This window comes from Bdellovibrionales bacterium, assembly GCA_016714165.1.
Taxonomy (GTDB): Bacteria; Bdellovibrionota; Bdellovibrionia; order Bdellovibrionales; family UBA1609; genus JADJVA01.
Genome location: JADJNU010000001.1, coordinates 1,211,102 through 1,268,772 on the forward strand (window position 1 = coordinate 1,211,102; position 57,671 = coordinate 1,268,772).

Below are 57,671 nucleotides of genomic sequence, written 5' to 3' on the forward strand. Positions count from 1 at the left end.
CTTTTGCCACGGGAGAAAAGCCCATGCCATCAAGTCGAGTGTTATCGCCCAAATTAATGAACAATTGGGTCGTTCGAGTTCCAGGGCCCGCTGTTGCAAAAGAAATGGTTCCAACTTTATTGGACTCCTTGACGGGATCGTCTTCGATATTCTTGCTCTTCCATTGCGAAGACAGTTTTGGATCTCCATGAATTCCAAACTGAACAACAAAGCCATCAACCACTCGGAAGAACGCGATGTCTTTGAAAAAACCACTTTGAACCAATTCATAAAGACGATCAACTCCTTTCGGAGACCAAGAGCGGGTGGCCTCAATAGCGATTTTCCCTTTGGTTGTATCCAATACAATCTTGAATTTTTCAGGTGCTTGACTCACTTTTTTTTCCTTTCCAATGACCGTTTTATCCACTTTCGATCCCCCTCCAGCAGGCTTTGCAGTTTCTCCATCTGAAGTGGATTTTTTCTGCGTTTTACCCTTGTTTTCTCCTTCAGCCAAAGCCTTTCCAGCCAAAGACACAGTAAAGAACACCGCTGCGGCAGCAAGCACCGCAATATTTTGTTTTAACATCCGATTCCTCCCGAAAATTTCGTTTAGAAAATACCTGTTGTGCGACACTTCTCTTCACTAACATTGGAGCGCATCGTCATTCAAGGAAGTGTCTCGATTGATAGCGTTGAGTCCCAAACCATGCAAGGCTAGGATAAGAGAGGTTCAACACAGATACAGAAAGCCACATCCATGAAGACGAATGAATCAGATTCCCCCGCAAATCAGAAACGTCCAGGACTCGTCCTCTCCGGAGGAGGAGCGAGGGGAGCCTATCAAGCAGGTGTGATCCGCGCCATTTTCGAGCTCAACAAAGACTTTCGAGTTCCGGACCTCTTTAGGATCATTTCTGGAGTCAGCGCCGGAGCTATTAATGCCGCCTTCATCGCATCTCACGCTCAAGACCTTGAGTCCGCCACCGAAGGACTTTGCCAACTCTGGAGAAACCTCAAACCCGAAGATGTCTTTTCTAATAACATTGGCACAATCGCCGTTAACGCCAGCCGAGTCATCCGCGGCCTGTCGTTTGGAGGTTTGAGCCAAAAACTCAGACCTGACTCGATGGCCCTTCTTGATACAGGTCCCTTGCGGCAGCTGCTCGAATCTGCCATACCCTTTGCTCAAATACAGAAGAATTTGGACAATGGGCACCTGCACGCCGTCTGTCTGTCAGCAACCGATTACTCCTCCTCTCTTGGAATTACTTTTGTTCAAGGCAAAGATGACCTCGCCATGTGGAACCGATCCAGACGCCACAGCGTCCGATCCGAGCTCACACTGGATCACGTTATGGCCTCTAGTTCAATTCCAGTCTTTTTTCCTCCAGTCAAAGTGAATGGACGAGAATACGGAGATGGTTGCTTACGCAACCAGGCCCCTTTAAGCCCGGCCGTTCACCTGGGCGCCAATCGTTTGATTGTGATCGGCATCCGCGCCTCCAGGCGACTCCATTTAGAAAACACGAGCCCCATGCAGGCCACGCTTGGGCGAATCATTGGGGTCATTATCAATTCCATATTTATGGACGCCATCGAATCTGATTTAGAACGTGTCCACATCATTAACCAAGCTTTAGGACAGAATGCCTCCCCAGACGGTCCAATGGGTCTCAGGCCCGTCTACCCTTTCTATCTGCGACCTTCGGAGGACATTGCACAGATTGCGTTTAAGCACAGAGACAGACTCCCCAAGGTTTTTCGTTATCTCATGGGAGGACTGGGATCGGCTGAAGAAACCAGCGACCTTTTGAGCTTTCTCCTTTTTGATCCTCACTATTGCTCGGAACTCGTCGATCTGGGCTACCGTGATACCAAGGCTCGAACGGCCGAGCTCGCTCTGTTTCTCGGAGCTTAATCACTTTTTTGCGCGTAGCCGGAAAGTACATCTCTCAGTATTTTCGCGACTGCCACAACATCTTTTCTGGGCAAAGTCTGATGAATTCCGACAAAAAAAGAACGAGCGCCCATGCTGCTGACATTGGTCAGTCCATCATGCGGCAAGGCCCGGAAAGCAGGGTGATCTGCTATATTGCCACCCATTAAACTTCGAACCTCCACTCCCCTTGATTTAAGAATTCGGGCAACGTCTCGAGCATTCCCCGAATCAAGAGTAATCGGGAATACAAATGGAGATCCACCTATGCCGGGAAGCTCGTACACACGAACCCGAGGGATATCTCTGAGGCTGTTATACAAAATCTCATATCGCCACAGTCTGCTCAGCTCTTGTTTATCAAAACTCTGCAACTGAAAACGGCCAAAGGCCGCGTTGAGTTCGCTCATCTCAAGATTGTAGCCCACTCTCTCATACCAAAAATTGTGATCCATGCCTTCCGGGGCAGTACAAAATTCAGGATCAACATGACATGTACAAGCTCGCCCCCAATGAGCTATGGAATCCGTTAAACGAAAATTTTCTAGATTATTCGATATAACAGCTCCTCCTCCGTATGCACTGAGGTGATGGGGGTGATAAAAGGACCAGGTTGTGAAATCTCCAAATTCATGGGCCTGTCGACCGTCAATGTTCAGGTTCATAGTTTCACAAGCATCCTGAATAATTTTGATGTTATGTTCGATCGCAATTTCGGCGATTCGCTTCATATCTACAGGAAAGCCAAGAAAGTGTGTCACCACCACAACCTTTGTGTCAGCAAGAATGGCTCTTTTAAAGGCCTCGGGATCGATCGTAAATTCGCCAGGCTTAATATCCACAAGGGACACATCAAACCCTGAAACCATCAAAGAAGACAAAGTGGTTGGAAATGAAAAACCTGCAGCAATTGCATGTCCTCCTCCAGTCAATTCCCTAACTGCGGCAGCTGCAACGAGATTTGCTGAGGATCCTGAATTCACGAGAGTCATTTGCGCTACATTGAATCTATCAGCCAGCTCCGACGCAAACAGCTTCAGATTCCTTCTATTCTCTCCCATATTGTCCTTGAGGAACCTCGCAAATCCTCGATGTCCAATCTGCCCCGTCGTAGGGTAGCGGGGCAATTGAGATGATCCCAGATTTCCTGCACAAGAAGAGCGAATCGCTTCTGAGGCATGAGTCCCAGCCGAAATTAAAACGGCCGCAATCATTATAAATTTACAAAAAAAATGCATGTTTTACAGACTCCTAAGGTTTGATCGGGCCTATTCGAAACTGGATTGCTGCAAACTTGACTAAATGCCAAAGCACCCCTATCCAGTCCCTCATGAGAGACTTTCATTTCCGTCCTTTTGCCCGCCACTTCCTTGTTCTATTCTTGTTAATAGCCCTTTCTGATAAGGCATCGGCAGACCAAAAGCAAAAACAAAATAATTGCAGAGATGTCATTCAGGACGCTTCAGGCTCAAGCGAAAATCAGGATCTTGAGTCATGGATGAATTTTGTTTATCGTCACCCTCATGAATTTACGATTCAATACCCACCGCGCAGAGAGTACTTCCAGGAGAATTTTCGAAATAGCGATCATCCCAAAGTTTCCCCTGACAGAGGGGCTCCGTGGCTCCTCTATATTCATGTGCCATTTTGCTTGAGCCGTTGCTTTTTTTGCAATTTCGCTGTTGATGTACGAAATCATCGTTCTCTTTACGAAAATTATGTGGGGGCCGTCCAGAGTGAGCTCAGGAATCTTGAGATTCAGATTGGACCAGATGGCGTCCCCGGAATTGATATTGGGGGAGGAACTCCAACCCGCCTCCCAATCGAATTCCTCGAAAAATTGCTGAATGCGTTGAAACCCTTTCAAGGAGCTTCTCAGCATCCATTTGGGACAAGCATAGAAACCACGCCCTCAATTGCCGGAATGGAACCTGAAAAAATGGCTCTGCTCTCGTCACAAGGCGTTCGTCGCGTCAGCATGGGAATTCAAAGCTTCAACGACAAACACCTGACGGATGTCAATCGACACGCACAGATTGATATGGGAATGCTTGCCGCAAAAAATATTCACGATTTGCCGTTCAAGCGCTTCAATGTTGACCTTATTTTTGGTTTACCAAATCAATCTGAACCTGATTGGGAGGAAGACCTCCAACAAGTTATCAAGTTGAATCCAGATTCAATTACAACCTACGACTGCTTGTACCGTGGGAAAGGGCGAGCATTAACAAAAAAGACGCCCTGTTTGCCATCGCTTGATGACTATGGTCGTCTCTACGATGTTGGATACAATTTTCTCTTAAAACACGGATATTATGCTCCATATGGCTCCGTGAATTTTTCTCGATATCCAGACGAAACGGGAACAAGCGCCTATTTTGAAGGTCGACTTCTGGATGGACTCCCCTATGTTGGCGTTGGCAATTACGCTTCCAGCTGGCTGGGAGACACATGGTATTTCAAGGTTAAGAAGCTTGATCAATACATCGCTTTGGCAAGAGAAAATCAATCCTTGGTTGGCGATGTTTACACTCTGCCCAAAGAGGAATTGTATGCAAAGTACATATTGTTCTCCTTGAACTACGGGATCATTGACGAAAAAAAATTTTATAAACGATTTGGAGTGGAGTTTTCAAAAATTTTTGAGCGGGAACTTGAGTATGCAATTGAAAAGAAATGGCTCGTCAAACAGGCTGGATTTTTATGGACAATTCCATACGGACAGTTCAGGAACATAAACTACGTTCGCAGTCTCTTTTACTCAAGAGAAGCCAAGCACTGGCTCATGCGACTTCATGGCCATGGACCCTGAGTTTACTAACATCTCTAACCGCCAAAAAACCTGATGGATTGAGCGCTGATACATAAGCCGTCATATTACGGCGTTTTTTGTTGCCTTACCAACCTAGAATCCTTATTCGACGTTGAGGTGGCATTTATGAGAAGCACTGGCCCGGCCTAAGTCAGGCCGGCGGGGTTCTATCCAATAACTGAATTGGCTTCCATAATTGCTTCTCATCCCTTGGAAACTTTCAGGCTGTGGAAAAAACGCTGTCGCTCCTAAAGAGTATTGTTAGATTATTCGATAGTCCTTCAAGCCACGAAATGCATTCTGAGGAATGGCTTTGGTTATGACAATGGCGGGCACGGCCAGCAAAATACCTGCCAGCACAAATAGCATCGCTCCTCCCATAATACCCAAAATATCCACCAGTTGACAGTTCAGGAACATTAACTACGTTCGCAGTCTCTTTTACTATCGATGTATCATGTTTCTCAGATATCAAGGTATTTGGGATCCGCACGAGCGCCACAAAAAACTTTCAATTCTGACGAAGACTCTGAGGTTTCGGGCTTGACGGCTAAGAGCGGTCCAATCCACTTTCTTACGGCTGGATCCTTAAACCGAAACAGAACTCCGTCCAGATAGAAATGAAAAAGATGAGTTGTTGCAGCCATTGCCCCAATGACAAAAATAAAGACAGGATTTTTCTGCCCGTTCTCAAAAAACCACCGATAAAAATAGTTACCCATCGGATGTTTTGAGCTAAGCCACATCAAAGTATGCAGCCCGGCCAAAACACATGTGATCCTTCCAATGCCCATGAATCTGCATTTCACCTTCTCATGATCAAAAAAAGTTCGGGTAATAAAATAATATTCTACTCCATGAATCGACATTATAAAAAGTACTGAGAAAAGAGGACTCGTCGAAATAGAAAGAATAAGTAGTCGACACAGATACAGTGGTTTATTACTCAATCCCACTTTAGGAACTAAGAAAATGGCGTTCAACACCAGAAGGCCCGCCAAAACTGGCTTTGCACGAAAAAGAAGATCAAACCAATAGATATTGCCTATCGGAATGACCCCACCAATTGTCACTGAAGCAACCTGTAGACCTATCCAAATCCAGAACAAAGCTCGCTCAATTCGATCTGCCCTCCCCAGACGAATCCATTCCCAGACCGCCAATTTCCCACCTGCTTCGAGCCTGCGATTGTAAAGAAGGGACAATCCCTGAGTTTGTCGACCGACGTGATAACTACCATAAATATTGAGATAATTCATAAGCCTATCGGTCCCTATCTCAGGAATAAATGAATAGTATTTTCCAAACGGAAAATAGAAACACAGAGAGAAGGCCAAAAATCCAAAATAAACCAAGACCAATTTCGCCGGAAAATAAAATCCCGTAGCCCTGCTTTTTTCTCGAACTAAGCTGCGAAAACTTTGCAATTCAATGAAAGCACCTAGCGTGAAAGTCGTATGGACCCAATTAAGAAAAATAGCTCCAGAAAGAAAAAATCCAAACATTCTTTTGGCATTTGATGATTCAAATTCAGCTGAGGTTACAAAATAAAGCAAGGGACCTATAAAAAGCAATGGAAGAAGCAGATTCAGACTCTCATAAGGATGAGCAAATATAGAAATTCGCTTCCTGACTAAAGGCAATCCAAACAGATCAGCGGCTCTTGACACCGAAGATTTCACAAATTCCTTTCAAAAAATTGCGCGAAGGGCCTCAGTCCAAAAAAGAGGACCTTACGTAAGCAACAGCATATTTGACTACCTTTCTATTCCATTGAATAGCCAAATTTTATTTTTGTTTATATAATCCGATAGTCCTTCAAGCCACGAAATGTATTTTGAAGAATGGTTTTGGTGATGACAATCGCAGGTACGGCAAGCAGGACCCCCGCCAGGCCAAATAACATTGAGCCTCCCATAATACCCAAAATAACCACCAAGGGATGAAGATTCACAGCACTTCCAAGCACAATGGGCTGAAAAACCAAGTTGTCGAGAGCAAAAACAATGGCTACGACAATTGAAACTGCCAAAAGAAGATTGTCCAATGTCACCATTGGAATCAGTGGATTGATTTCCTCTGCTATAATTCCGTAAGTGAGACTAAGTCCAAGGCCCATCACTGGTCCAACAAGAGGAATTGCTGTCGCAAAGGCCGCCAGAATGCCAATGAATATTGCAATCTTTGGGGCGGCCCCGATCACAAATAGACCGAGAGCCAGACTCACTCCAACCAGCCCGCACTCCATCGAAAGTCCTCGCAGATACTTTCCTATTGCCCCATCGACGGCCTCCAACACTGTCAAGGATAGTTCGAAATAGCGATTTGGCACAAGACGGACAAAAAATTGAGCAATGGCTCCATCGTCAATAAGAAAAAAGAGGAATGCGATTGGCAGCAAAAGCCAGATCGAGAGTAAACTGACAACCGTTTTTAACACCGACTGTTCGTGAGATCCAGAATTGGAGTTGCCTATGGCGTTGCTATTGTTGGAACTAGAACCTGAATTCGAATTGAGATTAGAACTGGGACTGCCGGCGGCATTCAGATTGGCATTCGGAGCGGAATCGTTCGTTGATTTCTCGGGAGCCAAGGACCCTTCACTTCCCTTTGTTTTGCTATTCGCCAGGAAATATTCATAATACTTCTCTGGGACCCTTTCCTGCCCCTTCAAACCCTGATGGTATTGTTCGAATGCAAGAGCCTGCTCAGGAGACAAGGAAAGAATATTGATGAGTTGAACACGCACGGGAGCTACATCATCAGCCATCATTTCGTAGAGATAGTTCCCTCTTCCAGTCACAGGATCAATCCCCATTATTTTATCAAATTTTTCGTTTAGCTTAAACTTCATCCTGACGAGAAGTTCCAACTTTTCTTTTTCTGATGGAATATTGCTCTTCACAAAAAAGGCTCCACCGAACAGAACCCCCAAGATCAATGAAAATATGATTGGAACTCTCAAACTATTTGGAAGCCAGCGGTAACGAAAAAGTGTTTTCAAGGGCCTAAAAAGATAAGCCAACAAGATTCCGATAATAAGTGGCAAGATCAAGGGCCTGAGCGACCAAGCAAGGTACGAAAAGCTCAAGATCAAGAGGGGAACAATGAGTCCCGCAAAAACAAGCGATCTAAAACGCCGATTGTCATCCATAATTAAGCGCTCTTTCTGTGAATGTCCGCCTGACGGTTGGTTGCTTTTAATCTCTCGCCAACGATGAATGCCAAGGACCGATATACTTCGCATGCGATCTCGGGATGGGATTTAGCCAGTTCAATGAGATCTGTTCGAAATAATGCATACACTTCAGTTGGCTTTGTTGCTCTCGCTGAAGCGGATCGAGGGGATTGATCGAGAAGAGCCAATTCACCCAAGAATTCTGAGGATTTCAAGGAGGCGAGAACGATCCGCGAGCTTGGGTCACTCGTCGTTTCGACAACGACTTCGCCTCGAATAATGACAAATAGCGCAGCACCCGGGTGATTGACCTCAAAAAGGTACTCATTTTCTTCATAGCGTCTCTCATGAAGGCGATTTGCCAGTATTTTGAGTTGCTGATCCGTCAAATGTTCAAAAAACGGAATAATTCGTAAAAAATCATTTCGCGAAACATCGCGAGATTTATTTTTTCGGAACTTACTGGACCAGAAAATTTCGTGGATTGATAAATTTGCCATTCTTGATAACCCTCACTTCATCACGCTCCCTCATCGGAACTAAGTCCTCACTTCTTAAAATTAGGGCGGAGCACCAATGAAAAAGGTCACCCCCTTTTTTTTAACCCCGTTCACTCGACCTAGACAAAAGGATAGACAATGGATCCCCTTTTGCCTAAAACTTCAATCTGGCAGCTCAGTTTCTTGAATTGTGGTATCAAGACAGTGACTCAAGGAGGCCCCTATGACCCTCGGTTCATCTTTTGTCCCGGCCATATATCAACCAGATCTTTCTTGGCAAGACTTCATCATTCAAAATCCTCCTCCAAACGACGAGGCAGTGGCAATGGATGTCGTCTTTGTTGGAGGGGGACCTGCTGGACTTGCTGGGGCGATAGAGCTCGCCCGGCTTGTAAAAAGATGACAAGGAAAACAATGGAACTATCGGCAACTTAGAGATTGGAGTTCTTGAGAAAGCAAGCTCTCTTGGAGGGCACAGCCTATCAGGAGCTGTCATCAATCCCGTTTCTTTAAAAATGTTGTTTCCCGAATTCGAAATGAAGGACTTTCCCTTTCGTGGGGCCGTGAAGGGAGATTCGGTGTATGTTCTGACTGAATCGAAGTCAATTTGCATTCCAACACCACCAACCATGCATAACACCGGAAATTACGTGGCCTCTATTTGCGAAGTGGTACGCTGGCTCGGCGGAAAGGCTGAGGAACTTGGAATTAACTTGTTAACCAGTTTTCCTGTGGATTCTCTCCTTACAAAAGATAATTCCGTGATTGGAGTCAGAACAACTCCCGCGGGACTTAATCGAGAGGGACAGCCAGGTGCGCAGTATATGCCACCCACTGATGTCTTGAGCCAAATCACTGTTCTCACTGAAGGCACGCGCGGAGCTCTCACCCAGGCTTATTTGAATTGGCAGAAAATTGAACCAGAATCCCCTCAGATTTACGCTTTGGGAGTAAAGGAAATCTGGCGTGTCAAATCCCCGCCGACCCTGGTGACTCACACCATGGGCTGGCCCTTACCTACCGATGCCTTTGGCGGAAGTTTTATGTACCCGCTGGGTGACGACCTTGTCGCAATTGGATTGGTCGTAGGCTTAGACTACCGTCAAAGTTCTCTCGACGTGCATCACTTACTGCAAAAGTTGAAAAAGCATCCTCTTTTCAGTCAATATTTGAAAGGCGGTGAAGTCATTGAGTGGGGGGCCAAAACCATTCCTGAGGGAGGATATCATTCATTTCCTCAGCGCTTTCACGGAGATGGCCTTTTGATGGCGGGAGATTGTGTTGGCATGGTTAATGTCCCTGCCTTGAAGGGTATTCACTATGCGATTCTGTCGGGGATTCACTCAGCACGAGTCGCTTTTAATGCACTCAAGGCAAAAGATACCTCGGCAAAAACTCTTTCTGGTTACGATCAATTGATAAAATCGAGTGTGATTCACAGCGATCTTTACAAAGTTCGCAATATGCGACAAGCCTTCAAATCAGGATTTTATCTCGGTGGATTTAAGGCAGCTCTCATGTCGGCCTCCGGTGGAGGCTTATTTGGAGGCGCAGTGACATTTGAAGAAGATGCCGAAGAGCCTAAGTTGTTTACTCCTGAAGAAAAGAGAGATGGCTTGAGCAAAGTCGATGCTGTTTACCTATCTGGAAATAAAACGCGAGATGACATCCCATCTCATCTCATTGTTGGGAAGGAAGTCCCTCCCGATGTGGCCGAATTCTACACTCATGTCTGTCCTGCTGGAGTTTATGAAAGGCAGGGAGATAAGCTTGTGGTTAATGCTCCTAACTGCGTTGATTGCAAAGCCACTGATGTGCTGGGACCTCGGTGGAAGCCACGGGAGGGTGGCAGCGGACCAAACTACAATCTCATGTAGCTCAGCCAGGCAGGACAGATATTTAAAGATATTCAAAGCCAAAGACTTCAGGGCAAAAATCCCTTGCCCTTTGATCACCCCGGTGGCCAACTCATTTGTCGCCCGCCCAAGATATGAATATGAAGATGAGGAACCGATTGCCCTCCATCACTGTTCGTATTGATAACGAGTCGGTAGCCATTCAAAGCAAGTCCCAAATCTCGCGCTATTTGCGAAGCTTTTACCATAAGATGTCCCAAAAGATCAGAATGCTCGCCTGTGAGCTCCGTCATCGATTCAATCACTTTTTTAGGAATCAAAAGAACATGTACGGGAGCTTGAGGCGATACATCCCGAAAAGCCAAACACAACTCATCTTCGTAGACAATATCTGCGGGCAATTCACGACGAATGATCCTATCAAAAATTCCCATAAAAATTCCTTTCGGGCTGCGCCTGCTTTCGACCCGGCGGGTGCTGGTGGCCTCTATCGAGACATCTCGCTTGGCAAGTTCACAACATGATAGCCAATCGCTGAAGAGAGTTCGGTTTCCCTTGGGGGTGGGGGGGGTTTTTGTTTTTGGGTGGGTTTTGTTTTTGTTTCCCTTCCCGGGCCCCCCCGGCCCCGGCGGGGGCCGGGGGGGGGGGGGGCCCCCCTTTGTGCCCCCGGGGGGGTTTTCCCCCCCGGGGGGGGGGGCCCGAAAAAGGGGGGGTGGGGGGGGGGGGGGGCGGGGGGGGGGGGGGGGCCCCCGGGGGGGGGGGGGGGGGGCCGGGGGCCCCGGGCCCCCCCCGCGGGGGGCCGGCCCCCCCCCGGGGGGCCGGGGCGGGGCCCCCCCGGGGGGCCCCCCGGGGGGTGGGGGGGGCCGGGGGGGGGGGGCGGGGGGGGGGGGGGCGCGGGGGCCCCCCGCCCCCCCCGGGCGGGGGGGGGGGCCCCCGCCCCCCCCGCCGGGGGCCCCCCGGGGGGGGCCCGCCGGCCCCCCCCCCCCCCCGGGCCCGGGGCCCCCCCCCGGGGGGGGGGGGCCCCCCCCCGCCCGGGGGGGGTCCGGGCCCCCCCCCCCGGCGTCCCCCCCGGGGGGGGGCCCCTTTTTTTGGGGGGGCGCCCGGGGGGGGGCCGGGCCGGCCCCCCCCGGGGGGGGGGGGGGGCCCCCCCCCGGCCGGTTTCCCGGGGCCCCCCGGGGGTTCCGGGGCGGCCGGCCGGGGGGCGGGGGGGGGGGGGGGGGGGCCCCCGGTTCCTGGGGGGGGGCCGGGGGGTGTCCCCCCCCCGGGGGGCCCCGGCCCCGGGGGGGGTGCCCCCCCCCGGGCCCCGGGGGCCCCGCCGGGGGGGGGGGGGCCCGGGCGGGGGGGGGGGGGGGGGGGGCGGGGGGGGGGGCGGGGGGGGGGGGGGGGGGGTTCGGCCCCCCCCCCCCCCCGGGGCCCCCCCCGGCCCGGGGGGGGCCCCCCCCCGGGGGGGGCCCCCCGCCAACGGGGGGGGGGGGGGGGGGGGGGGGGGGGGGGGGGGGGGGGGGGGGGGGGGGGGGGGGGGGGGGGGGGGGGGGCCCGGGGGGCCGGGGGGGGGGGGGGGGGGGCGGGGGGGGGGGGGGGAGGGGGCGGGTGGCGGGGGGGGGGGGGCGGGGGGGGGGGCCCTAAACCCACCAAAACTCCCCGGGTTCTTCAGAGAGGGGGGGGGGGCGGGGGGCGGAGGGGGGGGAGAAGGGGGGGGAGGGGGGGGGGTGGGGGGGGGCCGGCCCCAGCGGGAACCGGGGGGGGCCGGGGGGGGGGGAAGGGGGGGGGGGGGGGGGGGGGGGGGGGGGGGGGGGGGGGGGGCGGGGGGGGCCGCCGGGGGGGGGGGGGGGGGGGTTGGTGGGAAGGACGGGCAGGGGCCCGGGGGGCTTTTTGGGGGGGGGGGGGGAACGGGGGGGGGAGGGGGGGGGGGGCCCAAGGGGGGGGGGGGGGGGGGGGTTAAGCGCGGGGGGGGGGGGGGGGGGGGCAAAAATAAAGGGGGGGGGGGAGGGGGGGGGGGGGGGGGGGTTTTAGGTTGGGGGGCCGGGGGGGGGGGGGGGCGGGATTTTTTTGCGGGGGGTGAAAAAAAAATAAGAAGGGAGAATTAAAGAAGGGGGGGGTTCCGGGCAGGGGGGGGGGTCGCGGGGGGGGGGGGGGGGGGGGGGGGGGGGGGGGGTTTGGCCGGGGGGGGGAAGGTTTCAAAAAAAGGGGGGAAATGTTAAAGGAGTTTTCAAGCGGCGTCCGATGACTCCAAATTATCCTGATCGCTTTTAATCAAGTGGCCAAAGCGCTGAAGAAATTGATCAGCTTTTGACTGACTTGAAAAATACCCTGGGCTTACGGATGGGTGAAGACCCTTTGACTCAAGGAAGGCGAAGTAATGGCGAGTCAAATCAGTTAAATATCGCCCTGGTGGATCCATTTTCCCCTCAACCACCAAAACCGTATAGGATCCAACCAAAATAGAAGGTTGATCAGCATGATGGTGTCGCAAATACCCGCCAAAGTCATGCAAAAAACCCTGGATCTCTCCAATCCCACCCTGTTCTAATTTTCGATAATAGGGCAGCAAATCGTACACCACTGCTTGAAACTCACCCACATTGAGATTGATCGTCTTTTCCAGACGAAGATACCTCTGCAGGAGGGTCTGGCTTACGTTGTGTACTTGGTGCTTTCTCAGGTGATGAGACAAATAGTTAAATCCAAAAAACATCGATATTCCCACAAAGCTCATGGCGCCGACCAAAAGCCAAGCCGTGGGATCTTTTACCTCCAGCAATGATCTTGCAGCAAGGGCTGAATAGGTCCCCATACCAATCAAATACAGCAGCCAATGTCGTCGAGGAAGTCCCGAACACTTCAGGCGAATTAAAAAAGAGCCTCCATCAGATTCCTGCCAATGCAAAACTCTACTTGCCAGCATTAGGATTCCCTCCAGCAAGGGCAATGACAACAGAATCAACCAGATCAAACTATCCCGACTCGAAACCCCGGTCATCTCTGCACTCAAAAATTGATTCGCCAGCCAAAATCCCATCCAACCGGCGGCAAACTGATCTACGTCGTTTTCATTTCGAAAAAAAGCCCAGAGTCCGTTCGTGAGAGTGATCAACATGAATCCTATAGAACTCAGTTGTATCTGGGGGGCATCCGTCACAAAGAAAAGGTTGAGGACCAGAAAACAGCCCCACCAAGACGACAAACCCCTAAACATCACAAGTTTGGAATAACCCAAACTGACGAAGGCAACCAGCAAGCCCGCCAATAGGACCGATGGAATCTCCGAAAGGCCAAGCTGATTGATAAACGAGTTTTCTCCACAAACAGAAATACCGGCAAGCGCCCAGGACAGATACATAAATACCGTTTGTCCCGCAAAATCTCCCCGATGCACTCTGATCCATTCAGTAACAAAAAATGGAAGAAATGAAAAAATTAAATAGGCATCCTGATCAGATCCACTAAAAATCGCGAAAAAAACTGAGGCGACAAGAACGGCCACACTTCCCAGTCGGCCTCGTCCCTCTCCCAAAACGGTAATGGTCTGATTCTTCCACGCTGGCAACCGCAAACGGATGAGTACCAGCCCCAAGCTACCAAACAACCCAATGATTCCAACTCTTAGCCAATCCCAGCTCATCATTCCCACTTCTCGACCTAAGGATGTGAAAACTTAATGGAAATAAACAGCAGTTTGATAATTCGTATGGATCAGAATGATGCGATTGAAGAAATTCCCTTAAGATAAGATTTATTCTTTTATGATTGGTCTGTTTGACAACTCATCCTTATCGCCATCTAAAATCGGGAAATGTTCGCTCAATATCTCTTGGCACCTTTGAATAGCCTGACACATTCCCGATCCCAGATCGCGAGATTTTGCCCCTTGAATTAAAAACAACACAATCTCGTCCCAGGTACCTTCCGGAAGCTTGCCAGCAATCCCCCTATCAGCGAGAACGACTGCCTGACGCTCCATAAGAGAAACAAACAACAAAATGCCTGTCCGCCCCTTCGTCTGCTCCAAGCGAGCCTCATAAAATTCAATCTTTGCGCGTTGCTTAGCTAGCCATTCTCCATCGATTCTATTTATAAAAAAATACTGAACACGAGGTGAATTTGCCAAAATTCGCGTCGCCAAAATAGATACAAGAAAGCCTCCTACAAGATTCCACCAAGAATGACCAAATCCGGGATTCTCCAATTCCACTATTTCAATCATCACGAAAAAGAGGAGAAGAAACATCATCAATAGCATCGGAGCCACGTGGCCAATTGAGGACGAGCGGCGCACTATCACTGGAACGATTTCTCCGCTTGTCACCTTTTCAGCTTCGGCGACACATGTCTCAATACGAGCAATATCTTCGGATTTCAGATACTTTCTTGCCCATGACTCTAATTTCATCACCAACTCCCCGATGATCCACCGCCACTAAAACCACCGCCACCACCGGACCAACTCCCGCCGCGACTGCCGCCACCACCAAAGCCTCCACCGCCTCCGCGCCCTCCTCCAGACAAGAGAAGAAGAAAAAGAAAAGGATGACGAATAAAGAGAAGAAGCAATAGTGCCATCACGACAAAAATGGCCATTCGTGAAAGAGGAGAACTCTCATTCTTCGGCTGAACGAGATTCGTTAGTTTTTGAGCACCAAAAAACTGTTGCAAATCAAGATCTGGATTCGTTCTCTTTAAGATATTGAGAACTCCAAGAACTATACCCCTCTCGGGATCTCCAGAACGAAAAAGGGGGGTCATCACTTGATCAATTATTCTCCTTGCAATCGCGTCCGGAAGATCTCCTTCAAGCCCTTGTCCCACTTCGATCCTCATTCTTCGTTCCTTAGGAGCAACAAGAACAAGAATTCCTTTGTCCGACTTTTCAGTGCCAAGCTTCCATTGATCAGCCACCTGAATACTCGCCTGCTCAATACTGAGCTCCCCTAAAGAAGCTAGGGTCAAAACGGCCAACTGAGTCTCGCTATGATCGTGAACATAACGGAGCGCCGAGTTCAACTGCTGCTCTACACCCTCAGAAATCAGATCTGCCTGGTCAACAACAGGAGCACTCATGCGAGGAACAGAAAAATCAGCGAGAGCCGGTCCTGAAAGAAAAAAGGAAAAAATCCAGACTGTCAGAGAAATGCTAAAAAAATGGGTCAAAACTGCACCTTTGGTGCGGCTTCAATGGCCTTCGCATCTTCGGTGGTCCACTGAGCCATCTTTTCATGTTTAAAAAACAGAGAATTTGTCCAACTTGTAGGAACAACGGTAATAAGATTATTGAACCTCTTGATATTTTCGATGTGACGTTGGCGAGCAATCGTAATCCTGTTTTCCGTTCCCTCCAATTGTGCTTGGAGCTCACGAAAATTCTGATCGGCTTTCAAATCTGGATATTTTTCTACCACTACCATCAGCCGAGACAAAGCGGCACCCAAAGAGCCCTGAGCTTCCTGAAACTTTTGAACAGAGGCCACATCTGCAGCATTTATCTGGGTTGAAGTTGCCTTAGCTCTGGCGTTCACGACACCTTCGAGAGTTTCCTTTTCGTGCGAGGCATATCCCTTCACCGTATTGACCAAATTTGGAATCAAATCTGCACGACGCTTGTATTGGTTCACTATTTCTGCTTGAGAAGACTCAACTTCATTCAACTGCTGAGGAATGGATTGAATCCCACACCCACTCAGGAAAAAAACACAAAATAGTGAAGCAAGACAAAAACCACCAGTCCTAAAAATCTGAGATTGACCCATTGCAGAACCACCTTTTTTAAAAACTGAAAACATCCGAATCTCCATAGAAAACCAAAATAACTTCGACCCATAGGGTTCTATCAGGTCTGCAGCGAAAGTTCAATGACCGGCACAAAGTCGCTCAAATAGGCCTCAAGGACTCGTCCCTTCCCGCCGAAGACCCTTATTATGCAAAAATGGACTAGGCAAAAATGGCCCCCTCTTGCTTTAACTTTTCTCTTCATGGCCACGTCTTGTACTCCTTTGAGTCGAAGGGTTGCGGCGAAATTGGCGATCGACACAACCGGATCACTGGGGTGCGAACACCTCCAGAGTCGACTATTTAATCATCTTGATGCCATCTTAATGGAGGAACAGACATTTCCAGAACCACTTCTCGTCAAAACTGAATTGACAAAAAGGCTCACCGAAATTCTTTCAGAAAGAAATTTGAATTCATTGGACTCAAAGCTTGTTGATGACTTCGTCAACGCATACATGGACTTCTATCTTCTGGCGACAAAGTCACTTCCTGAGACACTCAGCACGAAGAATTCACCCAAGACGACTCTTGCCGCTCTTGTTGCTCTCGAGCTGGGCGATCAAACCACCCCTGAAAAGAGACAACTTCAACACCAATTGCTGAATCTCAGATCTGCGCTGCTGTCGGCATCTGAGAAGCTGGAACTCGATTGCGAAGAGCCAGACAAAGAACCCAAACATGATCCGGCGAGTGAAACTACGAATGGTCCAATTTTTGATTATCTTAAAAATAGATATCCCCTTCCCGTCTATGGTGGAATGAAATCGCTTCTCGTTGCCTACCAAAGTTGCGACATTCTGAATCTCAGTCCCATGAGTTCTAACTCCCCCCAAGTCGAGGGAATCTCTGTCGTAGGTCGTCATCCCAACGGCAACGGAAATGTGCGCAAAATAACTTCTCTTAAGGATGTGGTCGAGACACACTATTATATCAAGGATCAAAGTCCGCCATCCGAGTCCTGCGCAAATCTGAAAAAAGCCCCTCTCATTTACGATTACGGTGGAAAACCGGCCTCCTCGCCCTCCTTGCATTCATCCTTAGACTTCTTTCAAGATTCCGGGAGTGGAAGTTCCGAACTCGGAACCGATTGCAGCGGTTTTGTGTTCACGGCCTACGCCGCTGCCGGTCTAAAGCTCAGATCAGACCAACCCCTAAAGGCTCTGCAAGTTCTTGGCGTCAGCGCAGGAATGCTCAAGGAACCTCAGAGCAACGGCTTAAACTGTCTGAGTAAAAAATTTGGCGAGCTTATTCCAGGCGACTTGATCGCTTCAAATGGCCATGTCGTGATGGTGGACTCCGTGGGAACAGATCCCTTCGGTATCGCTCATTATACAAAAGAATCCGAATGCGTGATCGATTCGATGAATGTTTCTCGATTCAATTTCACCATTTCCCAAAGCTCACCAAGCAAAGGGGCAATTGGAATGAACAGAATGTTAGCCGCTGACTACTTTGCAACATCCCCATCGATGGGTAGCGGACTTAAAGATCACGCCGTCACAGCCTGCTTGAAAAGATTTGGCAAGAAAAAAAATCCATCAACTTCTTTGATCTCTGTTGTTCGCCACTCAAGCACTCTCCCTTGCCTATCTAAACCTGTTCCATTGACCCGCCAGGAATGCCTCCTTTCTTGCAATACTTCCAATTTGGATCATTTGCCCTTCTAGGTGTTTGTTTTTCTCATTCAAAAACAATGAGCTTCTAGCTTTCTCGTTGGCCTGATAATGAGCGACATAGGCCAAACATTCCTCCCAATTACCAGAAAAAACAGGAACCATATTTTTTCTATTCATCGAAAATCGATAAAGAGGGTCATAATAACATTCAAGCAGTTTCTTAATCCAAGTTAAGTGAAGCTCTTTGTATTTCGCTTCAAATGCATCTCTGATCATGGCAATCAATTGGTCTGCTGCTAAGCCACCTAACCTTCTCTGAATCCTCCGAGTGCAATGAATGAAATGTTCGCAAAGAGCCTCATGGGACAACCCCTTCGCAAGAGGAGATTCAACATATTCTTCATAGATGTTTTCGCTCCTCTGCTGTTCAGAAACTTGAAGATAAACCAGAGGGGCGCGAGCCATGCATTCGTACAATCCATGAGGCAGGGTCAGCCGACCAACCTGCCGACTCTCGTCCTCTACGAGAATTGAGCCTAAAGGGCCCTTTCTCGCCATCACAAGAGCTAGGGAATTCTCAAAGTTCATCTGAACAGGCTGGATCTCCTGAGGAAAGAGCCCAAACGCACTGCCTCGGTGGGAAGCAAGACTTTCAAGATCCAAAGAGTTATTGAACTCTTTAAGAAAACGCGTTTTTCCAGATCCCGTCATTCCACCTAAAACAAGAAAGCGAGGATATTGCTTAAAAACATTGAGTGCTTCTCGGCGCAGTCCCTTAAAGCCTTCTTCTACTCTCACGATGGCAAGTCCCGCTTCCTTCATCCACTCGCAGGCGATCTTGGAACGCAATCCCCCACGCCAGCAAAAAGCCAATGAAGAATCAGGGTCTCCCTCCCTCAAGGGCTTCTCGCCAACGAAGTGCCAGTTCCAAACGCAAGGATCTACCAATTCGTGACCCAAACGGATGGCAGCATCCTGACCACTTAACTTGTAGCAGAGTCCTACCTGGTGGCGGTGATCATTTTTCAGAATTGGAATATTGATAGCCCCGAAAAAGCTCCCCTGCGCAAACTCTCCCTCTGACCTAAGGTCGAGCAAGCGCAATCCTGAGTGCGCCACAACCATCTTGCCAAAAGCATCCTTTGAAGAAATGGATTCCATCAGAACAGCATAAATCTCCAGGCTCCGGCCCTAGCTATGGCAGCGCCTCTCTTTAGATTCAAGGACTTTCTACTGCTTTTTGATAGTGAAATAGCGAGGGGCACTCCAAGGTGAAGAATACTTTCCTTGCTCAGCCCTCAAACGCCAAAATACCTGACCCGAAAAGTCCCCACTGCTGAGAGCAAGGTCAAGATTTTTTACAGACTTCTCCTGAAGAATTTTTGAAAAACTGGAATCATTTGAAAATTGAATTCGATAGGTTTTTGCCTGAGATACCTCATGCCATTCAAAAACCACAGGACTTGCTGCTGTACCAAAGGCAATGAGAGTAAGACCATTTTCTGGACCCTCAACCTGGGGAGCTGGCAAAACAAATGTATTTTTCACTTCTATTTTTTCGGTTGCAGAAAAATCGCTCACAATTTCGTTTCGATCACTGATTGCCGCTACTTTAAGAAAGCTTGTACCTGGCTTAAAATCTTTCTCAATTTCATTGTTACGGGTATCAATAGTTTCAACATCTTTGCTGAAATCACTTTTTGAACTCACCAGCAATCGATAAGCCTTGGGCCCGAGGCACTCCCTCCCACTTCCATTTGTATTTGGCCCTTTTCGTCTCAACCTCAGAGGAAGAGCTTACCTTTTGAATTATAATTTCAGACTGTTTCTGCCGAGGAGAATCAAGCTTGATCTCAATTTTTCCCAAATCACTGAAGGCAGATCGAGTCTCATCTGCGCGCGCCCTAGCCCTCCAGTAAAATGCTCCTGGCTTAGCCGCTCTCCATACAGCTCGAGGGTATCTTGTCTCAAATGACGAAATCATTTTGGAAAACTTTGCGGTCCCAGAGATTTCCACTTCATATGTCTTCGCTCCCTCAACTTTCTTCCACTGTAAGCTTGGTGGATTGATAGGGAGTAACTTCGCCAAACCGGCCGGACTGCGGTCAGTTGTCTCTGGAAAACTCAAAGTGATTTTCCTCTCTTTTTCGGACAGTTCGGGAGCCTTAAGCTCTTTTAAGACCTCCTTGCCATTTTCATCTGAATTCAATGCCTCATTTGTTGGATCCAGCTTGAGGTCCTCAGGTGGAACTTCTCCCTCCTTCAAAGAGGAATCTGCCAATGCCTTTGCCTCCAATCGGGCTTGGCGATCGATTCCGAATTGGTAGACGTCACTCCATTTGTCAGCTATCGGCGTAGCTCCCTCTGCTTTGACGCGCCAGTAGTATTCTCCCGGTTCCAAAACAACTCCCGCCACGAAGTGTGTTCCGCTAACAACTTGTTCTTGGATCCCTGAGCTAAATTGAGAATCTGAGGAGACCTGCCATCTGTACGAATCTACTCCCCGCTTATCTTGCCACTCGAATTTCAATTCCAGCGACTTCCCTCCTGAGGGTATGTCCATGCCGTGAAAGGGGTAAATCAACAGGGGGGGCTCCTTTTTCAGCAGGACAAATTCACCCTGCCGACTGATATCTTCCCAATCCGACTCGCCGCTCTTTTTTGCCTTGAATACGCCAATAGTATGTTCCTTCAACCGAAAGATCCTTTGTTGCGAAAGAGGAGGCTGGAACTTCTTCTTGAATCAAATTCTTAGAAAAGTCCTCTTCATTTGATATTTGAATGCGATGAGTGAAGCTTCTCGCAATCACCTCTTCCCAGATAAATTTGACATATCCTCCCCCTTCAATCCACACCTTCGCTCCAAAACCTGGGCTACGAAGAACGAGCGAATCCTCCACAAGCTTTAATACACGGTCATTGTCGACCTCAATGGCACGATTTCTGGAAATCGTTTTGCCTTGATCATTAAGGCGCATTTCAATCCCACCCAAAGATGTCGAGACTGAAATCTTGCCTTTCTTACTTCTTTGTAATTTCACGGAGTTTTCTTTATGGGAGCCCTCGAGAATCGCAACCGAATTTCCTTGTCGCAGTTGAATGGCATTTCCCTTTTGAACCGTCGCAATGATACCCCCAATTTGAAGATCAAGAACAAGGTCCTTTCGGGCGCGTCTCAATATCACTAAGCTATTGGACGCCACGTCTATGCTCAGTCCTTCTTCAAATCGAACATTTACCCCTGAATTTTCACCTGTAAAAATGCTGTCATTTTCGAAAAGAACTTCATGTTCAAAAGCTGGAAACCAACTCATGCTATTGCCGATTCGACGACGGACATCTTGTTCTGCAGCAATGATTTGGCCAATGGGCTCTCGGTTATCAACACGATAGCCAGACCATTCACGCAAAAGGCGATCCTGCACAATCAGATATGCACTCCCGAGAATTGCGATGATAGACACTGCGAGCACCAACCGATCCACTCGTCCTAGTCCAAGGTCTCGTGACAATCGCAAAGAACCTCCCTTTCGATACATATATCGAACCTCCTTCCTTATTTTTTAAGTCCAAAAAATGAAACATGTATTGATGAGTTGATTTGTCTTTAAATACCGCCGAGAAGGAATTCAATGAAATATTTCAAGCGAATACCTCTTCGTTATAAATTGCTTGTGTTGCTGGTAACGCTGACTTCCTTGTCTCTTCTTGTCTATGCTCGACTGGCTTTAAATATTTTTGAAGAGGACAAGCTTGCCTACGTGTTCGACTCCAGTCTCGCTCACGTGGAGGCTGTTGCTAAGCAATTCCGATCTGAAGTCGAATTTGACTCGTCCAAAATCCAATTCTATATGAAAGGGTACCAGACTGATCTGGCAACATTCCACTCGTACACTCTTGCCATTCAACCCTCCGATCCCTTTATGGACGGAATCTGGACGTATCACCTAGACGAAGGTTCGACCTCATACGTTCTTAAGGGAGAAAGCACAAAACCAAATCTGAACCCCGAATTGAAGGAGAACCTATTTGATTCCAGTTCAAATCTCATATCTTCCGCACTTGAAAATGAAATTGGAATTTCAGCAATCGCAAATCGCCCGGGCTATTGGTTTTTGTCCATGAGGTACAGGCAAGCGGAACAAAAAAAGCCAATTGTTGTCATTGCTCTTTTTAATAGGGGCAACTTTTTAGATTTCTTTTCAAATCCACAGCTGGAGGACACCTTTCTTGTAAGCCAAAACAACAGAGTCTTATTAAAGCCGCTACAACCAACCTATCCCGAGCTTTCAAATCCCGAACTTGAAGAAGCTTTGCAGTATCTTTCCAATCCCGAGAATTCAAAATCATCCGTCCATACATGGAAAACAACAAAAAGTTCGTCATCACCACCCTCGTGGCTTTTATCGGCAATTTTGGTCGGAGTTGGTGATCTTAAAATTGTGGCCTTTGTTCCAAAGAATGCGGCCTTGGCAACCGTTAGATTGCTGGCCGTTAAATCAACTCTCTTTCTTATTCTTCTTATTGCCTTCGCCGCAATTGTCAGCGTTATCGCAGCTCACCAACTCACCGGCTCGCTAAAACGACTCTTTGAAGCGACGCGAAAGGTGGCTACAGGAAACTTTGACATTGAAGTCCCCGTCGAATCAGAAGATGAGGTCGGAGGTCTCACCCGAGGGTTCAATCATATGACTCAAGAAATCAAGCGCCTCCTCATTAACACTGCTGAAAAATCACGAATGGAATCCGAACTTCTCACGGCAAGAACTGTTCAAGCGACTCTGTTCCCGAATCCAAAATTTTCGTCAAACGCAATATCAATCGAAGGCTACTACGAACCCGCAAGTGAATGCGGAGGTGATTGGTGGTACTACACCAGAATTGGCTCAATCACTTACCTCTTGATTGGCGATGCGACGGGACATGGCGTTCCAGCTGCCCTCGTCACTTCAGCTGCCCGCAGTGCAGCTCGAATATTTGAGGAACTTCCAGAACAATCCGTTGATCATCTGATGTCTTTGTTGAATAAGGCCATCAACGGGACCTCGGGCGGGCAGGTCAACATGACTTTTTTTCTGGCCTCTTTCGACGAAAAAACAGGCACACTTCAATATTCCAATGCCTCTCACGACCCCCCATTTTTGATCCGGCCAAAGGTGGGCGAAAAGCTGCGACAAAACGATGTAATTCCCTTGATGAACGCGGCCGGCAAACGTTTGGGCGAGTCACCAGATTCGGTATACACCGTTGCTCAAGAAAAACTGAATCCGGGAGATAAACTTGTCTTCTATACGGATGGGGTCACCGAACTTAGAAATCCAGCGGGCGAACTTTGGGGTGAGCGAAAGTTTATTCGCACTATTCTTAAAACTCTCAACAGCGAGGACAGTTCTCTCGATGCAGCGATGAAGAATCTCCACCTCAGCATCCTTGAACATCGCCAAGATGCACTTCTGAATGACGACATCACCTATTTCATGTTGCATTATAGTCGAGTTGGTTGATTTTTTTTGACTGAGGCTCGCTTTACGGCCAGACTTTCATAGTGGGTAAAATTCCAAAACTTGATTTTTTATTCCAAAATCCTCCATCAACTTGGTTTTTGGCCTATTCTCTTTCTTTTGTTTAGTGATTATTTTCTCCCCGGCTCGAGCTGAAGAGACACCTGTGCCCGAACAGGCAACCACAGAGACCGAGACCGAAATGAACTCCCTAAAGAGCGAAGAAGGTCCTGAAGGTGGCAACAATAATGAACCACCGAAAAATAATGATTTGCCTGCGACTCCTTTGGACGCTACCTCTACTGAGGTCTCGCCTCAACCTCCTGCTGCCATTGTAGAGCCCATTCCCATTGAGTTCTTTCGCCCTGAACTCGGCCAAACAAGCAATGAAAATCGGACACGTGTCATGGTTTCTGGAAAGACGATACCTGGGGCCTCGATTGTGGTTGCCAATAAAAAGCTACCCTATTTTAGTGCCAACCAAAAACTTAATTATTTGAATTTAGAAGACGTTCTCATCGGAAAACGAACGGCCATAGCCAATGCCGAAGGCCTCTTTCTCTTTAATTTTGATCTTCCACCAGAAAATATCCAAATCACACTGAAAATCACCAAACCCAAATCACAGGTGAACCAAGCCTTTCAACTCAATCTTGCCGTCACCAAACAGGAAGTAAAGGTCTCCGATTTAGGTGAGCTAAAGGAAAGCCCCCTGTATTCCAAACATTATGCCGTCTGGCTTGGTACGGGTTTTAATTTTCTACGTTACGCGCAGGAAAGCTCGGACATCCAATCTGATATTGAGTTCCAAACTTTTAAAGGGCCCTCTTTTTTTGCGAGGGGCTGGTGGAAGGTTAAAGAAGAATTGGACGCAAGTTTTGAAGCCAAAATGTCTCCCGGGGGCGTAGATTCCTCGAGCAGCATTGATATTTCGTCCGGAAATTACAATTGGACCATTTATGCGATTGAAGGCACATATTACCCTCATAATTGGAGAACGACTTTTTTTGGACTCCCCTCGCGTTGGGGAGCGAGAGCTGGTCTTCAACACCATATTGTGCCTTTTATTTCCAGGACTGGTGCCTCCGAAACATCTGCTGAAATTGTCACAAACTCCCTCTCAATGTTTACAATTGGATTTCAAAACAATGTAGACATAAGCTCAAAATGGGCCTTCGAATGGCTGATGCGCTACCAATCCCCTTTATTCATGGGAAGCGTATTTCAAATACTTCCCAATTTTGGATTTGACGGTTCTGTCGGTTTGATTCGTGCTCTTCAACGAAATTGGAAGTTGGGATTTTATTGGTACGGGCAATGGCATGACTATTCCTTTGTTCACAAAGATCGATATTTGATCAATCAGGGAGACACCACTCCCACAATCAAGGGCCATCAGGTTCTATTTTTTTCAAACATAGAAGTCAGGGCCGGATTTGAATTCAATTAGTATCCGGGAAGAGGGCAACATAAGCTCCTCCCAGCAGACCTGTCTCCAGCCCCAGTTTTGCCAAACCTATGTCGGGCAGCAAGTCGATACCAGTGCGTCGAGTCGACAATTGAGTCTTTATCTTTTCTCGAGCCAGTGGCAAAAACAGATCGGTCGCTTCGCTAAAGCCACCAGAAATCAATATCTTCTCGGGCGAAAAGAGGACGACCAAAGTTGTTATCATTTGAGAAAAATAGTCAGAATACTCCACGAGTGCCTCTTCACATCTCTGATCACCCGCACGAGCACGGCTGACAAGCTGCTCACCAGTCAAATTGGGCTCTCGCCACAGTGAAGCCATTCTGCGGGTGAAATTAACCCCAGAAAGGAAAGCCTCCGCGCAACCATAGTTTCCACAACCGCATGGGGCTGAAATATCTCCCGCTCGTAAGTACACATGCCCGACCTCAGGATGTAGACCTCGACCTGAGCGCAAAAGGCTGCCGTTTGCGACAACGCCAACACCAAGCCCCGTCCCCAAAGTCATCACAACAAAATTACGGACACCCACTCCCGCTCCCTTCCACCCCTCTGCCAAAGCAGCCGCAGCCGCGTCATTTTCAAGCTTCACCGGCAGAGAGACTTCTTTGGCTAAAAGGGAGCTCAGGGGAACCTCTCCCCAACGCTCATTTTTTCCGTGAAGATTCGTCGGATCCAACAAGCGCCCAGTCGCTGGGTCCAGAGGACCTGCTGAAGCCAGTCCAACGGCTTGTATATTCGGAAACGACCCTTGCAGTTCCCTGATGATTCGCGCTATTTGGTCAATCAAACCCGACGGGCCCCGATTGAGAATCACCACTTCTCGCAAAACACGATGAATTTGCCCATTTTCAGAAACAAGGCCCGCTGACACTTTCGTCCCACCCAGATCTATTCCCACAACTTGCTTCACGCTTTCGCCTCACTCATTCATTGACTACTTGTGATACTGGGTTGCCAGACTCACTTCTCATGGGAATAATAGAATCTCAGAAGATTGGATGCAAGCAAGGAGGCCACAATGTCCCCACTCCAATTCCCAACTCAACAAATTGAGCTTGGCAACTTCATCGGAGGCGAATGGATTCAAACTTCCGGGAAAAGGAGAAACGTCCTAAGCCCATACAATTCACAAATTCTTGGGTCTTTCAACGAATGCACGCCTTCTGAAATAGACCAAGCGATACAAACGAGTTCGAAAGCCTTTTATCATTGGAGTCAAACAACACTTAAAGAACGATGTGGTCTGCTTCTCCGATGGCGTCAGATTTTGTTGAATAATTTGGATTCGATGACTCTTATTGTTTCTTCAGAATCCGGAAAAACTCCATCTGAGGCCAAAGCAGGCATTCTAAAGGGCATCGAAGTTTTAGAGTTTGCCTCGGCGCTACAGAACCTGGATACCGGGGGGCAAATGGAAGTCTCGCGCGGAGTGAACTGCGCTTTTCGCAGGGAACCCCTCGGAGTCGTAGCAGGAGTGACGCCCTTCAATTTTCCCGCCATGGTCCCAATGTGGATGATCCCCTTGGCTCTCGCGGCCGGCAATTGCTTTATCTGGAAGCCCTCAGAAAAAACTCCTCTCACCTCAAAGTGGCTCGCAGACGGTTTGCGAGAAGCGGGGCTGCCAGCGGGAGTTTTTTCTGTTCTTCAGGGCGGGTCGTCGGCCGTCGAAAACATCATTGACCATCCCGAAGTTAAAGCTCTTGCGTTTGTTGGGTCTTCCCCAGTCGCAGAATCAATTTATCGAAGAGGAACTCAACTGGGCAAGCGCGTCCTCGCCCTCGGAGGTGCAAAAAATCATATTTTTCTACTGCCGGATGCAAATCCTGAGTTAGCGGCCGAAGGGATTGGCGATTCCTTTACAGGCTGTGCGGGACAGCGCTGCATGGCGGCCAGTGTTCTTATTTCTATCGGCGACTGTGACGATCTCATAAAAAAAATCGCAGACCATGTGAGCAAAAAAAAATTGGGAACAGACATGGGAGCTATTATCAGCAAAGCTTCTCTGGATCGCCTGCTCGCAGCTATTTCAGAAGCAGAAAAAATGGGAGGAAAGCTCTTACTGGATGGCCGAAAAAATACTCCACCCAAGGGTTTTGAAAAAGGATTTTGGCTAGGACCTACTATCATCGATCATGCCCCTCGCCATTCTCAAGCTGCTTGTGAGGAAATTTTCGGGCCAGTTTTGGCAATTATCCACACAAGAAATCTCAGTGAAGCCATCGCCATCGAAAATTCGAGCAAATACGGAAACGCCGCCAGCATCTTCACCCAAAGCGGACCTCTTGCTGACCGCTTCGCTCGCGAAACCAAAGCCGGAATGATTGGGATCAATGTTGGAGTGCCTGTTCCACGTGAGCCCTTCTCCTTTGGAGGGGTGGGAGTGAGCAAATATGGCCACGGCGACATCACCGGAATGAGCGGCCTAGACTTCTGGACCAACCTCCGTAAAATTACAACCAAGTGGCAGAGTCAACCCGACCAAAATTGGATGAGCTGACCCAAGTAGATAGGTCTCGACGCTGCGCTACCGCGCGATCACTTTCCTGCAAATGGATACAAGAGCAGGCTCGATCAATTGAGGAGTGGTAATGATATCTCTGCCATTTTCGCCCTGCGTCGTTTCTTCAAAATGAGCAAGCAACCCGCTCAATACACTGTTCCCCCCGTAGTAGGCATCCCGTGAAAACGATGGGTCTTCGAGTTCATGAATTGCGCCGTCTCGCGACACGAAGGCCGCCATGTTGTGCACAAAGTTTTCCAGAAGATTTCTGGCCCCTTTGCGAGAGGCCCATTTCCTGAGCCAGGGATTCGACCAAATATAAGGCTTAGGAACGCCATGTCTACCAAAGTAACTTCCATCTCTTTCAATAGAAACGTAAACACCGGTGAAATCAGCAATTCCGAGAAGCCAACCAGCAGTGGCGGCCAATTTTATTGGCAATTCTGCAGTTTCCGGTCCAAAATGAGATCCTAGTCCTCCCAAAACTATCGACCCCAGGGCAACCCCCGCTGATTGGATCAAATGAGAGCTCTTGATGAGGTGCAAATCATTGGCTTTTCCTACCGTCACATAAATTTCCAGAAGAACTCGAAAGGCATTTTCCAAAGCCTCTGGTGTTTTTGCACTGACCTCAAATTCTCCGACCGAAGGCTCCTTCTTTTTTGCTTCCAATAGCAACAGATAATAAAGATCTATGAGATCAATCAATCGTCCCTTAACAGAAAGCACCGGGGCACTCAATCCATCTTCTCTTATTCTATTTCCTTCTGAATTATATCTCGGGCTATCGATGGCGGCATAAGCTGGGGCCACGGCTGCAATCTCATAAAAAATTCTCGAAGTCGTGCTTCCAGTAATTCTTCTTGAGTGTTCAAAACAGAGCCGCCGGACCCACCAGTGGACTCACTTCCTGCCTTAGGTGCCCGATCTTCCTCTTCAATTTCCTCTTCGATTTCCTCTTCGATTTCCTCTTTCAGCCCATTTACAAATAACTCAGATACCGAAACCAATGCCGGAAACTGACGATCCAATCGTTTCTTCTCTCCTTCACTTAAGGGCCTCACCTCTTTCCTCAAGATTTCATCCAGCACGCGATGCAATTCCCGAGTTTTCCTTTTACGCTCCTCCAAATTTAACTGAGCTATGGCAATCTGCTCTGAGAGCTGATCGATCGACAAAGAAAATAAAACACCTGTCCCATTTGAATCCAACTCCCGCGCTTTCTCGCCCTTATGAAGACTTGTTCCCGTTAACAAAGGCTGGGATTTAATTTTAACTCCTTGAACAAACTCAAGCTCATAAACGACAACTTCCTCCCTACTCCCATTAACAAAAACCACCGCTTTCTGAGACCTCGACGATTTAGCTACTACCAAACGATGCTGCGTTCCGCCCTCTGTCTTGTACTGAAGTTCTAATTCTAAGGTCTTTTCATCGAAATCGAATGCCATGCCATCCGTCTGGCTGTGCTGAAGAATTCCTTCGGTCCGGAAAGAAACTGATCTTGCGCGAATCGTCTCAGTCTCTGGAATCCTTCCCAAACCATCCAAAGTTGCAATTCTTCCTTGAGTGCTGTCTAGCACCATCAATCGCTCGGTACCGGATTCAAGATCTCTTTTATCTTCCGTCGGCCTCGAATTTGATTTAGCTAAAAATATCTGAGCCTCAGCTATTGGGCTCATTGTACTTAGCCCAACTGTGGCCAATCCCAAATAACAAAAGACACCAATTCCAAACCAAAAATGACAATGATCTATCTTCCGCATTTCCAACCCTCCTTATTTGCAGTGAAGTGGGAAAAAAGTTTCATACCAAAGGAAACCCGCCGAACGCCGCCAAATAAAATATGGCGTGACGAATGTCTACCGTCTAGACTCCTGGAATTCAAACAGCTTTGAATCCTTTACCTTGTGGTTTGAAAATTAGGATGCTGTACAAAGTACCTAGCCAGTCATTTATCTACTTATCTGAAAACCCCGAAATGGGAAACACAACTTACGACCGTTGGGTTTAGGGGGCTCGGCTGCCAAACTCCACACTAGTAGTTAAGAGCCTGACCGCCTGCTGATTTCCTCGACTCGCGGCCAAGTTGAGTGCTTGCTCACCTGCATCAATTAAGTGTCGATTGGTGGCGAGATCTTGATCCGAATAATTGTCTGCGCCAAATAGCCGATCAAGATCTGGATTCGGCTTCAAGGAATTGACGATTGACCAAAGCTCTCGGGCCACCTCTTCATCGCCTGACCTTGCGTTAAGCAAAGCGGCCGTGGCAAAAACTTTGGTATTTGTAACGATCGATGGAGATTGAATGCCAGACAGAAGTTTTAAGACCTTAACCGCCCCCACATTTTTGTCCCCCTTATTGTAAATATCCCATACCAAATCGTAGATTGCAGACTCGGCCTCAGGCACTTCAGACGGATTTGACTTACCTCCGCCATGTGACTTCAGAGCTGATACTTGCCTGAAGTAATTCTCTATACGGGGAGCAATTTCAAAGAACGGGCCCAACCTTTCTTCTCTGGAAGCGCTCCCCTCTATTCTTTTGACAAGTCTCGCTATTTCGTTTGTAGCCAACTCAATTTGCGTTCTCAAAAAGCCAGTGCAAATTTGACCTGATGCCCAGGATTCGCTTGCCGAAAGAAAAAGTCCCACGAGCGCTAAAACCAAAGAAAATCGCCGCAGATTAAGAAAACCAAAAATCATAAAACCAAAAATCATAAAAAAAACCCTTTCCGCAATCATTGCGCCCGCCGTCAAACTCTTAGATACAAGGGAGAGCCTCAAATCAACATACCAGCAGCCGGAATGGGCATTATGCCAAATTCGTGCCTGACTTTTTAGACCCCAAATTGACCGAATTGACTCACAGGAAATCCTACCAGTTCCTCCCAAAAATCTCAGGAGGAGAGATTGGGGATGATTTCGGAGCGAGTTTTGGGGGCCTGATGCCAAAAAACCGAGTTCGGCTTGGTGCGATGCTCACGAAGTGAGCGGCGCTGCCGGACGCATGTTTGAAGGTTTTTTGGCATCAGGCCCCCAAAACTCGCACTCCAAATCAAGAACACAAGAGAGTCCAGCCACCACCCCACCACCCCAGCCGAGTCCCAACTCAAGCCCAGCGCAAGTCCAACTCAAGCCCAATCCTAAGACCGGTTCCTCTTCTCCCGTTCACATAATAGAGCACACTCAGAGGAAAACTAATTAAGCTAAACATTAAAGGCTAGAATGGCTAACATCATTGTTATAGAGAATGACACCAAAATTACCGCTCAGATTCGCCGATATTTTGGCGAACTGGACAATTCCCATCGCCTCCGCATTTTTCAAGCCTTGATGAATTCCAGCGTATCTATCTGAGGAAACCCCTCCAAAATCCCAGCGAAGGCCTGAAACAACACCCCCTCTTTCATTCTCTTACAAAAGATCAAATTGCCTGGCTGCAAACACAAAATTATGAGGTTGAATCCCCTTTCTCCGGAATGGCCGCGAAATTCATAACCAATGCAAATGGCAAGATTAAAGAAATAGATGCTGAGACCCAAAGCGGACCTCAGCTCTTTTCTCAAGATGTTAATCGTCTCCTAACGCGTGAAACGATCAAAGAACTAATTCCCAATCTCTTTCATTCGCTATGGGATGAGTTTATCAATCACTTTAAAGTCGACAAGGTCATCAGTACGGCTCTTCCTTTTGTCGTCAAAGACGGTTTCTGCTGGGTCCTCAAGGTTTCAGGAAAGCGAACGGACGATGGCTCCCTCCAGCTTGTTTTGCGACATCAGCCAGAAGTGTTTGCTCCAATTTTGGTTTCTCAAAAAGCAAATGATTCTGCGCCAGAAAAATCCGAAGAACCGGAGGAACTTCAACTATTGAGTACCATTGATATGGTCGTGTTCAAGGTCGCGATGATCCCAAATCCTGTCACGAAATGGCTGGAATCTGCTCACAACCTCTTGCAAGCTGGTGGCTTTTTCCCCTCTGATTTTCGCACTCGCTTTGTCGCGATTAAGTACGAAGACGATGGAACAAATTCCTTGAAATTGATTCATTCATATTTAGATGATCTCATTTATCTTCCATTGGATCGTTTGATTTTTATGCAAAAAATGGAAATTCTATTTGGACTTCCAGCGAAAGTGCGTCCCTCCTTTCTCTTTGTTCAAGAAGAACCCATGGATATCGAAATTGCCAAACTCGTTAGAATGGAAAAACTCTCTGACGTCGGATGTGCGATTTGCAACCCCGTTTCGCTGCCAGTTGGAATCGGGGTGAGAATAAAATTTCGGCTTTCCCAAACAAGCAATTTTACAACCGTCTTAGGCCGCTGTCACAAGTCCATTCCACATCCCGAAAAGCCAGGCCAATATTTAGTGTATTTCTATTTTTTCGCACTTGACCCTGAAAACTTGAAAGATATCAAAAGATACATGAACCAGATTCCTCGATTCAAACCACTTCACAACGAGGACAATTCAAAATTTGAGTTCAATTCGCAAAATCTTTTCCTCACCGAAGAAGAGAAAAGCATCAAACAGATCGTCGTCCTCGACCCAAACTCCTCTTCTAGCGATAACATTGCCGGCATCATCACGGACGGTCTCCAGCAAGTCAAGGTGGCAACCGAAAACTCCTATTACCTCTTTCTCAAAGATTATCTTCGAGATCCCTCACTTCAATCAGAAAAGGAATCAAATGCCGAAGGAGGGGATATCCAATTGGTGAAACCTATGGACCTCTATGCAAGCGAGGTCACTTGGGTGATTTCATCCGAAAGCCGAAACCTCGTCGAAGTCAGGACCAAGCCAAAAGATCAATCCGCTCTCCTCGGCCACTCAGCAAACGAAATTTTTAATTCAAATCACGGATGGTTAAATCTATTCCAAGGGCAAGATAACGAAAATCTTTTAGATGAGACACTCAAGGTTCTTGCGTCCTCAGAAAGGAAGTTAACCAGAAAATTTGCCCTTACAGCGAGCGATGGGAAAGGAAAGTGGGCAGAGATCAGTTTCTCGCCTCTGTCTCACCCAAAAGGACAAATTCTGGTGACATTAAGTCATCTGCAAAATCTTGAATGGGTCAACCCCAAGAATCACTTGCTCAAAAATTTGGATCTACTCATCATCAATAACGATCTCATTCCTGACAATGTCGACAGTTGGATCGAAGGTATTCAGGCGCTAGCCTCCGGCGTTGGAATTTGTTCTGCCAACCGTCCCATGAATATACTTATTATCAGTGACACCACGACAAGAATGGCCAGCATTCAAAAGAAATATCGCAATGCAAAAATCTCCGCTCTTCTTTTTAAACCCTTGGATGTGAAATCTCTTCTTTTCCAAACATCAATCCTGTGCCGAAGTCCCTTCACGAAATACAATTTTGAAAACCAAAATTTTGCCGAAACAAATTTTGAGGCCCACCTGACAAAGGAAGTGAGGCTGGATGGGATTTCGGAATTTGGATCCAGCATCACCCATCCTTCGAAGATTGAGCCAGGAACTGTACTTTTTCTCCATGAAGGAATCTTCGAAAAAGCGCCCGAATCAGCCCTTGCCGCCCGGTTTTACCACAGCGAACCTCACCCCTCCCAGAAAGGAATGTTTACTTGTTCTTTTGCCTATTATGGCATCAATGATGCATTTCTAAAATTTTGCCGCACCTGGATTCGTGACAATTATGCAGCCAAAAAGGCCAAAGAAGCCTAAGATCCCAAATATCAAAAAAAAGGGGTTCAAACCATGAAAGAGAAATCTCTCCAGGACACGTACGCAAGAAATAGTATTTGCTTTGGCTGTGGTCCTCAAAATCAAAAAGGTTTACGTATCAAGAGCTTTGTGCGCAACAAAGAAGTCATTTGCGACTGGATTCCGGACACTCACCACGAGGCTTTTCCCGGAATACTCAACGGCGGAATCATTGGATCTCTGCTTGATTGTCATTGCAATTGGACTGCCGCCTGGCACCTGATGGAGAAAAATGGAATGGAATCTCCCCCCTGTACGGTCACAGCAGAATATTCGATTCAGCTAAAGCGTCCCACCCCATCGAACCAGCCTGTGCACCTTGTTGCACGAGTCATTGAGTCGACAGAAAGAAAGGCCATCGTAGAGGCGGAATTGAGGACTGATGATGAAATCTGCGCCACTTGCCGAGGAACCTTCATCGCGGTAAAACCAGATCATCCCGCCTATCATCGGTGGTCTTAAATTTTTCTTGTAATAAGAAAAATTTAGGCTGCCATCAATTTAAAGCCACAGCCTGGACAAAATTTCTGTTGATTGCTGACAGGTCCGTCACAGGAGGGACAATGGGACTCATCGGCCGAAGCTTCAGAAACTTTCTCGGCTTGCTCTTTGAGGTCCACAAATCCCTTTTGGTTCCATTTATCTATTTCGCTAATGATCTGCCAATATCGGAGCATATTATTAAATTCCACCTTGTCATAGCTAAGGAAGACTTGCCCTTTATCGTTTGGCTGTCGCTTCACAAATAGACCCTTCTTTTCCAAAGAATCAAGATGCAGAGTTTTTAAATCAAATTTGAACTGATCCTTAACTTGCTTTAGGATGACCTCATAATTGATCCTGACAGCCCCACGAAAATCCACGCTCTCGTCTTTTCCCACTTCAACAAGGGCTGTCGCAACCTTTAAAGCCATTGCATCTACGTAGATAATTTCGCTTTTTCCAGGTTTGTAAAGATTGTATTGATAAAACTCGGCAAATTCCTCAATCAAGGATACGTCTGTCAAAGTAACAGCAACGATTTCATCGATCTCATCTTCATTCTTTTCTAAATGTATCTCGGCCTTTCCTAGTTTTTTCAGGATCTCGACCACGGATTGCATTCTTATGAGAGATTCCTTAAACATTCTGGTCGTAAATATTTTGAGCACTGTCCAGTCTAACTTTATCTTTTCTGAATGAGCGGGATCCACATGTCCGGAATGGCGTGCCACCAGCCCCAGTAGACAAAATAGCGTGGGGATAGAAAATTGAGGACAAGGACTGCTGTCCTTTTCCATTTTTAAAGATCGAATCAACTGACGGCTATTTTTTGATTCTTCAACCAAACTCTTAATGAGAAGCTTCAACCCGGGTTGTGAAGTCTCGATCTGCGACTTAAATACCTCAATTGGAACTTCCATGATTTTCGTCGGGACGGCCGCCTCGGCAGATACGATATGTTTTGCATTCATTCCAAAAAGTGCGGATTCCCCGAGAACTTGCGAGGCTTTTGCCTCAAGAATCTCAATCTTTCGCCCAGATCGTTCTACGAACAGATTGAGCTTTCCGGACTGAACAACATGAACATGAGTGATGGGCTCCCCTTCTTTAAAAAGTAGATCTCCGCGCTTCAGATCCCTTATCTTGTCCACAGCCACCTCATATCAATGCCCATAACCCACTGTTTCCTTTCGGTCTTTGCCTTTGCGTTCTCAAGGGAATTTCTGAAATTCTCCCATCCTGATACAATTCGCCGCAAATTCCCTCGTCGAGAATTCCATTTTTGCATTGCGGCAGGATGGAGGTCTCTGTCAGATAAAAGAATGGGAGCACCCCGAAAACCATGGTACAAAGACCTTTTGTCTAAATTGGAAAAACATGGAACTGATAATTGGCTTATTCCTCTGCTCGTTTATTGCAGGCGTTGGCACAACCTGGCTGATTCGCCGGTGGGTGATTCGACGTGAGATACAAGAGGCTCAAATTGAAGCGAATGAAATTCTCTCCGAGGCAGAGTCTATAGGTCAAGAAATTCAACGAGAAACCGAAGGTCGATGTGAAGAGTTCGCTCACCAAGCCCAGGACAAATTTGAAAAGGAGATCCGTAAAGCCGAGGATCTCAATGGTAAACTGGACTCGCAGGTGCGAGAGCGCGAAAGCCGCTTGCAAAAGAGTTTGAATTCACGAGAGGACGTGTTTCAAAGAAAGTCCAGTAGCCTCGGCAATCAGAAGGCTCTTATTGCGCAACGCCAACAAAAGTTCGACCAACTAAAAACTGAAAGAGATCGGATTCTTCAAGATTATCGAAAATTGCTCTCTGAACACTCTTCTGTCAGCCCAGAAACTCTCATTGAGGAGCTTCGCACAAGCCTTATTCAAGCCGAACAGCGTCGGGCTGCTCAAATGGCCGATCTGATCGAAAGCGAAGCCCGAACCGAAGCAGAAAAATCCGCTCGGTATTTTCTCAATGTTGCGCTCAACCGCTTTGCGCGGCCTTATTGTGAAGAACGCGGAATAGGTCTTGTCTACTTTCCAAATGCAGACTCCAGACAAAAGGTCGTAGGAGAAAATCGCGCAAATTTAAACGCTCTCGAAAAAATCTGTGGAGTTGATATCTCCATCAATGAGGAATTTAACTCTGCCTCCTGTCTGGGCTTTGATCCAGTCAGAAGAGAACTCGCCCGCGCCAGCATGGAAAAGCTCATCCACGAAAGATCAGTGAGTGAAAAGCGCATTGAAGAGATTGTTGCAAAAACAAAGAAGGATCTATTTAAAGCGATTCGGCAAGATGGAATTAGAGTCGCCAAGGAGCTGGGGATGAAGGATTTTCATCCTGAGATAATCAATATGTTGGGGGCTCTGCGATATCGTTATTCTTTTTCCCAGAATCAACATTTTCACTGCGCAGAAGTGGGCTGGCTTTGTGGTCTTCTCAGTTCTGAAATTGGAAACAACCAGTCTCTTGGTCGTCGGGCCGGGCTTCTCCATGACATCGGCAAGTCCATGGATCATAGCATGGAGGGAGGTCATGCAGTCATTGGTGCGGATTTCATTCAGAAAAATGGCGAAAGCCAAGAGATCGTCCATGCCGTCAGGGCCCACCATTTTGATGAGCAGCCTCAAACTGATTTGGCCTACTTGGTTATTGCAGCTGATGCCGTCAGCGGAGCCAGACCAGGTGCACGAAGATCAACCGTTGACTCTTACAACCAAAAAATGGCTGACTTACAAAATATAGGCAACAGCTTTCCGGGCGTTACAAGTACTTATATTCTCAGTGCCGGCCGCGAGGTGAGGGTCGTGGTTGACAGTGGCCGCGTAGATGACTTCACGGCTCTTGATCTGAGCAAAAAAATTGCACAGAAAATTGAGGAAGAGTGTTCTTACCCGGGTCAAATTCGCGTGACTGTGGTCCGTGAATCGCAAGCAGTCGAATACGCTCGCTAGCAACTTTCTTTTTGGATAGCAGTGGAGCCACTCCTTATTTGCGCCTTAAGTGAAGAATAGGTCTTCAGCACAACTGACTCTCCCGAAGCCAAGATTTCCTTCTGTTCAAACAGCTCAAGAACAATCTGCTCATAAGTGAACTGTTTGATGCCATCTTCTTCCAACAGCCAAGTCACATATCTCGCCGCTCTATCGACCAGTTTCCCATTTGTTGGAGTGACCCAAGTCATAAAATTCTGGCGGAAACGATCAAGTCGACCCATCACCAAGGTCGAATGGGCGTTCAAAAGAAGTTTGAGCTGCAAATGATGAAACAATTCGATTGACCGTCCTTTGGGCGAAAAAATCTGAAACAAGGTGCGAAGCTCTTCGAACTCCCAACTCAGAGCCTGTTCATGAGATTTCACATAAAAATCATGATGTCGCCCTGGAATTTCGCGACGTCGATAGACAGAAGCTCCGCGACTGAAATCAAAACCCCAAAGATATTCCTCGTCGGACTTGGGAAAGTTTTTGCCCCAATTCAGAGGACGAGCTGGCCGAGAAAGGAGCCTTTGCCAGGATTCTTGTGCGGTCCCAGTAGAATCAAGGACCACATAACAAAGTGAGCGACCACTTGCTTTGAACCTCTGGTTATCAAATGGTGGAAGGCTAAAAGTGGGTGACCTTTCGGCCGTATCGGTAAAAACGGTAATCGCATAGTCGTCTGAGTGGTAAAGAACACTTTCTCGACGCTTGTATATTTCTGCCTCCTTTTCAACAAATGCCAAGATCCCTCTGTAATCCTGCTCTTCTATATGAATCACGAATTCCTCAAGCCATTCCGTCACTTGATCCTCACTGTCAGAGAATAGTGCAAGTCCGACCCCAAGCATAAGAACAGTGGATGCCTGCATGCGAGTGCTTCCCGCTAAGGCCATAGGCCCAACAGAGAGATTCACCTTTCTGATTCCCTCGTGATCCAACACCAATCTTGACCGTTGTACCTTTTCTCTCAACAAATGATCTGGATTACAGTAGAGAAAATAAGGAGCCACACCTTTGATGTTTGCGGCAGCCATCGTTGCACCGATAACAAAAGGAGTCTCTCCCCCTTCAGTGCAACTGATCAAAAGGTCTCCAGCTTGAAAACCTAGCTCCATGAGTTGGCGCTCACCGTAGGCAGGATAGTCTTCAAATCCCTCGAGCGCATGGACTAAAGCCGTATCCCCTCCAGCCATGAACGCTCGAACCTGGTCCTGTGACGTCCCTTCCTCACCATTGTGATGTCGCCGCCACAAAGACTCCAAACTCAATGACAATCGGCCCGTGGCTCCACAGCCACATAGATAAACTCTCCGACCCAGCCGCAAGGTTCGTTTTACGGCCTGATGTAAGTCGATAATTTCAGGAAGGTAACCACGCATCTCGTGGAGTGCATCCACATCTACCTCGTGGAGAGCCCGCACCGCCCGCGGCAAGTCATTTTGAGACCATTGAGCCAGCCCCTTTGTCTTCGGGTGACTCGCCTCAGTGGCTAAGTCTCCCAATTTAAATTTATCAGCCACTTTCAAAAATTCTGCTGCACGTTCTCTTGGACTTCCTTGACCAGAACCAAACATAACAACCTCACGTAAAGAACTTCATCTTAACAAGGGCTCGTCGAAATACCACAATATTCTCTGCAGCCAATCCCATACTTGTCTTATATCTTGTCCTCAGCCTGGCGGTTGTGCTATAGCGGCAGCACTCAAACAAATTGGAGCGAGAGTTATGAAGTTTCTCCTGTTCATCTTGTTGTTTCCTTCGATTCCTGCCTTTGCGAATCCGCAGTTTGATAACCAATTCTCAGAACAATGTTACGCGGAAAATAAATCAATTATTCCCGGAGCATCAGATTATTGGTTGAGATTGTGTCAAAAGATTCAAACAAAGTTCGAGCTAAATTGCGTCAGATTTTCATCACCCCATTGGAGAAACGCATGTCCCGGAATTAATTCTGACATGAAGTTTGAATGTGCTTTGATTGTAGATAGCGTCCCAGGAATTTCTAGGAAGGAATCCATTGCGGCCTGTCAGCAGATTAAGTCAGAAGAAGAGCTCGCTTGCCTGAGTAGAATGATAAGTTCACCTTTGGTTTGGTATCCACTTGCGCCAAACGATGTTATTGCATGCACTAAAGATTCTCCTTAAATTTTGATTGAGAATTTCGTTGAAATACCACAACATTCTCCGTAGCTCATGTCATCGCGATTGGTCGTCAATGTTCCAATGTTGATTTTCGATTTTCAGGAATCAACAACAGCCATGGTTTTGTCAGCACCAATTTCAATCCCCAGAACGAGGAATTTTACAAACTGAGGTACCAATCCCAAAAGAATTCCCAAAGAAAAATTTGCCGCAACCGCACTGGCATTGTGCTCGATCAGCGATGCAAATTGTTTTGCTCGCTTCCCCCCAAACCACCTCAAAAGAACAGGGTTTTCTTGAATTCGACCTGGAAGATCTTTGCTCAAACTAAAATTTTCAAACCAGCCCGCAATCAAACTTGACAAAAAAAGTAAAATTCCCGTGATCGCGGCAAAAAACGGAGCAAATCCCAAGTAATTGCTCGATTCTATGACATTGTTCACTTCATCAACTGTATACAGCGGAATCCCCATCCGAAATACGATCCATCCCACTAAAAAACAAATCGGAGTCACAGCAATGAAATTACCCATAACCGCAATAAACTGAGTTCTCAACAGGGCCACAATTGTCCGCCGAGATTCTCCCAAAGACTTTTTTAATGCCTGTGCTAAATGCAGGGCCGTAGCCGATGGCTGTTTTGTTGCAAGCGTAAATCCCAAACTCTGAATCAGCAAAAAGCTCGTTGAATAATTTAAACTATCGGTTAAACCTTTAATGAATCCAGTCGCACCAATCTTGCCAGTCCCGTGTTTGATCATCACTGTGAGGACCCTAACTGCGCCACCACCCAACGACGAAAGAAACATCTGGGTAAAATCCTTCCAAGTGTGGGTGACGTAGTGTTCACCAACGGCGGAATTGATTTGTACAATACGCCTAGTCAGTAACGAAAAATTTTCAGCCAAAAAAGAAAGTAGACTTTTTTGTTGATGAACATCTAAAACGCTTTGAGACAAAAAATTTCGAATCCCATCATATCGCGAGCTTCCCGCTTGAAGCATTTGCAAAATCAAGCGCAACCTTTGTACCCGCTTTCTGTAGCTTTGCAAGCCATACACAATTTCAATCTTAATTCCATGTTTATGATGACCTTCCACCATCTCGACAAGATCACTTTCAGCTGTCTGTATTTGTTCATAGAGTTCTGGTGCGCGCGCAATCGTGAGTGCATTGATTCCATTTTCCATAACTTCAGCGCGCAACAGGGATTCGATTTTGAATTCGATCGTCGAATAAAGATCTGATTGACTTAAATTCATACCCTGTCGCAACAGCTCTGCAATTTGAACGAGATCCAAGCTAACTCGGTGACCTGCAGAAAGTGTGTTCTTAAATACGGTCGACCTAAACGATTGCGAAGACCCGAGCGTTTCGATCAACAGAAAAAGCATTTCGCAATTCACACGATCAATCAGGACGCTTTCATCTCCATCTGGAAAAGATTCGAGCAAAAGACTTTCAAAACTTGCAGAGAGAGGCTTGGCTGGCAGAATCTTGTCTTCTATGCGTTCAAATAATTCTTGCTGAAAGCTGGTCGCAAAAGTCAGGCCGGTGTATGCGATATGGTTAGGGGTCAGAAGCCTAAGGAACACGAATTCGAAGGTCTCCGCGACTTGCTTTTTAATCCTTGGGTCACGTTCAAGATGCGCCAATAAATATTTGATTCGAGTCGAATAGATCGTTTCTGCTCTTAACTTCTTTTCATCCTGCGATCGTGGGCGAACGATCCAATTCAAAAGCTGGGTCACCCAAATGACTTGACTCACTTCCGTAGAGTTTAAACCTTAATGAATTGAATAGGTCCACTATAAGTGTCACGCCAACACTATGCGGGATGATGCCCGGCAGCTTCAATGTCACCTGCGTCATTCGGCAAACAGAGAATGAGACCCGTGATGCACGGAAATAGAAGTCTATCGCCAGTACGCGAGTATCGTACTAAAAATCAAAAGAAGAATAAAATCGTGCGAGGTATTTATAAAGAAGACGCTCCAGGGACGGTTTTCCCACGCGACCTTACTGAATCGCATCGGAATGTAGAAACCAATCCACGTAAAAAATGCGGACATCAATGCCCACATGAGATTTGACCCTTCATCTGCACCTAAGCCCCATACGGACGGTCTCCACACTTGTCCGGAATGAGCCAAAACATAGGAAATTAGAAATAGCCCGATGACTTGTAACATCATGGCTCTCGTCAGGGTCTTTGAATCTGGCTTGTACTCAATGGGCATTCCCATTCCTTTTGCCCATATTCTTCCAAAAATTGGTCCATACCAGAGAAATCCAAAAACCATTCCAGCGACGACGCAAGCTCCGATAGCGAAAAAGTTAATTATTAGATTTGGTTGCGTCATGTTGAATATCCCCCTCTGAAATCATAGGTCATATCAACGAAAAAAGCAACTCGATACTCTCTGGAAAATCGAGAGCCCGCCCTAGTACATTTCCAAGTTCTTATAGCAATACTCTTTGGGTAGATCTCTTTTCTTCTTATGAACAATACCTGAACCCTTGATAATTGCTGTTTTTCTGCTTCGGACGTCTTCACGATACTGACTGCGAACCCGTCTGAGTCGAATCTCCAGGAGCTTGAGTAGCCTTTGTTCTTCCTTTGCCGAAGCATGCGATTTTTCCCAATCCTTAAATTCATCTCGATCTGGAGCCGGAATTCCACCATTTTGGACAACAATATCCAGAAAAAAGAGGTAGCTTCTCAACTCACGAAACATGAACTCCGACATGTAGGAATGCGCACGATCATGAAGGTGAAGGGCCGCTCCAATCTGTTGCGTCACATACTCTGGACTTTCAGCCATAGACTGAAAAGAAAGCTTCCATTCTTCGTTGAGTTGATTGGGGTTGACATAGATATTGCTCAAAGCCCAGTCGACACTCTCTTTATTTCGAGGCGAGATCGAGGCAAACAAGAAAAACAGCGAAGACCCCTGATCGCCCCTGATGTCGACATCCTGGTCCAAAGGAGAAAGCTCTCTCTCCCACAAACTTGGTGATGAAAACGTGGCGGGAATGGATTCCCAAGATTTAATCATCTTCAAAAGAGAGGCGAGATGCTGAGTTTTAAAAGACCTCTCTAAAACCGAAAGGCTCTCTTGTCGCATGTTAATTAAGAGAGGTTGGAGAGTTCCTTGACCGAAGTTTTGTTGAAAAAGACCCAAACTCATCCCCATGCCATCGAAATTATTGCTGATATTTTTCCAGCCAACAACTCCCTCAAAACTACCCGTGATGTTGAAAGCAAGTCCAATGGCTGTGCGATCGCGAGAACTGAGGGTTTGAGGCCATTCCGCACCTTGAAAATTTAACTTAGAACAAATGTTTAATTCGCCCGCCGAATCTCCCGGTCCACCCGGAGGCTGAGGCTCAGGGGATGTAGTCGGAGGTTCATTCAAGGACAAGGAATCCACGGAACCTGTCGGCGCTCCCAGATTGTTGTGACGCTCATACCCCTGAGAACAGGCGACCACAAAGTAACTGAAAACACATAAAAAAAATACAATCTTGGATTGAGCCATGTCTCTATTCAAACGGAAATCATATGATTTATCTTGAGGCCAATCCTAAAATCTAGCCAAAGGTGCCAAAAACCTGGTCCCTCTCGGAAGAAAGGATCTCAATTTTTTGGGTTAAAATCCCTGCTTGTCACATCCTGGTGAAATGGCTATGCTGGGCCTCCAAAAACGAATCGCACAGCCGGAGAATCGGTGAGTAAACGGAAGGAAAAGGACATATGGAAAATCGCAACGTCCTCAAAGTTCCAGTAGATGAATTTACCAGTCCAAGCCCGATCACCGTGGGACCAAAAACTCCAGCGCTAGAGGTTGTTGGCGTTCTCCATAAAAATGGAATTCGCCATATTCCTGTCGTTGAAAATGACATCCCTCTCGGGATCATCAGCGAGCGCGACCTCCGAGTGCTGAGTACGGTAAAGGAACTTTCTTTGGTCACCGCGGAACAGGTGATGGTCACAGATCCCTTCACGGTCTCTCCAGAGACGCCCCTCGACCAGGTCGTTTACGAAATGTCCGATCGAAAAATTGGATCAGCCATCGTCCAGGACGAATCAGGCCGAATTGTTGGTATATTTACTAACACTGACGCTCTCAACGCCCTCGTAGAGATATTGCGTGGCGTTTTGCCCGAGACGATTGACGCCTCTGACGGAGAGCCGCACAAAAGTCATTGACCAGCAGATTGTTATCGACAGGATTCCTCAGACGCTCCAAGATAAATAACAACCCGGTTTGATGAAAATGAATCAACTTCCGACCGGTTTATATTTTAACCAGAGGAGGAAGTGGCATGATCCCACGTCGAGTTGCTGTTGTTGGCGGATTACGAATTCCCTTTGCGAGGAGCATGGGCAAGTACATGGGCTTTAGCAACCAAGAGCTCATGACTTTTGTGCTTCAGGGTCTTGTGAACAAATACAATCTCCGCGATGAGGTCCTCGGAGACGTTGTGCTCGGAGCCGTCATGAAGCACTCGGCCGATTTTAATCTCGCGCGCGAATGCACAATGGGCAGCGGTCTTTCAGCGATGACTCCCGCATTTGACATTCAACAAGCTTGCGGAACAAGTCTCGAAGCTGCCATGTTAGTTGCCAATAAAATAGCCCTTAATCAAATTGATGTGGGCATTGCCGGCGGAACAGACACAAACAGCGATCTCCCTATCGTTTTTAGCAAGAAATTTAGTCACCGCATGGTCAAAACGGCCAGTGGACGCTCAACCTGGGAAAAACTAAAGCCCTGGATGAATTTTAATCCAATGGAACTCGTGCCAGTGGCACCGGGCGTTTTGGAACCGCGCACTCGCTTATCTATGGGGCAGAGTTGTGAACTCATGGCTAAAGAGTGGAACCTGACTCGGGAGGAACAAGATCAGTTGGCTTTTGAAAGCCACACAAAAGCCGCGAAGGCCTATGAGGAAGGGTTTTACAATGATCTTATCGTGCCATTTAACAATGTCACCAAAGACAACAATATGCGTGCTGATACCACAGTGGAAAAACTAGCCACTCTCAAACCAGCATTTGACAGGAAGAGCGGACGCGGAACGCTAACCGCCGGCAACTCGACTCCCCTCACCGATGGTGCCTCCGGAGTTCTTCTTGCGAGCGAGGATTGGGCCAAGCTCAAAGGCTTACCCATTCTGGCCTACTTTACTTTTTCAGGAACGGCGGCTGTTGACTATGTTAAAAACGAGGGACTCCTGATGGCACCTGCCTACGCTGTGCCAAAAATGCTTGCAAGAGCCAATCTCAAGCTCCAGGATTTTGCCTACTATGAAATTCACGAAGCTTTTGCCGCTCAAACCCTTTGCACACTGAAAGCCTGGGAATCAGCTGATTTCTGCAAAAACAAGCTTGGCCTCAATAGCCCACTAGGAAGCATTGATCGGTCAAAGATGAACACCAAAGGAGGGAGCGTCGCTGTTGGGCATCCTTTTGCTGCAACAGGTACGCGAATTGTCGCTGGATTGGCAAAACTTCTTGCTGGAAAACCCGGAAAAAAGGGATTGATTTCGATTTGTACTGCAGGCGGAATGGGTGTTACAGCGATATTGGAAGGCGCATAGAGACCAAAGGATTTTGCAGATGAAATACAGAAAGTTTGAGTCACCAACAAACGGGGCTTCCTCTAAAGCGAACACAAATTTGCGTTCGCTTTTTCCTATGATTCAACCCTACAGAACCTCACGCCTCAAGGTTTCTGAAGTTCATGAAATCTATTACGAAGAGGTTGGCAACCCAGATGGACAGCCCATTCTTTTTCTCCACGGAGGACCAGGCGGCGGTATCGCACCGGTTTACCGACAGTTTTTTGATCCGAAGATATTTAGAGTTGTCCTTATTGATCAACGCGGAGCTGGCAAGAGTCTCCCGCATGCCGAGATCAGAGAGAACACCACTTGGGATTTGGTCGATGATATCGAAAAAGTGAGAAAGATTTTAAGCATAGATCGATGGCTCGTTTTTGGCGGGAGCTGGGGAAGCACCCTTTCTCTCGCCTACGCAGAAACACACCCAGACAGGGTCAGAGGTCTTATTCTTCGCGGTATTTTCCTTTGCCGACCAAAGGAAATTGAATGGTTTTATCAGAAGGGCGCCGACTCGATTTTTCCAGATGCATGGGAAAAATATTTGGCACCCATATCCCAAGATGAGCGCCACAATCTCGTTTCGGCCTATTACCGAAGATTGACCGATGAAAACAAAGAGGTTCGACTTCAAGCTGCGAGAGCCTGGAGTATTTGGGAAGCTTCCACTTCTTTTTTATATCAAGACCAGGAAGTCATTGGAACGTTCAGCGAACCTGAGTTTGCCACTGCCTTCGCCAGAATCGAATGCCACTATTTTGTTAATAATGCTTTTTTAAAATCAGACAATTGGCTTCTTGAAAACATTGGAAGAATTCGCCAGATACCTTGTGAAATTGTGCAGGGGCGCTATGACATAGTTTGCCCGATGACGAGCGCTTGGGAATTGAGTCGCGCTTGGCCCGAGGCCAAGTTGCACATTATTCCCGACGCAGGCCACTCGGCCATGGAAGAAGGAATACGGTCCCGCCTGATTGAGATTACAGAACGCATGGCACTGCTCAATCAATAGAATTATTCACTTCTGAGTGCTGTCTCCTATTGAGACAGTTGCATCTGAAGATTGCTGGACGATCTCGATTAGGGCTGTCTGTTTGTGTTGAATCTAAATTGTCAAACTCTGTGGCATCTGAACAGAATTGACGGATTGCAAACGGTTCTTTCCCATTGATTTTCACTCAGATAGACTCCTCCCGGCATGCCGATTGCTCCTTTTAGATGGATATGATCGAAAGACTTCCACGCCCTATCGGATTACATAGGATTTTCATCATTTTCGTCTTGATCTTTATTTCATTGTCTTGCGCAAAATACGATTTTGCTTCCAAAACCAGCAATACAAGTCAGGACTCTAACTTACCGCCTGATGACGATGAGGATCCTCCTCCAAAACCCAGCACCCCCCCACCACAAGATGCAGGAATTGACCCTTCGAACGGGAGCGGAGGATCGCTACGACCCGGAAGCTCATTGACGACAAGTGGAGGCGCAACTATCTATCTCCCCACCAGTTATGTCGGCTCCAAAGCCTCTCCCGTCATCATACTTTTTAATATGGACGTATCCCAGTGGAAGACAATTGCGGACAGAGATCGGATCGCAGTCGTGGACACGAACTCCTACAATGATGTCAATTTGATTTTTGATCGTATTGATGAAAGCCAAAAAATTCTTGAAAGCAGCTACAATGTGGATCGAGCTCGAACCTATTTCGCCGGCTGGTCTGCAGGTGGTAATATCTCAATTATCTATGGCTCCGATCCAAAAAATGCAAATTCCTTGGCTGGAATAATGGTATTCCCGGGATCAGGCGGTTACTATGCTCGCAATAACTTTAATGCTGCCTCCCAACAGGGCAAACGGGCCGTACCGATCTACTATGCAGTCGGAGATCGAGACACTTCCACTGGATATTATCCCGGAGTTCTTGATGAAGCTGAAATCCTCTCCTCAATTACAGGCTACAAAAATCGGATTAAGACAAAAATCTGGCCTGGCGTCGGCCACGCTTTAAAAAATCAAGCCAACGAGGAAGCTTGGCAATGGATCAAAGCATTTAACTCAAAATCCAACTGAACTGAATAGAGCGGAACGAGACCTTTCGTCCTTGTTCTCCCCCCGGCAATCTCGCACAGTCCTTTGTCTGGAACTCAATTCGCCCGAGCGGTTTCTGCATCAGGTTTTCGCTACAATCCGATACAATGAAAGAAGTATGTCAAAAACAAGAATTAAGAACAGACTGGCCTGTGTTTCGATTGCCTCAGCTTTCTTCGCATTTCTTTTGGCTCTGGCCGGATCCCTCAGTTCCTGCGCTGCAAAAAAGGGAAGTCACTGGTTTGGATCCCTTGGTCTTGGTCAAGATCGCATTTATATCTCTGGAAGTTATGCCGCCACGAACAACTACGCCATTAGTGTCTATGACACCTCTGGAAAGTTCTTGGGAATTCTTGCTGATTACGGAATCAATACTGAATTCCCTCGCGGGCTCGCCTTTCTCGACCCCTTTCACCTCATGGTCAGCGTTGACGGAACTGATCGTCTCGATATTGTCGACATTTTTGGAAATGTTTCTGTTTTTGCGGCCAACGCACTTCTGACTGGAAACCTCTTTGACACCAAGATTGATTCACAAGGAAATATCTATGTTGCCGAAACCAGCACAATTGAGAGGTTTACAAATACAGGGGCCAGATACCCCGTCAGCGGCAACCCCTACATCAATACAACCACAGGATCTTGCGTTCTCAATACCATTCACGGAATGGTCATAACCTCCCAAGGTTATCTTGCAACTGTGAGCTCGGCAGGCACAAGCAATCTCTCGATTTTTGATATCTCAGGAGCGACGGCCACCTGTGTGACGAATGTGGCCTTCGGCCAAGCCCCCTTTGACCTCGATACCAATCCCGATGGGAATCTCTATGTTGTCACCCAGACCAACGATGCGATCTACCGCGTCAGCGAGAACGGAACCGGGGCGACACTGCTCTATGCTTACGGAGTCACCACTGTCAATCCGACGGCCATAGCCTCTTTGCCCAACGGGAATCTCTTGGTCGCTAATTCAGGTAACGATTCTATTGATCTCTTTACGTCTTCGGGAACACTCATTCAAGCCTCATTCATTCGCAACACATTTACCACAGACGTCGCTGATATTTTGGTGGTGAGGGGGCAATGACAAACAAGAAAGTCTCAGACCAACAGTCAAACTTCAACCACGGCCTGAGAAGGCAAAACAGCCCGGCTCTGTTCACTTCCTTTTTATGGCTCGTCATTATTTTTCTGCCCCTTAGAACCATGGGCGCTCAATCGAACACAGGGAATCTCCAGTTCGAGGGAGCCATAGGATCCCCAAACACCAGAATTGACAACCCTGACGGAACTTCCGCCTATTATGACGGCCTCGCGCTACAGGGTCGAATACTCCTACCTGTTTATTCCGCCTCTCTTTTTTCTAGCTATTTGACAGCCAACCTTCGCTATCTTGAACTCGAAAATACCTCGAACAATGCAACTCAGAAGGAGTTCTCCAATCAGTTAGGGCCAGGACTGGGCCTCCGATTTAATATTGGAAAAATATTTCTGGGGGCCGACTACTATCTTCTTGCGGATAGACACTATTCCTTCGGATCCATCTCTAAAGAAGTTCGCCAGGAATTCACTCCGACAAGCTTCTACTTAGGTTTCAGCATCCCACTTGGCGCCCTCTCCTTTGGAGCCGCGTATATCGTCTCCTCCGGTTCCATAGGAACAAAGGAGACAGAATTGACAGAGGCTTCTCCTTACAGTGATACACTTATTATGTTCCACCTCATTTGGAACTCAGGGCTCAGTTTCGGAAAATTTGCTAGTGACCTATTCAAACTTTAATTCAATCCACATGCTAAAAGAATCGACTTTCTCATCGTCTCGCTGAGTCTGCGCCTTTCCGACAAAGTTCCCAGTCTGCTTTGATTGAATTCCAAAAACAAACCCACCACATCTGAATTCGCCTGGTATTGTTCGCTGAGATCATTCAGAAAGCAGTCAGTGAATCCCCTGTAGGGAAGATTAAAATGAATTTTCCAATCAGGTAGCTGACGACTCAGATAAAACCTCAGTGACTCCGCGAGAAGTCGCTCCTTATCCGAAGCATGATGAAATAAAAGGCCCACATCGGTCGATCTTGTCTTTCCATTCAAGACAGGAACAAACGAATGAACCGCAAAGACACCAACTGGACCACGGTTCACCAATCGAGCCAAGTCTCGACTGGCATGCTCTCGATACGGGACATAGAATTCCGACAGGGCTTTCTCCTTCAAGGCCTCGGGCATTTTTTTCGACCAATAGGACCAAAGATTTTTCGAATGAACTGATCTATTGAGATCCAACAGCAATCGCGAATGCCTTCCACAATGCAACGGCCCCTTCAAGCCGAGAGAAAGAAGCTTCGCAAGATGCGGCGCTCCTGCATCCCAGCCCCTGTGTGATTCTAGAATTTCTTTTGCCTTTTTAGGAAAAAAGGGACGGGCCCATCCTGGCAGTGAAGGGGAAGCATGTTCGCATAGGAACAGAAATTGTCTCTTAGGCATCAAATCGAGTTCCTGTGCCTAAACACTTGGCCAATTTCTGGTAGGTCGGTCTCAAAGTGGCCGGAGACACCAGCGAACCTGTGGCTCGAACCATACGTTCAGCCAAAGTACCTGACCTTAGAATCTCACCCACACCTTTTAAAAAGACCGCTTCAGATTCCGAAACGCCAATCCTCCCCAACAATTCATGGTCCAATTCACGCGCACTCAAAATTTCGGCATCAATTCCAAATTGAGAAAGCCACCCCTGGGATCTGAATACAGTTCTACTCGCACTGGTCGCGGCCCTCTCCAAAAGATCCTTCAGCAGAAAACTATCAATCGCAGCCTGCTCCTGTTCACTTGTCCATGTCTGAGAAAGCAGCTGATTCACTAGGCTTCGAAAAAACCAAATGAGCGATAAATCTTGCTCTGGACACTCTTGAATGTCCATCAGACGCACTTCAAGGCAGCCATAATTAAACTTTGGGATTGCCGCTCGGGAATTGAGCCATTCATGTTGCAGAATCCCCTCTGGATCATAGGGAGAGATGGCTCGATACATGGGTTCAAGAATATGCTCCTTGTATTCATTGATAGAAGAAACATCGTCTGGAATCGCTTCCCCCATGATCTCCGGAATTCGAGTTTGATTATTCAGGTAAACATAGAGTCGGGTGTCAAAATCAGGTCCCCGTCGTCCTTCCCAGAAGGGCGAACTCGCAGAAAAGGCCGGAATAAGGGGCAAAATCAAGCGAACGGCCCGGTGCAATCTTCTAAATTCATCGCTTGTGGCAAAGGAAAAATTCATGTGCACACTTTGAAGATTCGTCCATCCATGTCCCGAACAACCGAAAACCTCATGGAATTTTTCGTAGATTTGACGATTCCCATGTGGCCAGAGGCGACTCTCCTTTTCCGGATTCATCCAAGGATGCATGGCTGACGGAAGCAGCTGACAGTTGAAGTGCCTCTGTAAGTGCTGATTGATCTTTTCAATTTCCCTATTAAAACTCGGAAGGAGTCGCCCAAACGGAAAAGTGGGATCCAGATTCTTGAGTTCCAAAACATGCAATGCCAGCTCATTTGACCAGCCTATATCGCGGCCCTCAACCTCATTTACGATGGAGCCGACCTCCAACTCAATGAGCTGATCCACAACAGGACGAATATCCAAACTCTCAATATCGACAACCATGTATTCGAGTTCGACCCCGAATCCTTCGCCCAAGCCCAATTCACTCATCGAGCCCTCGCCTCAAGACGATCACGAAACACAGACATTATCTTTGCATAAAGCTCACCCTTAAGAATTCTGTCTTCATAGCCCTCATCTATACTCGGGTTGTCATTCACTTCAATCACATAGTACTTACCATTAATTTCTTTGAGATCCACCCCGTATAAGCCATCTCCGATTAATCTTGTAGCCCGAAGTGCTGTTTCAATGAGTCCGGAAGGGGCCTTTTCGACTTCAAATGTTTCCGCTCCCCCTTCCTCAATACCCCGTTCGCCATTGGAATTGATAATCTGCCAGTGGCTTTGTGCCATAAAGTATTTGCACACATAAATGGCCTGGTGATTGATCACCCCCACTCTCCAGTCAAAATCTGTTGGCATAAATTCCTGACCTATGAGGAGGTCCGTATCTTTAAAAAACTCCTCTGCCTGAGCGATGAACTCTTCACTTGAGTTAACTTTTTTTACTCCCATCGAAAATGAACTGTCTGGGTCTTTCAAAATCAAAGGATATTTGAGACCTCTGATCTCCTCCATGTAACGAGTTGAACTGAAAACCCGTGTTTGAGGGGCCGCAATGTTGTTGTGTTTCAAAATCTCATGAAGAAAAACTTTGTTGCAACAGCGCAAAATACTTTGTGGATCGTCAATCACGACAAGTCCCTCTGCCTCGCCCCGACGAGCCATTCGATACGTGTGATGATCCACTGAAGTCGTCTCCCGAATAAACAATCCATCAAAAGTCATCAGTCGCGCAGCCTCATTTGGTTCGATGACCTCGGCCCAAATTTGGTACCGATCCGCAGCCTTAATAAACTTTTTAATGGCCTCCTCGTCAGAAGGGGGTAGTTTTTCTTTGGGATTCACCAGTATCGCCAAGTCATACTTATGGGATCTTGCTTTGAGAGTCTGATCTTTTCGACGATTCAAAAATTCCTGCATGACTTGAATCACGAACTCATGATGACTTTCAGGAATTTCACTGAATGGAATGGGTCTGACTGTTTTTAGTCTCCATAGATCTCCCTTCACCTTCTCAAAGTAAACTCGAATAAAGGGAGCGCGGAACAAAGCATAGATACTTCGCGATAGTCTCTCGTACCTAGATGAAAGATTTTTTCCAAAATAGATACTCAATTCAAACTCATCTGATTTGATCGCTTGAAGATTTTTTTGAATCAAATCTTCTAGCTCGTCACTCCCATGACGAATCATACCGGCTTGCTTGAGGTCCAATATCGTTGAAACACTTGGCAAAGGGCGGTGGCCCCGGGCCTGAGCCAGCAATGATACATAGTACCCAAAACTGCAATAGCTATAGCGCCGACAGAGATTATAGACACGATAGCGCTTGGAATCCTGATACTTCTGATCGGTCAGATAGTCCTTGGCACTCACGAGATCAAAGTCGGCCTTTCCTATTTTCCAGTCAGCCACATTGTTCACTACGACGAGATTCTTCATATAAAAAACTATTTTTTACTAATTAGTATAAGATTGGCATCATAGGTGATCACGCCGATCAAAATGGCGCTGATCAAATCAAGAGTATCCACGTCATAATGTTGACCTTCGGCAACAGGATTGTGTTCGTGGGGATCCGCAATGGAAACTCTGGACAGGTCACTGGCCATTCCAGAAATGATCACGAAATGCCCCTGAGGGTCTCCCTTCACGTCATCGTAGGCGCATTCAGCCCCGACCTCCCGCGCAGATTTATAGAGATAGGTCGCACTCAGCCCCGTCAAAATAGGCTGGCCTCGTGCTAGAAATCGATGAAGAAAAGAGGGTGATAAGGGCTCAAACTGAATTTTTCCGCCTTTGCGCAAAAACTCTTGAAAATGGCGGGAAACTTGAACGATCTTGCGATTGCTCTTCTTTGCGAGGATTTGGGCTTCTAGTTTGGCTATTTGATCGACATTATTCAAGCCAAACCATGTTGGGTCAAAGACGCGCAAATTATGGGAGTAGATTGTCACTTCATAACCCTTGGCCAGGGCATGAGAACCCAACTGAACTCCAAGCGTTCCTCCCCCCTCCAACTCAGGGATCTCACTGATCACTTGGCTCAGGCTGACCCGATCCTTGTAATACGCATATATGGATTGAAGGCAGGTGGGGCCACAGGTGGAAATAGTAGGTTGTGACTTGATTCGAATATCTAAATGATGGATTCCAGGCAACCTGACAGCCTCCCTAAAACCACAGTCTAAATCCCATGGGCAATAATGACAATGAACATTCGCAATACCACCCTGTCCAGTCATCAGTCACTTTTCTTTATATTTACATTGCGCGCAGGGGATGGCACAACTCAAGCCAACTAATTCTAACACCGCGTTAAATCTGATTCTCCAAAATTGCCTAACATATCAGCAAAGCTTGAGGACAAGCTAGCTTGGAACCAGCCTCTTGAAATTCTGGGCTGTCCCAGTCCATTGGATTTCGGCACTCAATGAGAAAAATAATTGCTCAAATTTTGTGAGAACTCTCGACACTGGAATTTGGTCGACACATCAGAGCAACTTGGCTTGCTCACGTCAAAAACAATAAAGCCTATTTTTAAATAGTTAGACCTAGGTATTGCCCACAGACCCGAATAAATGCTCAGGCATCGGTTTTGCTGAGTACACGGTAGGATCTTACAATGAGGGAGTTCGTTTATGAACAAGCGACGGGTCTATGTATTATCGGTTCTCGCCTTATGCCATATGATAATGGCCTGTTCGGACGTGAATTTTACTCCAGAAACAGCGGGAGGTGCTCAGTCCTTGACTGCCGATGATCCAGATGTTCCAGATAATCCCAGCATACCTCCCGTAGATAACCCCCGCGTGAAAGATGTTTTCTTTCAACGCGCCAGTGATAACCAAGTCGACATTCTTGTTGTCATTGATAATTCTCCATCTATGTTTGAGGAACAGCAAAAAATTGGAGAAACGATATCCTCCTTTTTTAATCAACTTGGAGATGTTGACTGGCAAGTAGGAATGACCACCACTGATATCAGTGGTGGAAACTTTTCCAGCAATGGAGATCTCATGAAGTTTGAAGGGACAAACACCAACCTTCTGACAAGAACTGTACCCGATTACAAGCGGGCATTCTTAAATACTATCACCAGAAAAGAGTCCGATTGCTATTCCAACTGTGCTTCCAGCAATGAACAGCCTCTTCGTGCCTCTATGATGGCAATGGACAAGCGCGACACACAAAATCAGGGATTTTTTCGAGCAGGTGCGGATTTGGCACTCGTGATCATATCTGACGAAGACGAGATGAGCACAGGTCCCTCGGGAGCCACAACTCCTGATAATGTTATATCTCATTTTGGTAGTATTTGGGGGAACTCCAAAAATTTTGCAGCCTTCGGGATTGTGATTGTTCCGGGTGACACAAATTGCTTTTCAAGAAATACCGCTGGCGGTGGGAATTATGGCGATTTCGTGTCCGAACTTGCAGGAAGAACTGGTGGATTAATCGGCAGCATTTGTGATTCTGATTTCGGCCCCACCCTTTCAAAGATTGGCAAGAAGGTGTCAAACCTTCTGACCTCTTTCGAATTGAGCGAAGAACCATTGGAAGGCAGCATTCTTCTCACATTCATTCCACAGCAGAGTTTAGAATGGCATTCCGAAGCGAAGAGAATTGTCTTTAAGACTGCACCTAGCCAGGGAACTAAAATTGAAGTGAGTTACTTGAAGAAGAATAATTAAAGGGCAGATTACAAAATTCCTTAATCGAATTCCCACCCGAGGCGAGCTTCAAGGTTCGAGAATAAAAAGGATTGAGTCCCATCAACAGTGGAGCTCCGGCTCCCGGTGGATTGGAAATACCTGTCAGTGAATCCCGTAAAATCGTATTTTTGATATTGACCATACCAGAATATTCCGAACCGCCAGGCTTCCATCCAATGATAGACGAGGCCAAGAGAACCGTCGAAAGCAAGATCAGGTCGCACCTTGAGATCATTGCGAGAGGAAAAAGGATGCTGATATCGTAGAAAGGTTTCAACCGTCCACTCCCGACCGAAATGAAGCCGCCATATTCCGCCGATGGCACCCATAAAAAAGGCATTTGATTCGATGGAAGCAATATCTGATTCGGTCGTACTGGAACGAGATAAAAACGGAGCCTGGTGGTACTGAAGGCCCATTTGCAGGCCCACTTCAGAAGCAAATTTCTTATACGTCCTGCGCCACTGAGGGTCAACGTAGGTAAAATCTCCGGATAAGCAAGTCCAAGCGTAGGACCCCTCAGATATTTGGACGGCCGCTGAAGAAATGGTTTCTCCTGGCCATCGGTTGAAAGCTGTTTGAAAAGCCCACTCACTATTGAGCCTTCGAACGAATTTAGCATATATCGTCGGACCATCAATGCTTTCAAGTGTCAAGTTTGAAGGAATATCCTCGCTTTCTTGATTGTATCTGAGAAAATTCATTCCAATTCCTCCCCAAACTTCCTTTTTACTCAAAAAGTGGGGTGAATCTTGATGAGATGCCAAAATACCTGGACTCAAAGAGTCACTTCCCGCAGCATTTGATGGCGGTGCGATGTTAATTTGATAGAGCTTGCTCTCCGCAACTGAAAACTTCACTTCAATTGGAAGCTGCACAATACCAAGGGGCATTTCCAGATTCAGAAAAAAGTTTCCATTTTTGTCTGCTGTAACCGATTTTTCGGACGTGATCTCATTAGAGCCAATCACCTCAATATTTTCTGCGCCTGTTAAAATCGAAATTTCATCCGATGCGATCTCTATTTGTGTACCAGGACTGGCCTTTCCTGAAAGCACAGCTCGAAACTGATAAGGCCTATTCGAGGACTCAATTTTGGGCTTGTGCCAACGAATATACGATTGTGAGATATTCTGAGCTTGACTCAAAGAGCCAACGGAAAAATGAAAAAATAGAATGATAATGAACCGTAGCGACATCATGAAACCTTAGACCTCGATACGATAAAATACGTGATATCATCGTTTAAGACCGAATCCCCCCGAAAGCTCATCAATTCATTTTCAATATGCCCTACTGTATCCATCAAACTGATTTTCTTATTGCTACAATTAACAAGACATTTGATAAACGGGCGTTCTCCCCATTTCTCTCCAGTCTTGTTGGTGAGTTCGGTCACACCGTCAGTGAATAGTACAATTCGATCGTCAACTTCCAGCACAAGCTCGGCGGCTTCATAACGACCATCCCGACTTTGTCCCAATCGAGGTCCATTTACGCGATTGAGACTCCCGATATCGTTCTTGGTCAATCCCTCCTTGTTCGGCAAGAGAAAAGGCGGGTCATGACTGGCCCGAGAATATGTCAATAGCCCCGTTCGATGGTCATAAATGCCGAGAAAGAACGTCATCATGACGAGACCATTTGCCGTATCGTAAATGGCCTGGTTAAAGAGAGACATCATCTCTCCGAGAGAGAGATCTGGAAATCTTTCAATGACGCTCGCAGCACTTCTTGCAGCTGAAGTAATGAGTGCAGCTGCTACCCCATGGCCGGTGGCATCGCCAATGCAAAACAAAGTCCGATGACCCATACGAGTGTAATACCACCAATCGCCGGAGCATTCATTTGCCGGCCTGTAGAAACCTCTTATTTCAAGACCGCGGTCAACCAAGTGATCTTTTGGAAACAGCGTGGCTTGCACAAGCTGGGCTGTTTTCAATTCTCCCTCCATCCTCACCTTTTCTGCCGTCTCCATCATCAATCTCTCAATTTCCTTAGCCATACTATTAAAACCAAGCGACAGAGCTCCTACTTCGTCATTTCCCGTAATGTCGACAGACACTGCAAAGTTTCCGTTTCCGATTTCGCGTGTGGCACCTAACAATTTTTTCAGCGAAGAAGTGAGGGACAAGCTGGCAAGTACGCTGAGACAGACGGTCACACAAAACAAAAATGCCAAAAAAATGACTGACTTTAACATGATCGCCTTTACCGAATCGAGTGCGGCAGATTCACTTACTATCGATACAACGACGAGATTACCCAGACCAACACTTACCGTCGATACCAAGAGTTTTTCTCCCTTGGAGGTTTGATGTCGAAAAACCCCTTCAGGCGATTTCATCTTTTTGAGTACCACATGAATTGATTCGAGAATCTCACCTGAACTCAAATTGTAGGTTTTGACGGACGGAGACATGACCAACGAACCCGTCTGAGACACCAAATAGGTGTCCTGTATCTGGGCTGCTTCAAAAAGCCCTAGAAAATGACTGGAGTTCAGCCATGAAATCACTGCCAAGGACTCCTCTCCTTTTCCAAAGCGCAGCCCTAGGAGCCATTTTGATTTACCGGGCATTTGGGAAACCGCAATTTCATTTTCAAAAACTGAGGAGCTGAGGATCTTGCTCGCCGCTTTTATTTTCTCGAATTCATCGACCTCAACGGAGTTGTTTTTGAGAAAGGATTCTATTTGGAATTGACCAAGGCTGTCCTTTCGAGAAAGAACCAAAATGGCATCGAATTGATTTTCCTTTTGGTAATTGGATTCAGAAAGTCGATTGAAACCATTTTTATGAGGATCAAATCCACTCATCAAAAACTTTACTCTATCGGAGAGAAAATTCATTTCTGCTCTGATTTGCAGGGCCGCTGACCTTGAGTAAGCCAGATTTGAATCCAAGACATAAGCTATCTTGTCTCTCTCAAATTCCCTCAGAACTGTGAGTCCATAAGCGACGAGCATTGCTCCAGTGAGAGCCACCAAGAGTAAGGTGAGCTTATATTTGAGCGACAGGTCTCTCAGCCATTTCATTAAAATTTATCGGCAAATCGGAGCGCATTCTCCTGGTCCAGATCTGGCTAATTGATTAAATGCACAGATGAAAAATGACGATTCATGAGAATTCCTTCACAGTGAAAGGATGGTTTCTTTGCGACTAGACCCAAAATTCAATTTCTTAGATCGCATGGCAATTTGGGGAGGGCTTTTTGGTGCCATCCTCACTGGAATGCTCCTGTGGCAGGGAGATTATATTGTGCGCTATTTCCTGATGAAAAATCATGACCAAGTTGAAATCGGCAGGATTTTGAAATTGAAAGGTGATGTGAGGCGAAGACTGGACCAAAGCCTCAATTGGTATCCAACAAACCAAAGTGAATGGCTCTTCGACGGAGATAAAATCTTTACTGGTCCAAATTCAGACATTGAAATAAAAATTGGTTCGACTTCGGTTCTAAATCTAGAATCAAACAGCCTCGTCACCTTGCGCACTCAAGGCAATGAGTTGCTTCTCGATCTAAAATTGGGTTCCCTGTCAACTTCGTCCCATTCCAAGCAAACGATTCGACTACTACACAAAAATGAAGTCACAATAATTCGGACCACCGACACCTCTTCTGAGATTCACATCGAAAAATCAAAGGACGGAGATTTGAGTATAATCAGCAATACACAAGAAGGAGAGATCGAAGTCGAAGTGGCGGGACAGAAGTCTCGTCTAAAGAGTTTTCAATCCCTAAAAATTGAAAAGGAGGAGGATAGATCTACATTCGACCCTAGCCAGCCTACCGAAGTTGTTTCGACGACCCCACTCTCTGCTCGGTGGGCGAGGGACGTCGATTCAAATAATCCTTCTAAAAATTCTGACTCCATCCAAAAAATTACTCTGAGATTCAATTCTCATATCGATTTTCGAAAACCCGCGAGCGTTCAGAGCGGTATTGTTGAATATCCAAAGTTATCTTGGGAGCCTCTTTTCGGAGTTACCAATTATGTTTTGGAATTGAGCACCAATCGAGAATTCTCAGATCCCCTCCAAATCGCCCA

Annotated in this window: 50 protein-coding genes (2 of these 50 running past the window's edge); 20 read left to right on the top strand and 30 right to left on the bottom strand. The window is 47.1% G+C overall.

What is annotated here, in order from left to right:
• On the bottom strand, nt 1-568 hold the 5' portion of the coding sequence (locus IPJ71_05425; protein ID MBK7843124.1) for a peptidylprolyl isomerase. Its footprint begins 149 nt before the window's first position; only the first 568 of its 717 coding nucleotides appear in the window; it begins with the start codon at nt 566-568; the stop codon falls past the left edge of the window.
• Between the two features lie 171 nt (nt 569-739).
• Between IPJ71_05425 and IPJ71_05430 the strand changes: the two genes are divergently transcribed.
• Nucleotides 740-1,900, top strand: coding sequence for a patatin-like phospholipase family protein (locus IPJ71_05430; protein ID MBK7843125.1), 1,161 nt, complete (start codon nt 740-742; stop codon nt 1,898-1,900).
• Here IPJ71_05430 and IPJ71_05435 read toward each other — a convergent pair.
• Entirely contained in the window at nt 1,897-3,156 is a 1,260-nt protein-coding gene (locus tag IPJ71_05435; protein ID MBK7843126.1) for a DegT/DnrJ/EryC1/StrS family aminotransferase, read from the bottom strand. The genes IPJ71_05430 and IPJ71_05435 overlap by 4 nt on opposite strands.
• A 92-nt stretch (nt 3,157-3,248) precedes the next feature.
• On the opposite strand from IPJ71_05435, the gene IPJ71_05440 reads away from it, so the two are divergent.
• Entirely contained in the window at nt 3,249-4,730 is a 1,482-nt protein-coding gene (locus IPJ71_05440) for a radical SAM protein (protein ID MBK7843127.1), read from the top strand.
• 261 nt (nt 4,731-4,991) lie between these two features.
• Here IPJ71_05440 and IPJ71_05445 read toward each other — a convergent pair whose 3' ends face one another.
• From IPJ71_05445 to IPJ71_05460, 4 genes are all read right to left on the bottom strand, one after another.
• A complete protein-coding gene (locus IPJ71_05445) occupies nt 4,992-5,150 on the bottom strand; it encodes a hypothetical protein (GenBank protein MBK7843128.1) in 159 nt (52 codons plus the stop codon).
• 44 nt (nt 5,151-5,194) lie between these two features.
• Complete coding sequence (locus IPJ71_05450) at nt 5,195-6,412, bottom strand: hypothetical protein (protein MBK7843129.1); 1,218 nt, start codon at nt 6,410-6,412, stop codon at nt 5,195-5,197.
• A 116-nt stretch (nt 6,413-6,528) separates the two neighbouring features.
• Nucleotides 6,529-7,884, bottom strand: a complete 1,356-nt coding sequence (locus IPJ71_05455) for an AI-2E family transporter (GenBank protein MBK7843130.1) — start codon at nt 7,882-7,884, stop codon at nt 6,529-6,531.
• A 2-nt stretch (nt 7,885-7,886) separates the two neighbouring features.
• Nucleotides 7,887-8,408 (bottom strand): cyclic nucleotide-binding domain-containing protein, encoded by a 522-nt coding sequence (locus IPJ71_05460; GenBank protein ID MBK7843131.1) that lies wholly within the window; start codon nt 8,406-8,408, stop codon nt 7,887-7,889.
• Nucleotides 8,409-8,631: 223 nt separating this feature from the next.
• On the opposite strand from IPJ71_05460, the gene IPJ71_05465 reads away from it, so the two are divergent.
• Nucleotides 8,632-8,811, top strand: a complete 180-nt coding sequence (locus tag IPJ71_05465; protein MBK7843132.1) for a hypothetical protein — start codon at nt 8,632-8,634, stop codon at nt 8,809-8,811.
• A 133-nt stretch (nt 8,812-8,944) separates the two neighbouring features.
• Nucleotides 8,945-10,285, top strand: a complete 1,341-nt coding sequence (locus IPJ71_05470) for a 4Fe-4S dicluster domain-containing protein (protein MBK7843133.1) — start codon at nt 8,945-8,947, stop codon at nt 10,283-10,285.
• A 74-nt stretch (nt 10,286-10,359) separates the two neighbouring features.
• On the opposite strand, the gene IPJ71_05475 is transcribed toward IPJ71_05470, so the two are convergent.
• The 5 genes from IPJ71_05475 to IPJ71_05495 form a co-directional block, all read right to left on the bottom strand.
• Nucleotides 10,360-10,698, bottom strand: coding sequence for a histidine triad nucleotide-binding protein (locus tag IPJ71_05475; protein MBK7843134.1), 339 nt, complete (start codon nt 10,696-10,698; stop codon nt 10,360-10,362).
• A 1,775-nt stretch (nt 10,699-12,473) separates the two neighbouring features.
• The gene (locus IPJ71_05480; protein ID MBK7843135.1) at nt 12,474-13,889 is read right to left on the bottom strand and encodes a hypothetical protein; all 1,416 of its coding nucleotides are present in this window, start codon (nt 13,887-13,889) and stop codon (nt 12,474-12,476) included.
• Nucleotides 13,890-13,997: 108 nt separating this feature from the next.
• Nucleotides 13,998-14,654: a hypothetical protein gene (locus tag IPJ71_05485; GenBank protein MBK7843136.1), complete on the bottom strand. Its 657-nt coding sequence runs from the start codon at nt 14,652-14,654 to the stop codon at nt 13,998-14,000.
• Nucleotides 14,654-15,412 (bottom strand): TPM domain-containing protein, encoded by a 759-nt coding sequence (locus IPJ71_05490; GenBank protein MBK7843137.1) that lies wholly within the window; start codon nt 15,410-15,412, stop codon nt 14,654-14,656. Before IPJ71_05490 ends, IPJ71_05485 begins: the two co-directional genes overlap by 1 nt.
• The gene (locus IPJ71_05495) at nt 15,409-16,008 is read right to left on the bottom strand and encodes a LemA family protein (protein MBK7843138.1); all 600 of its coding nucleotides are present in this window, start codon (nt 16,006-16,008) and stop codon (nt 15,409-15,411) included. The genes IPJ71_05490 and IPJ71_05495 overlap by 4 nt, the downstream gene beginning before the upstream one ends.
• Nucleotides 16,009-16,176: 168 nt before the next feature.
• Here IPJ71_05495 and IPJ71_05500 point away from each other — a divergent pair, with 168 nt between their 5' ends.
• Nucleotides 16,177-17,697 carry a hypothetical protein gene (locus IPJ71_05500; GenBank protein ID MBK7843139.1) on the top strand — a complete coding sequence of 507 codons (1,521 nt, stop codon included), beginning with the start codon at nt 16,177-16,179 and terminating at the stop codon, nt 17,695-17,697.
• Here IPJ71_05500 and selU read toward each other — a convergent pair.
• The 4 genes from selU to IPJ71_05520 form a co-directional block, all read right to left on the bottom strand.
• Entirely contained in the window at nt 17,617-18,807 is a 1,191-nt protein-coding gene (gene selU, locus IPJ71_05505; GenBank protein ID MBK7843140.1) for a tRNA 2-selenouridine(34) synthase MnmH, read from the bottom strand. The genes IPJ71_05500 and selU overlap by 81 nt on opposite strands.
• A 69-nt stretch (nt 18,808-18,876) precedes the next feature.
• The gene (locus tag IPJ71_05510; protein ID MBK7843141.1) at nt 18,877-19,356 is read right to left on the bottom strand and encodes a hypothetical protein; all 480 of its coding nucleotides are present in this window, start codon (nt 19,354-19,356) and stop codon (nt 18,877-18,879) included.
• Nucleotides 19,340-20,341, bottom strand: coding sequence for a hypothetical protein (locus tag IPJ71_05515; GenBank protein MBK7843142.1), 1,002 nt, complete (start codon nt 20,339-20,341; stop codon nt 19,340-19,342). Before IPJ71_05515 ends, IPJ71_05510 begins: the two co-directional genes overlap by 17 nt.
• A complete protein-coding gene (locus IPJ71_05520; protein MBK7843143.1) occupies nt 20,262-21,185 on the bottom strand; it encodes a hypothetical protein in 924 nt (307 codons plus the stop codon). The genes IPJ71_05515 and IPJ71_05520 overlap by 80 nt, the downstream gene beginning before the upstream one ends.
• Nucleotides 21,186-21,278: 93 nt before the next feature.
• Between IPJ71_05520 and IPJ71_05525 the strand changes: the two genes are divergently transcribed.
• Nucleotides 21,279-23,150: a PP2C family protein-serine/threonine phosphatase gene (locus tag IPJ71_05525; protein MBK7843144.1), complete on the top strand. Its 1,872-nt coding sequence runs from the start codon at nt 21,279-21,281 to the stop codon at nt 23,148-23,150.
• Nucleotides 23,151-23,313: 163 nt separating this feature from the next.
• Complete coding sequence (locus tag IPJ71_05530; GenBank protein ID MBK7843145.1) at nt 23,314-24,597, top strand: hypothetical protein; 1,284 nt, start codon at nt 23,314-23,316, stop codon at nt 24,595-24,597.
• Here IPJ71_05530 and IPJ71_05535 read toward each other — a convergent pair.
• The gene (locus IPJ71_05535; GenBank protein ID MBK7843146.1) at nt 24,590-25,528 is read right to left on the bottom strand and encodes an ROK family protein; all 939 of its coding nucleotides are present in this window, start codon (nt 25,526-25,528) and stop codon (nt 24,590-24,592) included. The two genes, IPJ71_05530 and IPJ71_05535, sit on opposite strands and share 8 nt — an antisense overlap.
• Before the next feature lie 108 nt (nt 25,529-25,636).
• Between IPJ71_05535 and IPJ71_05540 the strand changes: the two genes are divergently transcribed.
• A complete protein-coding gene (locus tag IPJ71_05540; GenBank protein MBK7843147.1) occupies nt 25,637-27,115 on the top strand; it encodes a CoA-acylating methylmalonate-semialdehyde dehydrogenase in 1,479 nt (492 codons plus the stop codon).
• A gap of 27 nt (nt 27,116-27,142) precedes the next feature.
• Here IPJ71_05540 and IPJ71_05545 read toward each other — a convergent pair whose 3' ends face one another.
• From IPJ71_05545 to IPJ71_05555, 3 genes are all read right to left on the bottom strand, one after another.
• A complete protein-coding gene (locus IPJ71_05545; GenBank protein ID MBK7843148.1) occupies nt 27,143-27,931 on the bottom strand; it encodes a hypothetical protein in 789 nt (262 codons plus the stop codon).
• Nucleotides 27,871-28,884, bottom strand: coding sequence for a hypothetical protein (locus tag IPJ71_05550; protein ID MBK7843149.1), 1,014 nt, complete (start codon nt 28,882-28,884; stop codon nt 27,871-27,873). The genes IPJ71_05545 and IPJ71_05550 overlap by 61 nt, the downstream gene beginning before the upstream one ends.
• 244 nt (nt 28,885-29,128) lie before the next feature.
• The gene (locus tag IPJ71_05555; protein ID MBK7843150.1) at nt 29,129-29,863 is read right to left on the bottom strand and encodes a hypothetical protein; all 735 of its coding nucleotides are present in this window, start codon (nt 29,861-29,863) and stop codon (nt 29,129-29,131) included.
• Nucleotides 29,864-30,600: 737 nt separating this feature from the next.
• On the opposite strand from IPJ71_05555, the gene IPJ71_05560 reads away from it, so the two are divergent.
• Nucleotides 30,601-32,823, top strand: a complete 2,223-nt coding sequence (locus IPJ71_05560) for a hypothetical protein (protein MBK7843151.1) — start codon at nt 30,601-30,603, stop codon at nt 32,821-32,823.
• Nucleotides 32,824-32,856: 33 nt separating this feature from the next.
• A complete protein-coding gene (locus IPJ71_05565; protein MBK7843152.1) occupies nt 32,857-33,324 on the top strand; it encodes a PaaI family thioesterase in 468 nt (155 codons plus the stop codon).
• A gap of 23 nt (nt 33,325-33,347) precedes the next feature.
• Here IPJ71_05565 and IPJ71_05570 read toward each other — a convergent pair whose 3' ends face one another.
• Entirely contained in the window at nt 33,348-34,496 is a 1,149-nt protein-coding gene (locus tag IPJ71_05570; GenBank protein ID MBK7843153.1) for a cyclic nucleotide-binding domain-containing protein, read from the bottom strand.
• 226 nt (nt 34,497-34,722) lie between these two features.
• Here IPJ71_05570 and IPJ71_05575 point away from each other — a divergent pair, with 226 nt between their 5' ends.
• The gene (locus IPJ71_05575) at nt 34,723-36,291 is read left to right on the top strand and encodes a DUF3552 domain-containing protein (GenBank protein ID MBK7843154.1); all 1,569 of its coding nucleotides are present in this window, start codon (nt 34,723-34,725) and stop codon (nt 36,289-36,291) included.
• Here IPJ71_05575 and IPJ71_05580 read toward each other — a convergent pair.
• Nucleotides 36,288-37,892, bottom strand: a complete 1,605-nt coding sequence (locus IPJ71_05580; GenBank protein MBK7843155.1) for a hypothetical protein — start codon at nt 37,890-37,892, stop codon at nt 36,288-36,290. The two genes, IPJ71_05575 and IPJ71_05580, sit on opposite strands and share 4 nt — an antisense overlap.
• 151 nt (nt 37,893-38,043) lie before the next feature.
• Between IPJ71_05580 and IPJ71_05585 the strand changes: the two genes are divergently transcribed.
• Nucleotides 38,044-38,463 (top strand): hypothetical protein, encoded by a 420-nt coding sequence (locus IPJ71_05585; GenBank protein ID MBK7843156.1) that lies wholly within the window; start codon nt 38,044-38,046, stop codon nt 38,461-38,463.
• Nucleotides 38,464-38,558: 95 nt separating this feature from the next.
• Here the strand turns inward: IPJ71_05585 and IPJ71_05590 are convergent, their stop codons facing one another.
• The 3 genes from IPJ71_05590 to IPJ71_05600 form a co-directional block, all read right to left on the bottom strand.
• On the bottom strand, nt 38,559-40,211 hold the full coding sequence (locus IPJ71_05590) for a hypothetical protein (GenBank protein ID MBK7843157.1): 1,653 nt from the start codon (nt 40,209-40,211) through the stop codon (nt 38,559-38,561).
• Between the two features lie 165 nt (nt 40,212-40,376).
• Nucleotides 40,377-40,823: a DUF1761 domain-containing protein gene (locus IPJ71_05595; protein ID MBK7843158.1), complete on the bottom strand. Its 447-nt coding sequence runs from the start codon at nt 40,821-40,823 to the stop codon at nt 40,377-40,379.
• Between the two features lie 81 nt (nt 40,824-40,904).
• Nucleotides 40,905-42,002: a hypothetical protein gene (locus tag IPJ71_05600; protein ID MBK7843159.1), complete on the bottom strand. Its 1,098-nt coding sequence runs from the start codon at nt 42,000-42,002 to the stop codon at nt 40,905-40,907.
• A 215-nt stretch (nt 42,003-42,217) separates the two neighbouring features.
• On the opposite strand from IPJ71_05600, the gene IPJ71_05605 reads away from it, so the two are divergent.
• From IPJ71_05605 to IPJ71_05630, 6 genes are all read left to right on the top strand, one after another.
• Nucleotides 42,218-42,673, top strand: a complete 456-nt coding sequence (locus IPJ71_05605) for a CBS domain-containing protein (GenBank protein MBK7843160.1) — start codon at nt 42,218-42,220, stop codon at nt 42,671-42,673.
• A gap of 116 nt (nt 42,674-42,789) precedes the next feature.
• Nucleotides 42,790-44,067, top strand: a complete 1,278-nt coding sequence (locus IPJ71_05610; GenBank protein MBK7843161.1) for an acetyl-CoA C-acetyltransferase — start codon at nt 42,790-42,792, stop codon at nt 44,065-44,067.
• Between the two features lie 19 nt (nt 44,068-44,086).
• Nucleotides 44,087-45,100: a prolyl aminopeptidase gene (gene pip, locus IPJ71_05615; protein ID MBK7843162.1), complete on the top strand. Its 1,014-nt coding sequence runs from the start codon at nt 44,087-44,089 to the stop codon at nt 45,098-45,100.
• A 269-nt stretch (nt 45,101-45,369) separates the two neighbouring features.
• Nucleotides 45,370-46,164: a dienelactone hydrolase family protein gene (locus IPJ71_05620; GenBank protein MBK7843163.1), complete on the top strand. Its 795-nt coding sequence runs from the start codon at nt 45,370-45,372 to the stop codon at nt 46,162-46,164.
• Between the two features lie 136 nt (nt 46,165-46,300).
• Nucleotides 46,301-47,269, top strand: a complete 969-nt coding sequence (locus tag IPJ71_05625; protein ID MBK7843164.1) for a hypothetical protein — start codon at nt 46,301-46,303, stop codon at nt 47,267-47,269.
• Complete coding sequence (locus IPJ71_05630) at nt 47,266-47,961, top strand: hypothetical protein (protein ID MBK7843165.1); 696 nt, start codon at nt 47,266-47,268, stop codon at nt 47,959-47,961. Before IPJ71_05625 ends, IPJ71_05630 begins: the two co-directional genes overlap by 4 nt.
• Here IPJ71_05630 and IPJ71_05635 read toward each other — a convergent pair.
• From IPJ71_05635 to IPJ71_05650, 4 genes are read right to left on the bottom strand one after another with little or no spacing between them, the layout of a single operon-like run.
• Nucleotides 47,958-48,665: an N-formylglutamate amidohydrolase gene (locus IPJ71_05635; GenBank protein ID MBK7843166.1), complete on the bottom strand. Its 708-nt coding sequence runs from the start codon at nt 48,663-48,665 to the stop codon at nt 47,958-47,960. The two genes, IPJ71_05630 and IPJ71_05635, sit on opposite strands and share 4 nt — an antisense overlap.
• Nucleotides 48,658-49,890, bottom strand: coding sequence for a glutamate--cysteine ligase (locus tag IPJ71_05640; protein ID MBK7843167.1), 1,233 nt, complete (start codon nt 49,888-49,890; stop codon nt 48,658-48,660). Before IPJ71_05640 ends, IPJ71_05635 begins: the two co-directional genes overlap by 8 nt.
• Entirely contained in the window at nt 49,887-51,347 is a 1,461-nt protein-coding gene (locus IPJ71_05645; GenBank protein MBK7843168.1) for a RimK family protein, read from the bottom strand. The genes IPJ71_05640 and IPJ71_05645 overlap by 4 nt, the downstream gene beginning before the upstream one ends.
• A gap of 8 nt (nt 51,348-51,355) precedes the next feature.
• The gene (locus tag IPJ71_05650) at nt 51,356-52,057 is read right to left on the bottom strand and encodes a peptidase-C39 like family protein (GenBank protein MBK7843169.1); all 702 of its coding nucleotides are present in this window, start codon (nt 52,055-52,057) and stop codon (nt 51,356-51,358) included.
• Between the two features lie 489 nt (nt 52,058-52,546).
• Between IPJ71_05650 and IPJ71_05655 the strand changes: the two genes are divergently transcribed.
• Complete coding sequence (locus IPJ71_05655) at nt 52,547-53,599, top strand: hypothetical protein (GenBank protein MBK7843170.1); 1,053 nt, start codon at nt 52,547-52,549, stop codon at nt 53,597-53,599.
• 20 nt (nt 53,600-53,619) lie between these two features.
• Here the strand turns inward: IPJ71_05655 and IPJ71_05660 are convergent, their stop codons facing one another.
• Nucleotides 53,620-54,822 (bottom strand): hypothetical protein, encoded by a 1,203-nt coding sequence (locus tag IPJ71_05660; GenBank protein MBK7843171.1) that lies wholly within the window; start codon nt 54,820-54,822, stop codon nt 53,620-53,622.
• Entirely contained in the window at nt 54,819-56,657 is a 1,839-nt protein-coding gene (locus IPJ71_05665) for a SpoIIE family protein phosphatase (GenBank protein MBK7843172.1), read from the bottom strand. Before IPJ71_05665 ends, IPJ71_05660 begins: the two co-directional genes overlap by 4 nt.
• 154 nt (nt 56,658-56,811) lie before the next feature.
• Here IPJ71_05665 and IPJ71_05670 point away from each other — a divergent pair, with 154 nt between their 5' ends.
• Nucleotides 56,812-57,671: the 5' portion of a hypothetical protein gene (locus tag IPJ71_05670; protein MBK7843173.1), read on the top strand. 733 nt of this gene lie beyond the right edge of the window; 860 of the gene's 1,593 nt are visible here — the first part of the coding sequence; its start codon is at nt 56,812-56,814; its stop codon lies beyond the right edge, outside the window.

Coding starts and splice junctions, on each gene's coding strand:
- IPJ71_05430 (MBK7843125.1), top strand. CDS start 740: ATGAAGACGAATGAATCAGATTCCCCCGCAAATCAGAAACGTCCAGGA.
- IPJ71_05435 (MBK7843126.1), bottom strand. CDS start 3,156: ATGCATTTTTTTTGTAAATTTATAATGATTGCGGCCGTTTTAATTTCG.
- IPJ71_05440 (MBK7843127.1), top strand. CDS start 3,249: ATGAGAGACTTTCATTTCCGTCCTTTTGCCCGCCACTTCCTTGTTCTA.
- IPJ71_05445 (MBK7843128.1), bottom strand. CDS start 5,150: ATGTTCCTGAACTGTCAACTGGTGGATATTTTGGGTATTATGGGAGGA.
- IPJ71_05455 (MBK7843130.1), bottom strand. CDS start 7,884: ATGGATGACAATCGGCGTTTTAGATCGCTTGTTTTTGCGGGACTCATT.
- IPJ71_05460 (MBK7843131.1), bottom strand. CDS start 8,408: ATGGCAAATTTATCAATCCACGAAATTTTCTGGTCCAGTAAGTTCCGA.
- IPJ71_05465 (MBK7843132.1), top strand. CDS start 8,632: ATGACCCTCGGTTCATCTTTTGTCCCGGCCATATATCAACCAGATCTT.
- IPJ71_05470 (MBK7843133.1), top strand. CDS start 8,945: ATGAAGGACTTTCCCTTTCGTGGGGCCGTGAAGGGAGATTCGGTGTAT.
- IPJ71_05475 (MBK7843134.1), bottom strand. CDS start 10,698: ATGGGAATTTTTGATAGGATCATTCGTCGTGAATTGCCCGCAGATATT.
- IPJ71_05480 (MBK7843135.1), bottom strand. CDS start 13,889: ATGATGAGCTGGGATTGGCTAAGAGTTGGAATCATTGGGTTGTTTGGT.
- IPJ71_05485 (MBK7843136.1), bottom strand. CDS start 14,654: ATGAAATTAGAGTCATGGGCAAGAAAGTATCTGAAATCCGAAGATATT.
- IPJ71_05495 (MBK7843138.1), bottom strand. CDS start 16,008: ATGGGTCAATCTCAGATTTTTAGGACTGGTGGTTTTTGTCTTGCTTCA.
- IPJ71_05500 (MBK7843139.1), top strand. CDS start 16,177: ATGCAAAAATGGACTAGGCAAAAATGGCCCCCTCTTGCTTTAACTTTT.
- selU (MBK7843140.1), bottom strand. CDS start 18,807: ATGGAATCCATTTCTTCAAAGGATGCTTTTGGCAAGATGGTTGTGGCG.
- IPJ71_05520 (MBK7843143.1), bottom strand. CDS start 21,185: ATGTATCGAAAGGGAGGTTCTTTGCGATTGTCACGAGACCTTGGACTA.
- IPJ71_05525 (MBK7843144.1), top strand. CDS start 21,279: ATGAAATATTTCAAGCGAATACCTCTTCGTTATAAATTGCTTGTGTTG.
- IPJ71_05540 (MBK7843147.1), top strand. CDS start 25,637: ATGTCCCCACTCCAATTCCCAACTCAACAAATTGAGCTTGGCAACTTC.
- IPJ71_05550 (MBK7843149.1), bottom strand. CDS start 28,884: ATGCGGAAGATAGATCATTGTCATTTTTGGTTTGGAATTGGTGTCTTT.
- IPJ71_05555 (MBK7843150.1), bottom strand. CDS start 29,863: ATGATTGCGGAAAGGGTTTTTTTTATGATTTTTGGTTTTATGATTTTT.
- IPJ71_05560 (MBK7843151.1), top strand. CDS start 30,601: ATGGCCGCGAAATTCATAACCAATGCAAATGGCAAGATTAAAGAAATA.
- IPJ71_05565 (MBK7843152.1), top strand. CDS start 32,857: ATGAAAGAGAAATCTCTCCAGGACACGTACGCAAGAAATAGTATTTGC.
- IPJ71_05575 (MBK7843154.1), top strand. CDS start 34,723: ATGGAACTGATAATTGGCTTATTCCTCTGCTCGTTTATTGCAGGCGTT.
- IPJ71_05580 (MBK7843155.1), bottom strand. CDS start 37,892: ATGTTTGGTTCTGGTCAAGGAAGTCCAAGAGAACGTGCAGCAGAATTT.
- IPJ71_05585 (MBK7843156.1), top strand. CDS start 38,044: ATGAAGTTTCTCCTGTTCATCTTGTTGTTTCCTTCGATTCCTGCCTTT.
- IPJ71_05595 (MBK7843158.1), bottom strand. CDS start 40,823: ATGACGCAACCAAATCTAATAATTAACTTTTTCGCTATCGGAGCTTGC.
- IPJ71_05600 (MBK7843159.1), bottom strand. CDS start 42,002: ATGGCTCAATCCAAGATTGTATTTTTTTTATGTGTTTTCAGTTACTTT.
- IPJ71_05605 (MBK7843160.1), top strand. CDS start 42,218: ATGGAAAATCGCAACGTCCTCAAAGTTCCAGTAGATGAATTTACCAGT.
- IPJ71_05610 (MBK7843161.1), top strand. CDS start 42,790: ATGATCCCACGTCGAGTTGCTGTTGTTGGCGGATTACGAATTCCCTTT.
- pip (MBK7843162.1), top strand. CDS start 44,087: ATGAAATACAGAAAGTTTGAGTCACCAACAAACGGGGCTTCCTCTAAA.
- IPJ71_05625 (MBK7843164.1), top strand. CDS start 46,301: ATGTCAAAAACAAGAATTAAGAACAGACTGGCCTGTGTTTCGATTGCC.
- IPJ71_05630 (MBK7843165.1), top strand. CDS start 47,266: ATGACAAACAAGAAAGTCTCAGACCAACAGTCAAACTTCAACCACGGC.
- IPJ71_05635 (MBK7843166.1), bottom strand. CDS start 48,665: ATGCCTAAGAGACAATTTCTGTTCCTATGCGAACATGCTTCCCCTTCA.
- IPJ71_05640 (MBK7843167.1), bottom strand. CDS start 49,890: ATGAGTGAATTGGGCTTGGGCGAAGGATTCGGGGTCGAACTCGAATAC.
- IPJ71_05645 (MBK7843168.1), bottom strand. CDS start 51,347: ATGAAGAATCTCGTCGTAGTGAACAATGTGGCTGACTGGAAAATAGGA.
- IPJ71_05655 (MBK7843170.1), top strand. CDS start 52,547: ATGAACAAGCGACGGGTCTATGTATTATCGGTTCTCGCCTTATGCCAT.
- IPJ71_05660 (MBK7843171.1), bottom strand. CDS start 54,822: ATGATGTCGCTACGGTTCATTATCATTCTATTTTTTCATTTTTCCGTT.
- IPJ71_05665 (MBK7843172.1), bottom strand. CDS start 56,657: ATGAAATGGCTGAGAGACCTGTCGCTCAAATATAAGCTCACCTTACTC.